We start from the raw sequence: 55,215 nt of genomic DNA on the forward strand, positions 1-55,215 counted from the left end.
AAAGCTGATGGAGGCGCTCCGCAACTAACATATTCGAAGTCCGGCGTGTCGGCCATGGCATGGAAAAGTCCCTCCCATACCCCGTTGCGTGACCATCGGCGGAAGCGCGCATGAACTGCCGTCCACTTACCGAATATATCCGGTAGATCGCGCCAATGCGYCGCGTTGCCCGCCATCCACAGGATCGCATCGACAAACAGCCGATTATCAACGCCGCTGCGTCCAGGCGTCCCGGCACGACCCGGAAGATACCCCTCGATCCGGCTCCATTGCTCGTCCGTCAGCACCCGTCTGCTCAAAGATCGTCTCCTTCAACGACCTTGAATCAGATCTCATGCAAAATGGRAATCCTATGAATGCAGACAGCGCCTAGGCTGTAGTGACGATTTAATCATTTGAGCCATAGCATGATGCTGGCGAGCTTGATGAAGCCAAGGAAGTTGGCGGCGATCTTGTCGTATCGAGTAGCGTCCGTCAGCACCCGTCTGCTCAAAGATCGTCTCCTTCAACGACCTTGAATCAGATCTCATGCAAAATGGAAATCCTATGAATGCAGACAGCGCCTAGTCGGTCAGTCCGGCGTCGCACCCTCCAGTTCCTCCATCGTCGCGCGGTCTTCATCCGACACGAATTCGCAGGCAAGCAGGGTTTGCCCCTTGAGCGCCGGTCCCTGCCGGGCGACGATCGAAATCAGGCCCATATCTTTCATCCCCTGATCGGCGTCAGGCAGTTGCCGGGAAAAGCCGAGGCTGGCACTGCCCAGCAACCGGTGCGATTCCGGCTTGAGATCAAAGCGCTCGGCCAGTTTGCCCGCCACCTCGCCCTGGATCAGCACGCCGACGGCCATGCCGCCGAACATCACATCCTGAGTGACGAACCCATCGCGTTCGATCGGTCTACGCAAATGATAGATCGCCGCGCCCAGCGCCGATGTGTCGGGCTTGGCGATCTTTTCCGCCGCCTCGTAAAGAGCCGTGGCGCTGCCAAGCGAATAGGGCGGCTGGCACAGGGCCGCGCCGAAGAAATCCGGCTCGGCGGCCAGTGAAGGGAGCGGCGAAAGGGCGAACAGGAGTGACAGGCTCCGCAGGGAAAAGATCATCATTACAGCAGTATGGGTCTTTAGCTGATCCCGATCAACTCAGGCGTCAGTCCGCCCGCATCGCCTCTGCCACCAGCGCCTCTGCCTCCATCAACAGTGCATCTTCGGCCGCCGTCTGCGCCACATGCTCCCGGCCGATCAGGATCAGCACCGGCACCGCGAGCGGACTGACCCGGTCCAGCGTCACATGCAGCATGGTCTGGCCCGCCCGGTCGATCAGGTCGCCCAGCCGCCCGACATCGGTCATGCGCGCGCGCGCATCCGCCCATGCGGCCTTCAGCAGCAGATGATCGGGCTGATATTTGCGCAGTACGTCGTAGATGAGATCGGTGGAGAAGGTGACCTGCCGCCCGGTCTTGCGCTTGCCCGGATGCTGCCGCTCGATCAGCCCGGAGATGACCGCCACATCGCGGAAGGCGCGCTTGAGCAGGCTCGACTGCTCGACCCAGTCGACGAACTCGTGGTCGAGAATGTCGGCGGAAAAAAGGCTGGCCGGATCGGTGACCGGCTTCATGCCATAGACCGCCAGCGCATAGTCGTTGGCGACGAAGCCCAGCGGCATCAGCCCCTGACTTTCCATTCGCCGGGTCAGCAACATGCCCAGCGACTGATGCGCATTCCAGCCTTCGAAACTGTAGCAGACCAGATAATGCCGCCCTTCATGCGGGAAGGTTTCGATCAAAAGCTGGCCGGGCTGGGGCAGGGTGGAGCGCAGCTTCTGCATTTCCAGCCATTCGCGCACGTCGGGCGGGAAGCGATGCCATTCCTCCGGCTCAGCCAGAAAATGGCGCACCCGGTCGGCCAGCCGCGTCGACATCGCCATCCGTGATCCGCCCCAACTGGGGATGCGCGCCTGCTTCGACGTCGCGCGCACGGTCAGGTCGGACGTATCCATCCGCACCACTTCCAACGCCATGCCGGAAAAGAAGAAGCTGTCGCCGGGGCGTAGCTGCGCGGCGAACCCTTCCTCCACCGTGCCGAGCTTGCGCCCGTTGGCGAAGCGGACGGCGAGGGCCGGCTGATCGACGATGATGCCCGCGTTGAGCCGATGCTGCTGGATGAAGCGGGGATGGGACACGCGCCAGCTACCGTCATCATCCTGCGTCAGCCGCTTGAACCGGTCATAGGCGCGCAGGGCATAGCCACCACCCTCGATAAAATGCAGGACATGGTCGAACGCTTCGGGGGTCAGCGCGCTATAGGGCATGGCCGATTGCACCTCCGCCAGCAATTCTTCCGCGCGGAACGGCCCGGCGCAGGCCAGGCCCATGACATGCTGCGCCAGCACGTCGAGGCTGCCGGGCCGGAAATCATCGGCATCGCGCTCGCCTGCCTCCACCGCGTCGAGCGCCGCGCGCGCCTCCAGATATTCGAAGCGATTGCCGGGTATCAGAATCGCCTCCGACGCCATGTCGAGCCGGTGATTGGCGCGACCGATGCGCTGGAGCAGACGCGACGATCCCTTGGGCGCGCCCATCTGGATCACGCAGTCGACATTGCCCCAATCCACGCCAAGGTCGAGGCTGGCGGTCGCGACCAGCGCGCGCAGCTTGCCCGCCGCCATCGCCGACTCGACCTTGCGCCGCGCCTCGATCGACAGGCTGCCATGGTGGATGGCGATCGGAAGGTTGGCGTCGTTGACGGACCAGAGCTCCTGAAAGATCAGCTCCGCCAACCCGCGCGTATTGCAGAAGACCAGCGTGGTCTGCCGCGCCTCGATCTCCGCCATCACCTGCTTCGCGGCATATTTGCCCGAATGGCCCGACCATGGCACGCGGCCTTCGGGAATCAGGATCGCGACGTTCGGTTCGGCGCCCGCCTCGCCCATGACTGGCGTCACGGCGTCGATATCGCCATCGGGCGCCAGCCAGGCGCGATAGGCATCGACATCGGCCACGGTCGCGGACAGCGCGACGCGGCGCAGCGTCGGATTGATCGCCTGCAAGCGCGCCATCGACAGGTTCAGAAGGTCGCCACGCTTCTGCGTGGCAAAAGCATGGACCTCATCCACGATCACCGTCTTCAGGTCGGAGAAGAGCAATGCCGCATCGGGATAGCTGAGCAGGAGCGACAGCGATTCGGGGGTGGTCAGCAATATGTGCGGCGGGCGCACCCGCTGCCGCGCCTTGCGATCCGATGGCGTGTCACCGGTCCGCGTCTCGACACTGATCGACAGCCCCATTTCCTCGATCGGCGTCAGCAGATTGCGGCGCACATCGACCGCCAGCGCCTTGAGCGGCGAGACATAGAGGGTGTGCAGCCGGTCGGTCGGATGGGCGATCAGATCCGCCAGGCTCGGCAGGAAACCCGCCAGCGTCTTGCCCGCCCCGGTCGGTGCAACCAATAGCGCATGGTCGCCGCGTTCCGCCGCCGCCAGCATATCCATCTGATGCCGCCGCGGACGCCAGCCGCGCGCGTCGAACCAGGTGTCGATGATGGCGGGGAGGGTGACCGGCATGACCCCGGTGTAGGGTGCCTTGCCGCGCCTGTCACCGCTTGCGCTTTGCCAGCGGGTTGCAGCCATGTTAGATTGCGCATCTGCCTTCAGACTCGCGCAACTCCACAGGGGATCATGCGTATAGGGGTGTCGCGCCGCACGCCTTTATGGAGAGACTATGACCGAGAAAATGAGCACGCAGGCAATTCCCGACGTCTTTTTCGACTTCTGGTTCATGCCCGCCGCTTTCTGGACCCAATGGTGGGGCTTCTACGCCGAAACCCTCAATGTCGGGCGATACTCCGCATCCCGCGACCTGATCGGCCCGGACGACGCGCCGGTCGTCGTCGAGGTGGAGGAGGGGCTGGTCGCCTGAGCCGCCGGATTGCACGCGGAATAATCATATAACGGCAGGAAATAATCTTACTCGCCGCTCTGGCTCTTTGCCGACGGCCTGCGTTACACTCCGGCGCATGACAGCGACGCACAGACGTCGCCAGCAGGAGATATGACATGACCGGCGAAACGCCTGATTTCACCGAAGCCGACCTGACCGGCGTGAACGCGCCGCGCAACCGCCGCCGCCCCAAGGCGCCGATCATGGAGATTGACGGCCGCAAGCTGAAGCCCGCGACGCTGATGATGGGCCATGGCTATGACCCGACCCTGTCGGAAGGCTCGCTCAAGCCACCCATCTTCCTCACCTCGACCTTCGCCTTCGAGAGCGCAGCGGCGGGCAAGCGCCATTTCGAGGGGGTGACCGGCATTCGTCCGGGCGGCGCGGAAGGGCTGGTCTATTCCCGCTTCAACGGCCCCAATCAGGAGATTTGCGAGGATCGCCTGTCCGTGTGGGAGGAGGCGGAGGACGCGCTGCTCTTTTCCAGCGGCATGTCGGCGATCGCCACCACCCTGCTGGCGCTGGTACAACCCGGCGACGTCATCGTGCACAGCGCCCCGCTTTATGCCGCGACCGAATCGCTGATCGGCCGCATCCTCGGCAAATTCGGGGTGCAATGGCTCGATTTCCCGGCCGGCGCGACCGAGGACGAGATCGGTGCGGTGATCGAGAAGGCCAGGGGGCTGGGCCGCGTCGCCCTGCTCTACCTGGAAAGCCCGGCCAATCCGACCAATGTGCTGGTCGACCTGGAGGCGGTTGTCGCGCGGCGCGACTCGCTGTTCGCGGGCGAGGATCATGTCCCGCCGATCGCGATCGACAACACCTTCCTGGGACCATTGTGGCACAAACCGATCGCCCATGGCGCCGACCTCGTCATCTACAGCCTCACCAAATATGCCGGCGGGCATAGCGATCTGGTCGCCGGCGGGGTGCTGGGGTCCAATGCGCTCATCAACGCCATCCGCCTGATGCGCAACACGATCGGCACGATCCTTGATCCGCACAGCGCCTGGATGCTGCTGCGCTCGTTGGAGACGCTGGAATTGCGGATGAGCCGGGCGGGCGAGAATGCGCAGAAGGTCTGCGCGTGGCTGAAGGACCAGCCGCAGGTGGAAAAGATCGTCTATCTCGGCTTCCCGGAGACGGAGCTGCAGGCCGATATCTACCGCCGCCATTGTAGCGGGGCGGGATCGACCTTCTCGCTGTACCTCAAGGGCGGGGAGGCGGAGGCCTTCGCCTTTCTCGACGCGCTCAAGATCGCCAAGCTGGCGGTGAGTCTCGGCGGCACCGAGACGCTGGCCAGTCATCCGGCCGCGATGACCCATTTGTCGGTGCCGGCCGAGCGCAAGAAGGCACTGGCGATCAGCGACAATATGGTCCGCATCTCGATCGGTTGTGAGGATGCGGATGATCTGATCGCTGATTTCGCGCAGGCGTTGCGACAGATCGGATGAGCGATACGCGCCCGCCCGACTCACCAGCGATTCTGGTCGCCCAGCCGCATCTGGCGCCACTGCTGGGCGCATTGGCACAGGACTATGACGTCCTGCCCCTGTGGGAGGAGGCCGGGCGGGCGCGGCTGGCCGATGCGCAGGCGCTGGTGACGGCGGGCGAATATCGGCTTGATCCGGCGCTGCTGGCGGCCATGCCGCGGCTTGGCCTGATCGCCTGCTTCACCGTGGGCTATGACGGGGTCGATCTCGACCGGGCACGGGCGCGGGGTATCGCCGTCACCCATGCGGGCGATGCCAATGCGGAGGATGTGGCCGACCATGCGATCGGCCTGATCCTGGCCCACCGACGGCAGATCGTAGAGGGCGACCGGCAGTTGCGGGCCGGGGGCTGGGTGGCAGGGGCGAAAACCATCACCCGATCGCTGGGCGGGGCGCGGCTGGGAATCGTCGGCATGGGCGCGATCGGCATCGCCATCGCCCGCCGGGCCGAAGCGATGCGGATGCAGGTGCAATGGTGGGGGCCAAGGCCCAAGCCCGCACTGGGCTGGCCGCGCGCCGACAGTCTGGCGGCGCTGGCGCAGGCGTCCGATATCATGGTCGTGGCGGCGAAGGCGGATGACACGAACCACGGCATGATCGACGCTGATATCATGGCGGCGCTGGGGCCGGGCGGCTTGCTGGTGAATGTCGCGCGCGGGCAACTGGTGGATGAGGAGGCGCTGATCGCGGCGCTGAAGGACGGGCGGCTGGGCGGCGCCGCGCTGGACGTGTTCACGCAGGAGCCGACCGCTCCGGCACTCTGGGTCGATGTGCCCAACATCGTACTGACGCCGCATACCGCCGGCGCGACCGATGCGGCCGTGGCGCGGATGCTGGCCATGCTGCGCGCAAACCTCAGCGCTTATTTTTCTGGGGAGCCGCTGCCGTCAGCGGTGGTGGACAGGGCTTAGGGCATCGTGCGAAAAAGTGGGAACCGGGTTTTCACTCAAGGCGATGCGAAGACAAAAACGGGAGCGCGCGACCTGCGTCGGATCCAACGCAGCGCGCTCCAGGAGTACCGCTTCCCCGTTCGGGCCAAGCCTATCGCAACCCAATTTTCCGCCATGTAGCGAACTAAGGCAGCTCTTCGAGAGTCCAAAGGCGAACGGGTCTGCGGAAAGCTTGGAACTGCGCGCTCTTACCCGCTGAATGGGGCAGACGCCAATCCAACATCCAGCGTTTCATAAGAACCAGAAGCTGCGACGGCAAAACCGTCGACCGAATCAGAATTTGAAGATCGTGCCCAGATAGACGGCCTGGCTGTCCTGGCGATCATCGGTCATCGGGGCCAGGCGGCCCGCCACGCTGTTATTGTAGCGCACGCCGGCGGTGACGTTCAGGTTGCGCGTCAGCGAATAGGAACTGGCCAGATCCAGCGAGTATTCCTTGTCCGCCGACGGATTGCGAACCGTGGCCGCGGCCGTACCCGGCTCACGGCGGGTTTCCAGCATCACCTTGGTACTGAAGCGATCCTTCTTGTCGTCATCCAGCGAGAAATTCTTGGCATCGACCATGGTCTGGACCGGCACCGGGTCCAGCGCCTTGCGACCCACCGCGTCGGGCAGGGCGAACTTGCGCCAGTTATGCGCCCCGTTCAGGCTGAAAGCGACCGGCTTGATGTCGACCATGTCGAGCGGACGATTGACCGCAACGCGATCGCCATCCGCCGCGCGCACCATCACGGTGACGGAACGCTGGCCGCTCAGCGAGCCGCTGGTCGGGGTGAAACGGAAGCCGCGCTGATTCGCGGACGCCACGATCCGGGCATAGGCCGCAGCCAGCCGCGGATCCTTGATCGTCGGGGTGAAGGAGCCGATGCTCCCCAGCGAAGCGGCGGGCGCTTCGGAACGCGAACGTGCAAGATCGGTCACAGCGCCGATGGCGGGCGACAGCAGGAAGCCAGCCACGGCCAATGCCGCACCCGATCCCAGCAAATGTCCCCTTTTCATACCCATGACCCGACTCTTGTTCCCGCCCGTATATCTTTGACAACGCTCTACACCCGAAAAGCCTCCATTGGCTAGGGGCGGACGGGCTTTTTGTCTGAGCTGTTGCACGGAATACACATAAGGCGAAGGCGTCGAAGTGAACGCTACCATAGCGGCCTGTCGCACATGCGCGGGGCCTGCCTTATGCTAGCCCTTGCCCCATGGCGCACGACCACTATAGAAGCGGGCAGTTTTTCGTCTTTTCAAGCTAGGACATGCCTGATGGTCCGCCGTCTTTCCGTTCCCGCAACCGCCGGCCTGATGCTGGCCGCGATCCTGCCGCTCGCCGCTTGCGGTGGCGGGTCCAAGGACCGGCCCAAGGCCGACATCGCCGCGTCGAAGGTCACGACGATCGGCGTCAACGCCTATCTGTGGCGCGCGTCGCTCGACACCCTGTCGTTCATGCCGATGGTGCAGACCGATTCGAACGGCGGCGTGATCGTCACCGACTGGTACGCCAATCCCAACACGCCCAATGAGCGGATGAAGCTGACCGTGTCGATTCTGGACCAGGATCTGCGCGCCGATGCGCTGCGCGTCGCCGCCAGCCGGCAGGTGAACCAGAATGGCCAGTGGGTCGATGCCCCGGTTCAGGCCGCCACCGTCCAGAAGCTGGAGGAGGTCATCCTTACCAAGGCGCGCGACCTGCGCCGCACGGCGATCGGCTGAACCACCCCTTTTCGGGCGTCACCCATGCCCGTTTTTCAAAACCCTTCGGGCTGGGCTTCGCAATAGGCCCAGCCCGCCCGCATTTGTAAGGACATGACATGCAGAGGCGCTTCAACCCGCTGGAGGCCGACGCCCGCTGGCAGGCGACCTGGGACGAGCAGCAGAGCTTCAAGGCGGACGACGCCTCGACCAAGCCGCGCTCCTATGTGCTGGAGATGTTCCCCTATCCGTCGGGGCGCATCCACATCGGTCATGTCCGCAATTACTCGATGGGCGACGTGCTGGCGCGCTTCCGCCGGATGACCGGCCATGAAGTGTTGCATCCGATGGGCTGGGACGCCTTCGGCATGCCGGCCGAAAATGCGGCGATGGAAAAGAAGGTCCATCCGGGTAGCTGGACCCGCGACAATATCGCCAACATGCGCGCGCAGTTGAAGAAGCTGGGCTTCGCGATCGATTGGAGCCGCGAACTCGCCACCTGCGAGCCGGACTATTATGGCCATGAACAGGCGCTGTTCCTGGACATGCTGGACGCGGGCCTGGTCTATCGCAAGGAATCGGCGGTCAATTGGGATCCGGTCGACATGACCGTGCTGGCCAATGAACAGGTGATCGACGGGCGCGGCTGGCGTTCGGGCGCGCTGGTCGAGAAGCGTAAGCTGAGCCAGTGGTTCCTCAAGATCACGCAGTTCGCCGACGATCTGCTGGAGGGCCTGAAAGGTCTGGACCAGTGGCCCGACAAGGTGCGGACGATGCAGGAAAACTGGATCGGCAAGTCGGTCGGCCTGCAATTTCATTTCGAGCCGGTCGCGCCGTTCGACACACAGATCGAGGTCTATTCGACCCGTCCCGACACCATCTTCGGCGCCAGCTTTGTCGCGATCGCCGCCGACCACCCGGTCGCGCAGGCGGTGGCGGCGAACAACCCGGATGCGGTCGCCTTCATCGAAAAGTGCAAGGAAGGCGGCACCACGGCAGCCGAACTGGAAACGGCGGAGAAGCTGGGCTTCGACACCGGACTGACCGTCGCGCATCCGTTCGATCCCGAATGGCACCTGCCCGTCTTCATCGCCAATTTCGTGCTGATGGACTATGGCACCGGCGCGGTCATGGGCGTGCCGGCGCATGACCAGCGCGACCTGGACTTTGCGCGCAAATATATGCTTCCCGTGGAGCGCGTCGTCGCGCTGGAAGGCGAGGCCGACACGCCGATCCACAACGAAGCCTATACCGGCACCGGCGCTCTGGTGAACTCGCGCTTTCTGGACGGCATGAGCGTCGAGGAGGCCAAGGCCGCCGTGATCGCCCGCGCCGAATCCGAAGGCTGGGGCGCGGGCAAGACCGTGTTCCGCCTGCGCGACTGGGGCGTGTCGCGACAGCGTTATTGGGGCACGCCGATCCCGGTCATCCATTGCGAGGGTTGCGGCGTCGTGCCGGTGCCCAAGGCGCAGTTGCCCGTCGTGCTGCCGGAGGATGTCAGCTTCGACATTCCGGGCAACCCGCTGGATCGGCATCCGACATGGAAACATGTGACATGCCCAAGCTGCGGCAAGCCGGCGGTGCGCGAGACGGACACGCTGGACACGTTCGCGGATTCGAGCTGGTATTTCATCCGCTTCGCCAGCCAGCCGTCGGATAAGCCGTTCGATCGCGCTACGGTCGAGCAGTGGCTGCCGGTCGGACAATATATCGGTGGCGTGGAACATGCGATCCTGCATCTGCTCTACGCCCGCTTCTGGACCCGCGCACTCCAGCATATGGGGCAACTGGACTTTGCCGAGCCGTTCACCGGCCTGTTCACGCAGGGCATGGTGACGCATGAGACGTACAGCCGCGAACAGGGTGAGGGGCTGCCCTCCGTCTATTTCGCACCGGCCGAGATCGCCCGCACATCGGACGGCGCGACCCTGATCGCTGACAATGCCCCGGTCGAGGTCGGCCGGGTCATCAAGATGTCCAAGTCCAAGAAGAATGTCGTCGATCCCGACGATATCATCGCCCAATATGGCGCGGACGCGGTGCGCTGGTTCATGCTGTCGGACAGCCCGCCGGAACGCGACCTGCCCTGGACCGAGGCCGGAATCGAAGGATCGTGGCGCTTCGTCAACCGCGTCTGGCGGTTGTTCGGCGAAGCGGACGCCAGCGCGCAGGGCGAAGACAAGCTACTGGACCGCAAGCTGCACCAGACGGTGGACGGCATCGCCAGGGATATCGAGGCGCTGGGCTTCAACAAGGCCGTCGCCAAGATTTATGAACTGACCAATGCGATCGAGAAGGCCAGGCCGTCCGCATCGCGCACCGCCGCGATCCGTGGCCTTGCACTGCTGGTCGCGCCGATGACGCCACATCTGGCCGAAGAGGGCTGGGCGGAAATGGGGCAAGACGGCCTGATCGCCGACGCCGCCTGGCCGACGGTCGATCCGGCGCTGCTGGTGGACGATGAAGTCACCATCGCCTGTCAGGTGATGGGCAAGCTGCGTGACACCATCACCGTGGCGAAGGATACGCCCAGGGATGAGCTGGAGAAATTGGCTCTGGCCGCGCCCAACGTCGTCCGCACGCTCGATGGTGCAAGCCCCAAGAAGATCATCGTGGTGCCCGGCCGGCTGGTGAACATCGTCCTCTAAATCCACCGGGAAGGCAGGAAGGGGCTTCGACATCGGACCAAGACAAGCGGCTTGTTCCGACAGCCCGAACGGTTAAAGGTCTGATCCATGAAGCGCATCCTGCCCCTTATCGCCCTGCCTCTGTTGCTCACGGCCTGCGGGCTGCGTCCCGTCTATGGCGGGGGCGGACAGGGCGTGGTGGCGCAGGCGCTGGGGAATGTCACGGTCGAACCGATCGAGGGCAAGGGCGGCTGGCTGGTGCGCAATGCGCTCAATGATCGACTCGCCGCCATGCAGGGCGGGTCCGGTCCGCGCTACAAGCTGGTGGTGAAGCTGGACGACAATATCGCCGGTTTCGGCTTGCGCGCCGACGCCGCCATCACCCGCGAACGCCGCACGCTGCGGGCCCGCTATCAACTGGTGGACGAAACGACCGGCGCGCAGTTGCTGGACGATACCGCCGGGTCGGATGCCGGCATCGACGTCACCTCCAGCGAATATGCCACGATCGCGGCCGAAGACACCGCGCTGGAGCGGCTGTCGCAGACGGTGGCGGACCAGATCATCACCCGGCTGGCGCTCTATTCGCGCAAGGCGGCGCGCCCTTGAAGGCCAGTCGCGGCCAGATCGAACGGGCGCTGGATGCCCCGCCGGCAGATATTCGCTTCTTCCTGCTTTACGGTCCCGACGAAGCGGGTAGCCAGTCGCTGGCGAAACGTCTGGAACGCGCCATGGGGCCGCAGGCGGAGCGGATCGACCTGGATGGCGCGACACTGAAAGACGATCCCGCCCGGCTGGCGGATGAGGCCGCGTCCTTCTCCATGTTCGGCGACAAGCGCTGGATTCGTATCAGCGGCATGGGCGAGGAATCGGTCCCCGCCCTGACCGCCCTGCTGGAGGCGCAGGCCGCCGGCAATCCGGTTATCGCCATCGCCGGCGCGCTCAAGGCAACGTCGAAACTGGTCAAGCTGGCGCTGGAGCATAAGGGCGCGATGGCCTGCATCTCCTATCAGCCCGACGCGCGCGAATCGGAACAGATCGCCATCGGCATTGCCCGCGACGGCGGGTTGCGCCTGTCGACGGAACTGGCGCGGCGCATCGTATCGCTTGCCAATGGCGACCGGGCGCTGATGACCGGCGAGATCGAGAAGTTGATCCTCTATCTCGACGCCGCGCCCGACCGGCCGCGCGACGCCACCGCCGAAGCACTCGACGCCCTGTCCGCCGACAATCCCGATACGGAGGTCGCGCCGCTGGTCAATGCCGTGCTGGGCGGCGATCTGCGCGCGATGCACCGCGAACTGAGCAGCCTCAGCGAAACCGGCACGGCGATGGCGGCGGTGATTCGACCGCTGCTCGGCCGCGCCATGCTTATCGCGAATATCCGCACCGATTTCGACGCCAGCGGCCGGCTGGAGGGCGCGGTCGAGGCGGCGGGCAAGGCAGTGTTCTGGAAGGAAAAGGGGCTGGTCACGCGGCAGGTGCGGACATGGGACGCGCCGGGCATCGCCCGCGTCATCCAGCGCCTGCTGGACGCGGAGCGCGCCACCCGATCCGGCCGGGGCACCGGCGACCTGCTGGTCCGCCACGAATTGCTGGCGATCGCGCGGCAGGCGGCACGGGAACGGGCTTAACCCCATAGTTGCCTGAACCCGCACTTGAACCACCTGTCATACAGGGCCATATTGCCCCCATGGACAAGCTGACCCTGAGCGAAGCCGAATGGCGCGACCGCCTTTCCCCCGAACAATATCATGTGCTGCGCGAAGCCGGCACCGAACGGGCCTTCACCGGCAAATATAACGGCAACAAGGCCGACGGCGTCTATTATTGCGCGGGTTGCGGCGCGGAACTGTTCGATGCAGAGGAAAAATATGACAGCGGGTCGGGCTGGCCCAGCTTCACCGCCCCGGTCGATATCGACGCGGTCGAGGAAATTCGCGACGCCAGCCATGGCATGATCCGCACCGAAGTCCGCTGCGCCACCTGCGAAGGGCATCTGGGCCATGTCTTTCCCGACGGTCCCGGCGTCAACGGCTTGCGTTATTGCATGAACAGCGCCGGGCTGGACTTCAAGCCGCGCGACGAGGCGTAACCGCAGCACTAGGGAGCGGGTCTGCGCATGCTTTCCCCACTGCCTGCATCATGGCTGCACGGGGGCCGTTCATCCCTGGTAAAGCGCCATTCGCCATGGACGGCGCAACGGTCTTTTTCCGCGTCGGTTGCATGATTTGCGCTGGCAGGGGCCGGGATTAGGGCGTATCCGAGGCGGCACAGATGGCAGGATCAGGCAAGAAGAAGAGCGCGCCGCGTGGCCGCGCCAAGACATGGGCGCTGCGCGGGCTGAAGATCGGCCTTGCCGCGGCGGTCGCGGGTTTGTTGGCGGTGGTGATCGCGGTGGTGATCGCGATGCAGTCGCTGCCCGATTATGACAGCCTGAAATCCTCCCCCAATGGCCAGATGATCCGTGTCCATGCCGCAGACGGCAGGGTGATCGTGTCGCTTGGGCCGAGTTTCGGCCAGTGGTTGCGGTACGACCAGATTCCCGACGTCATGGTCGATGCCATGGTTTCGACCGAGGATCGCCGCTTCTATTTGCATCCCGGCGTCGATCCGATCGGCATGGCGCGCGCCGCCTGGGTCGCGGTCGAACGGCGCGGCACCGGCCGCCGGTGGCAGGGCGCTTCGACCATCACCCAGCAGGTCACGCGCAACATCTTCCTCAACAACAGCTATAGTTTCGGCCGCAAGATCCGCGAAATGGTGCTGGCGCTGGCGCTGGAGCGCAAATTCACCAAGCGACAGATCCTCGAACTCTATCTCAACAAGGTCTATTTCGGCGGCGGCGCCTATGGCATCGACGCGGCGAGCCGAAAATTCTTCGGCCATCCCGCCACATCGCTGGACCTGCCCGAAGCTGCGATCATCGCCGGTCTGGTGAAGGCCCCGTCCAGCTACTCCCCCACCGCCGATGCCGATGCCGCGATCGGTCGTGCCGGCGTGGTGCTGGACCTGATGCAGGACAATGACGCCATTTCCGCGTCGCAGCGCGCCGCTGCCGACCTTGGCAGCGTCAAGATGGCGCCGGAGCCGCCACAGAACAGCGTGCGCTACTTCACCGACTGGGCCTTGCCGCAGCTCGACCTGCTGATCGACGAGCCGAACGAGCCGCTGGAAGTCTATACCACCATCGACCTTGGCATGCAGAATGCGGCGACCGCCGCGATCAAGGCCAATGTGCCGGGCGGCACGCAGGGCGCGCTGGTCAGCCTGGACCGCGACGGCGCGGTGCGCGCTATGGTCGGCGGGCTCGACTATGTGACGTCCAACTATAATCGCGCCACCACCGCCACCCGCCAGCCCGGCTCGGCCTGGAAGATCTTCGTCTATATGGCGGCGCTGGAGGCTGGCTACACGCCCGATACCGGCGTCACCGACGAACCGGTGACGATCAACGGGTGGAGCCCGCGCAATGCCAATGGCCGCTTTGCCGGCGACATCGACGTTCGCACCGCCTTCGCCTATTCGATCAACACGGTCGCGGCGAAGCTGGGCGTGGAAGTCGGCTTCCCCACCGTCGCGGACATGGCCCGCCGCTTTGGCATCACCACGCCGGTCAACACCCATCCCTCGATGGTGCTGGGCACGTCGGACGTGCGGCTGATCGACATGACCCGCGCTGCGGCCTCGATCGCGCGCAAGGGCATTGCCGTGACGCCCTATGGCATCACCAAGGTGACGACGGCGGATGGCCGCATGCTCTACCAGCATCAGGACGATACCAGTCGCGTGCTGGTCGCCCCCTGGGTCGCGGCGGGCATGACCGACCTGATGCAGACGGCAGTCAGCACCGGCACCGGCAAGGCCGCGCAGATCGGTCGCCCGGTCGCGGGCAAGACCGGCACGACCACCAGCAACAAGGATGGCTATTTCCTGGGCTTTTCCAGCGGCATCACCACGGGTGTCTGGATGGGCCGCGACGACGCCAGGACGGTCGGCGGACTACAGGGCGGCCGCGCGCCTGCACGGGCCTTTGCCGACTATATGAAGGTGGCGGTATCGAAGCGTCCTGTGGAGCAGTTCGAGACGCAGGTCACGCTGCCCGAATGGCAGTTGGAGCCGGACGAGGAGGCCTATTATGGCAGCCCGGACAATGGCACGGGCGGGGCCGATAGCGGCATGATGGTGGATGAGAACGGCCTGCCGATCCAGCGTCAGCGGCCTTCTTCTTCCGGTGAAGAGGCGGAAGATCAGCAGATGGAGGTCGATCCGGAGGATCGTCCGCAACCGCCGCGTATTGACCAGCAATGGATCGACAATGTGCTGGGCCGCGATCGTCAGCGCCAGCAACAGCAGCAGCAACAGCCTTCGCCCCGGCCTTCCGCCAACCCCTGATCGGCCCGGCTGGACCGATAGGGAAGGGGATGGAAAGCCGGGCCTGCGCAGCGCATCAGCGGCGGGCCAGCTGAACCGCGGACTTGCTGTGGTTGATGGTCAGGCCATTTTGCGCCCATTCGCTCTTCGAGCGGCACTGCGTCACCGGGATGATCGAACCGGTCATGGTTTCGCGGAAGCAATAGCGGTCGGTCGATGCGTCATAGGTCACCTTGGCCGATCCATAGCGACCTTCAGGCTGGGCGAAGGCGGGGGTGGCAGAGGCCGATACGGCGACGGTGGCAGCGACGATAGCGGCGGCGAAAGCGATGGTCTTCATGGTGATGGTCCTTCCCTGAAATCTCTGTGATGATCCGTCGTGGATCATGCCAACGACATTGCAGGGGCCGTGCCAGTTTCGGAAAAGCCACGGAAATCAGGGACTCCAGCGCGAACCTACCAGTTTTCTATCGGAAGATTTCCGACTATCTGGCAAAAAATACCGATAAGTAAGGATCTGTTCATCTCCGTTGCGGAAGAGGGCTACCCTCAGTTCTTGGCCTGCTCGTTAACCGCCCAGCGGGTCGGCTGCGCCGCGCTGGCATCGGGCAAGAGGAAGTCCACCTTCCCCCGGCCGAAGTCGATCGCCACCCGATCGAACACTTTGAGCGCGCTGATGCCCAAGAGCAGCGCCGGCTTGTCCTGCAAGCCCAGTTCGGCAAAGGGGCTGGCGTCGGCAAACAGCACCGGCACCTCTATCAGGTTGACGCGGCCCATCCGCACCCCCTTGATCCGTCCGACCTGGCCCGTCAGCGTCCCACCGGTCACGCTGGTCAGCGTCGCTTCCAGCATCGCCGGCGCGCGCTTCTTCGCCAGCAGCTTGTCGCGCAGCGCCAGATTGCCGATGCTGAAATGGCTGCCGGTATCCAGCATGACATTGACCCGCATGCCGTTCACCTCGGAATCCAGCAGGATCAACTGGCCGCGCTTGCGCCGCGCTTCCACCACGATCGTATCGGGATCGACCGACAGGCGCCGGTTGGCGCCACTGCTGGCAATTTCCATCCGTCCGGTGCGAAAGTTGAGCGTCACCCGCTTGGCATGCAGGCTGTCCAGCCCCAGCAGACCGGCCGCGCCCAGATTTTCACCCTCCAGCACCGGCGCCTCGATATCGTCGATCGTGCTGGCGCCAAAGCCCAGCCGCGGCACGGCGACGGTCTGCGCCTCCGACCGGCCGGTCATGCTGAGGATGGTGACATTGGCGCGGGGTGCCAGCGCCAGCTTCTGCGCCAGATCGCGGGCGATCACCGTGCGTTGTGACCCGGTGTCGATGATGAAATCCCACGGCCCCTTGCCGTCGATCGAAATGGGGATGGTGACGCGATCGTCCAGCGGCGGCCCTGTCTGCACGATGGTGGGCGGCACATCCGGGTCGAGGGAAGGCTGGGCCGCGGCGGGCAACGGCCCGGCCTGATCCTGCGCGGCGAGCGGCGGACCGCCGGTCGCCAGCCCGATGCCCAGCAGGGCAGCCAAGGAGACAGCCAGACAGAGCGGGCGCCGTCCCATATCCTCATCCTTCCATCTTATACCGCTCTTATATCATGGAAGGCCATCGTCGCGCCAGCGCCACCACCCGGCCCGCTTCGGGGTCAAAAAGGCGATTTTCCGCTGCTGCGCGCATCTGTCCTTGCTTGACTTGATGCCCTTGCGATCGTTAAACGCCAAATAACTCATCCCGTCCGTCCGGAGCGGGACTCGACCGGCGTCCTGTTCGGTTCCATCCTGCCTTTTCCGGCCACACATTCCTCCTCTCTCCATCGGACCGACTCGCAATGCACCTGAAGGACCTCAAGAAGACCGTTCCCGCCGACCTCGTCACCATGGCGGAGGAACTGGGCGTCGAAAGCGCATCGACGCTGCGCAAGCAGGACTTGATGTTCGCGATCCTGAAGGCCGAGGCAGAAAATGGCGAGCAGATCATGGGTGAGGGCACGATCGAGGTGCTGCCAGACGGCTTCGGCTTCCTGCGTAGCCCCGAAGCGAATTTCCTGGCCGGTCCCGACGACATCTATGTCTCGCCCAACCAGGTCCGCAAATTCGGCCTGCGCACCGGCGACACGGTCGAAGGCGAAATCCGCGCCCCCAAGGATGGCGAGCGCTATTTCGCGCTGGTGAAGCTCAACACCGTGAATTTCGACGATCCCGATGTGGTTCGTCATCGCGTCAATTTCGACAACCTGACGCCGCTCTATCCCGAACAGAAGCTGACGCTCGATCCGGGCGACCCGACCCAGAAGGACAAGTCGGCCCGCGTCATCGACATTGTCAGCCCTCAGGGCAAGGGCCAGCGCACGCTGATCGTCGCGCCGCCCCGCGTCGGCAAGACGGTGATGCTCCAGAATATCGCCAAGGCGATCACCGACAATCATCCCGAAGTCTTCCTGATCGTCCTGCTGATCGACGAGCGTCCGGAAGAAGTCACCGACATGCAGCGCAGCGTGAAGGGGGAGGTCGTCTCCTCCACCTTCGACGAACCGGCCACCCGCCACGTGCAGGTCGCTGAAATGGTGATCGAAAAGGCCAAGCGTCTTGTCGAGCACAAGAAGGATGTCGTCATCCTGCTCGACTCGATCACGCGCCTCGGCCGCGCCTACAACACCGTCGTCCCCTCGTCGGGCAAGGTGCTGACCGGCGGTGTGGACGCCAACGCGCTCCAGCGGCCCAAGCGCTTCTTCGGCGCGGCGCGTAATATTGAGGAGGGCGGTTCGCTGTCCATCATCGCCACCGCGCTGATCGACACCGGCAGCCGCATGGACGAAGTCATCTTCGAAGAGTTCAAGGGCACCGGCAACTCGGAGATCGTGCTGGACCGCAAGGTCGCGGACAAGCGCATCTTCCCGGCGCTGGACGTCGGCAAGTCCGGCACCCGCAAGGAAGAGTTGCTGGTCGACAAGGGCACGCTCAGCAAGATGTGGGTGCTGCGCCGCATCCTGATGCAGATGGGCACGATCGACGCCATGGAGTTCCTGCTGGACAAGATGAAGGACAGCAAGACCAACGAGAATTTCTTCGATTCGATGAACCAGTAAGCGATGCGGCGATCAGACCGATCGCCATGCGCAAAGCAGTTATTTGCCATTGGAGCCGGGCCATATATGGTCCGGCTTTCTTCTTAGCTTAAAGTCAGGGACGTCAGGCCGCCATGTTCGACCTTCTCGCCACCGCCGCTTCGGCTGCACAGGGACTCGGCTCACCCGCCGATATCTGGCAGCATATCATCCATGATTTCAGCAACATCACGTCGCCTTCCGCGCTGTCGGCCTTCGTTCAGGTGCTGATGATCGACGTGCTGCTGGCGGGCGACAATGCCATCGTCGTCGGCGCGCTGGCGGCGGGCCTGCCGGCCGCCCAGCGCAAGAAGGTGATCCTGATCGGCATCATCGCCGCGCTGGTGCTGCGCATCGCCTTTGCGCTGGTGGTCAGCCAGTTGATGCAGATCGTCGGCCTGATCCTGGCCGGCGGGCTGCTGTTGCTGTGGGTCAGCTGGAAGATGTGGCGCGAACTGCACCCGGCGCGCGGCGCGGATACGCCCGACGATCCGACCGACGACGATGTGTCCGGCCTGCGCCCGGCCAAGAGCTTCGCCGCCGCCGCCTGGGCCGTCGCGGTCGCCGACGTGTCGATGAGCCTGGACAATGTGCTGGCGGTGGCCGGCGCGGCGCGCGACCATCCCGGCATCCTGATGATCGGTCTGGTCCTGTCGGTCGCGCTGATGGGCATCGCCGCCAATGTCATCGCCCATTATATCGAGCGGTTCCGCTGGATAGCCTATGTCGGCCTCGCAGTGATCCTCTATGTTGCGGTCAAGATGATCTATGACGGCTTCGTCGATCATCAGGTCGGGATATTGACGCTGTTCGGCTGATCCCCCGCCGCCACCATCACACCTCATTGTGGGGCATGATCCAGACCGGGATCATGCCCCATTTTCTTTTCAGGCCGACACGGACGATCGCGCTTGCTGGCGGCTTGTTATCGATCGACCGGGCCGCTAGCGTCGGCCCGCTCTGCACGAGAAGGGACATATATGGCCGACCTGGCCCCGATTTACGATGAGATGCGGGCAAGCCCGATGAACGACTGGGTGGGCGGCTCGGACCCCGAACTGGTCGGCGATGCCTGCATCGCGATCCTGACCCGGCTGCTGCCGCTCGGCGGCCAGTCGCGCATATTGGATTTCGGCTGCGGCATCGGTCGTGGGCTGGTGTCGCTGCACAAGGCCGGAGTCCGGCCGCAGCAACTGGTGGGCATGGACATCATGCCGCCGGTGATCGATTTTTGCGACCAGCATATCGCGCCCCATCTGCCGAACACCCGGTTCGAACTGATGGAGGGCGCGAACGATCATTATGATCGCTTCATCGAGCAGCGCGAACGCAAGACGACCACAGCCCTGACCGAGGCCTATCGCGACAATTTCACCGATGCCTATGCCTTTTCGGTATTCACCCACCTGACCCAGGCCGATTTTCAGCTCATGCTGAACTTCGTATCCTCCATGCTGAAGCCGGGGGGGCGGTTCATGTTCACCTGCTTCGAGCTGAACGAGTTTTCCCGCCATATGGTGCTGGCCGGTCAGGCGATCTTTCCGCTCGATCGCCAGCGCATGTATGAGGCGGACGATGTCTTCATCGCGAATCCAGACGATCCACTGGCCTTCATCGCCTTCGACATCGACCTGATCCGGCAGATGGTGTGGCAGGCCGGCATGGCCGTGACCAAGGTCAGCTATGGCTGCTGGATGGGCGGCGGCATGGGCGATGGATTGCAGGACGCGATCGTCTGCACCAAATTGCCGGCGCTCAAGGCTGTCGATGATGTGAAGATGACGCCGCTGGTCCATCGCGAGCCTGACGCCCGGCCGGACAAACCGGCTTCATCGCTCAAAAAGCTGCTCCGTCACTGGACGGGACGATAAGAAAAGGGGCCGCCAAGACGCATCGTGGCGGCCCTTTTCATGCCGGTTCAGGGGAGAAGGATCGTGGTCCCCGTCGTCTCCCGCGCCTCCAACGCCCGATGCGCCTCGGCGGCGTCGGCCAAGGCGAAACGCTGGCCGATCACGGCCTTCACCACGCCGCGCTGCATCCGGTCGAACAAACGATCGGCCGTATTGGCCAGATCCTGCGCCGTAGCGATATAGTCGAACAGGGTGGGTCGCGTCACATAGAGCGAACCGCCCCGGCTGAGGTCCAGCAGGCTGACCGGCGGCACCGCGCCTGACGCATTGCCATAGCTGACCATCATGGCGCGCCGCTTGAGGCTGGCGAGCGAGGCGCTCCAGCTATCCTTGCCGACGCCGTCATAGACGACATCCACACCCGCGCCGCCGGTCAGGTCGCGCACCTGCGCGGCCAGATCCTCGAACGGGCCATGCAGGCTGTGATCCGCCACGACCGACGCTGCTTTTCTGGCCGACCCGCAATGGGCGATCACTATCACACCCTTGTCGCGCAGCCAGGGTACCAGCACCGATCCGACACCGCCCGCCGCCGCATGGACGAGGGCGACCTGACCGGCCTTCAGCGGCACGATATCCTCCGCCAGATAGCAGGCGGTCATGCCCTTGAGCATCATCGCCGCCGCATCCTGCGTCGACACGCCATCGGGAATACGGACCACGCGATCCGCCGGCACGATCCGGTGCGTGGCATAGGCGCCAAGGCCATTGGCGCAGCCCACCTTGTCCCCGATCGCCAGACCGGAGATGCCGGGGCCGACGGCGGCGATCACCCCGGCGCCCGCCGACCCCAGCGGGGTGGGGAGGGGGGCCGGGTAGAGGCCAGTGCGGTAATAGGTGTCAATGAAGTTCAACCCGACCGCGTCCTGCGCGATCAGCACCTCGCCTTCACCCGGCGCGCCCGGATCGAAATCCTCGCGCGCGATGACGTCCGGCCCGCCATGGCTGCGGGCCACCATGCGCCATGCGTCGCTCATCAGGCGAGCGACTGCGCGAAGAAATCGGCGGTGCGCCCATCCGCGAGTTCCGCGCCGGCTTCGTCGCGGCGATTGCCCATCTCGGCAGCGAAGCCATGGTCCAGCCCCTCATAGTCGAACAGGGTGACATGGCGGTTGTCGGCCAACCCTTCGTGCATCGCCTTCTGCGCGTCGGGCAGGACGAAATGGTCGGCGGTCGGCACATGCAGCAGCACCGGCTTGCCGATCGCATGCTGCTCATTCAGCAGTCCGTCGATGCCGACGCCATAATAGCCGACAAAGGCATCGCCGTCGGTGCGACAGGCCGCCATGAAGGCCATCCGCCCGCCCAGGCAATAGCCGACGAGGCCAACCTTCTCCGCCCCGGCGGCGCGGGCCGCCGTGATCGTCGCTTCAATGTCGCGAATGCCCTGATCCTGGTTGAACTTCTGCATCAGGCCGATCGCCGTCTGGAACTCTTCAGGCACATCGGCGTCCAGTTCGACCCTCGGCTCCAACCGCCAGAACAGGTCGGGCGCATAAGCGACGTAACCGGCCTTGGCCCAGCCATCGCATTTGCGGCGGATGCCTTCATTCACGCCGAAGATTTCCTGAATGACGATGATCGCCGCCTTCGACTCGCCTTCGGGTCGCGCTACATAGGCGTCGAACGAACCGTCGCCGTCCAACGTGCTGATCGGGGTAAAATCGCCCATGCCGATATCCTTTTATTGGAAAGATAGAGCGCATATTGGCCGTTCCTATGCCGGGCGCAACCGCTGGCTACGTTTAAAATTTGCCTTGTCACCGCCATTTGCGGCATGACGGCGCGACCGCGATCAATAGGCCGACAGGGAAGGGCAGGGACATGAAGGTAACCGTCGATGTGGACTGCACTCCGGCAGAAGCCCGCGCCTTTCTGGGCCTGCCCGATGTGACGCCCATCCATGACAAATACATCCGCACCATGCTGGACGGCTTCGACGGCATTGGCAGCGCCGAACAGATGGAGACGCTGTTCAAGAGCTTCTCGCCTATGGGCGATGCGGGCATGCGCCTGTTTCAGCAGATGATGAACATGGGCCTGTCGGGCATGTCGGGAAGCAGCGACAAGAAATAGCTTTTATGTCCGCGCGCGACGACGACACGATCTTCGCCCTGTCCAGCGGTGCGCCGCCGGCGGGGATAGCGGTCATTCGGATGAGCGGGCCGCAGGCCGGTGCCGCGCTCCGTGCGCTTGCGCGCCGCCTGCCGATGCCGCGCACCGCCAGCCTTGCCTTGCTCAAAGACCCGCGCGACGATACCCCGCTCGACCGCGCGCTGCTGCTGTGGCTGCCCGGCCCCGCCACGGTGACGGGCGAGGACATGGCCGAACTCCATTGCCATGGCGGCCGTGCCGTCATCGCTGCAGTCGAGGACGCGCTGCGCGCGATGTCAGGCCTGCGCCGTGCCGAAGCCGGTGAATTTACCCGCCGGGCCTTCGCCCATGGCCGAATGGACCTGAACGCCGTCGAGGGCCTGTCCGATCTGCTCGCCGCCGAAACGCAGGGCCAGCGCCGCGCTGCGCTGCTGATGGCGGAGGGGCATTTCTCCCGCCGAATCGACGACTGGCGCCGGCGCCTACTCGACCTTGGCGCCATGGCGGAAGCCGCACTCGATTTCTCGGATGAGGATGATGTGCCCGACGCCGCGATCGAGCAGCGGATCGGGGCGGGCATCGCCGCGCTGGCGCGGGATGTCGCCACTATCCTTGCCGCGCCATCGGCGGAGCGGTTGCGCGATGGTGTGCGGGTCGTGCTGGCCGGGCCGCCCAATGCCGGCAAGTCCACGCTGCTCAATGCGTTGGTCGGACGTGACGCCGCAATCGTATCGGATATCGCCGGCACCACCCGCGACCGTATCGAAGTGCCTGCCGCGATCGGTGGCACCGCTTTCCTCTTCACCGACACCGCCGGCCTGCGGGACGAGACAGGCGATGCGATCGAGGCCATCGGCATAGACCGCGCCCGCGCCGCTTTGGACGCCGCCGACATCATCCTGTGGCTCGGCGACCCCGCCGACCTGCCCCGCGCGGATGCCATCCTGGTCGCCGCGCAAAGTGACCGCAACGATGCCGGACGCCCCGGCCTGTCCCTCTCCGCCCACAGCGGCGCGGGCATGGACGCGCTCATCGACATGCTCCGCACCCGCGCCGCAGCGCTGCTGCCGGGGGAGGGCGACTATGCCCTGCATGCGCGACAGAGACAGCGAGTTGGACAGTTGATCGAGCATCTTCACGCTGCCGGCACGACCAGCGACCTGCTCGTCATTGCCGAGGATCTCCGTCTCGCCCGCAGCGCCATCGACGCCCTGACCGGGCAAGCCGGCACGGAGGACATGCTGGACCGTCTCTTTTCCGGCTTCTGCATCGGCAAATAGAAACTGTTCCACGTGGAACGCTTTTGACCCTGCCCTCTTAACCTGCCTCCTGCTTTCTGGTAAGGGCGCCCCATGCAAACAAGCTATGATGTGATCGTGGTCGGTGGCGGCCATGCCGGCTGCGAGGCAGCGGCGGCGGCCGCGCGCAAGGGCGCGTCTGTGGCCCTGTTGACTTTCGCGCGTGAGACGGTCGGCGCCATGTCCTGCAATCCGGCGATCGGGGGCCTGGGCAAGGGCCATCTGGTCCGCGAGGTCGATGCGCTGGACGGCCTGATCGCCCGCGCCGCCGACGCCGCCGCCATCCATTATCGCATGCTCAACAGCAGCAAGGGCGCCGCCGTGCAGGGGCCGCGCGTGCAGGCGGATCGCAAGCGCTATCGCGCGGCCATCCACCAGATGCTCGACGCGCAGGCCGGGCTGGACATTGTCGAGGGTGAAGCCGATCATCTGCTGGTCGAGCATGGCACGATTGTCGGCATCGCGCTGGCCGATGGCCGCACATTGCAAGCCCCGGCCATCGTGCTGGCGACTGGCACCTTCCTGGGCGGTAAGCTCTTCCGCGGCGACGAGCGCGAAACCGGGGGCCGGATCGGCGAACGCGCCGCCGGCGCGCTGGGTGCCCAGTTGCGCAATCTCGGACTGCCTATCGCCCGGCTCAAGACCGGTACCCCACCGCGCCTCGATGGGCGTACGATCAATTGGGCTGCACTCGAAACCCAACCATCGGATGGTGGGCTATGGACCATGTCGCCGCTGTCCGCAGGCCGCATCCTGCCGCAGCTCGATTGCGCCATCACCCGCACCAATGATGCGACCCATGCGATCATCCGCGACGGCCTGGGACGCTCGCCTCTGTTCAGCGGTGCGATCGAGGGACGGGGGCCGCGCTATTGCCCGTCGATCGAGGACAAGGTGTTGCGCTTCGGCGACCGCGACGGCCATCAGATTTTCCTGGAGCCGGAAGGGCTGGACGACCCGCTGGTCTATCCCAATGGCATCAGCACATCCCTGCCCACCGATGTTCAGCTCGCCATGGTCCGCTCCATGCCGGGGCTGGAGCAGGTCGAGATTGTGGTGCCCGGCTATGCAGTCGAATATGACCATGTCGATCCGCGTACGCTCGATTCCACGCTGGAGGTGCGCCAACTGCCCGGCCTGTTCTGCGCCGGCCAGATCAACGGCACCACCGGCTATGAGGAAGCAGCCGCGCAAGGCCTGATCGCCGGTATCAATGCCGCCGCCCGCGCCCGCGATGAAGCGCCGCTGATCCTCGACCGCGCCAGTTCCTATATCGGCGTGATGATCGACGATCTTGTCCTTCAGGGCGTGACCGAACCCTATCGCATGCTGACCGCGCGCGCCGAATATCGCCTGCGCCTGCGGGCCGACAATGCCGAGACGCGGCTCGGTCCGATCGGCCTTGCCCATGGCGTCATCGGCACGGATCGCGCCGCCCGACTGACCGCACGGCAGACGTTGCGCGGACAGATTGACGCAGAACTGGACCGGCCGATGACCGCCAGCGAAATGGCGCGCGCCGGTGCTGCCGTTCGACAGGATGGCGCGCGCCGCACCCTGTTCGAATGGGCGCGCTTCCCTGAGGTGGACCGCACCCTGATCTGCGCACTCGCCCCGACACTGCGCGACGCACCCGTTGACCTGCGCGACGAGATATTGGAGGACGCCCATTATGCGCCCTACCTCCAGCGGCAGGATGCAGAGATTGCCGAACTGCGCCGCAACGAGCGGGTCGCCATTCCTGCCGATTTTGATTTTCAGACCATTGGGGGCCTTTCCACCGAAATGATCGAGCGACTGGACGCCGCCCGCCCGGATACGCTGGCCGCTGCCGGCCGTATTCGTGGCATCACCCCTGCGGCGCTGGCCGCCATCCTTGTCCATGTCCGTCGGGTGGCCGCATGACCGAAGACGAAGCCCGCGCCTGGTTGCAGGCGCAATTCGATGTTTCACGTGAAACATGGGATCTGCTCGAACGCTATGTCGCGATCCTTCTTTCTGCGGCAGACGAGCAGAACCTGATCGCTGAGTCCACCAAGGCCCACATCTGGACACGGCATATCATGGATTCGGCACAGTTGCTGAACCATGCCGGCGATGATGACGGGCGGGACTGGATCGACTTGGGATCAGGCGCCGGTCTGCCCGGCATCGTCATCGCCTGCTTGGTCGATCGGCCGTTGATGATGGTTGAATCCCGTCGCAAGCGCATAGACTTTCTCAACGATGTCATCGCCGATCTCGATCTCGGCAACGCCCGCGTCTTCGGAGGACGGGTCGAAACGGTCCCCGCGACCAAGGCGGCCGTTATCAGCGCGCGCGCCTATGCGCCCCTGCCCAAGCTGATCGCCTCCGCGCTGCACCTGTCCGATAAAAAGACCGTCTGGGTGCTGCCAAAAGGGCGAAATGCGCAAAATGAACTGGAGGCGGCGCGTCCGGCATGGCAAGGTGTGTTTCACGTGGAACCGAGCGTAACGGACGCCGACAGCGCCCTGATCATCGCTCGGGGCCTCACACCCGCTGGCAAGAAGAAAGGTCGTCCATGATCCGCATCGCCATAGCGAACCAGAAGGGTGGGGTGGGCAAGACCACGACCGCGATCAATCTCGCGACCGGCCTTGCCGCCACCGGGCTTCGGGTGCTGCTGGTCGATCTCGACCCGCAGGGTAATGCGTCGACGGGCCTGGGCATCGGTCAGGCCGAACGTGCCCAATCCAGCTATGACCTGCTGGTTGGCAATTGCGCGTTGGACGATACGATCGTCACCACCCGCGTACCCAAGCTGGATCTCGTCCCGGCGACGCAGGATCTGTCGGGCGCCGAGATCGAACTGATCGACTATGAGGAGCGTACCCACCGGCTCGCGCGCGTACTGGATGAAGCCCAGCCGGGGCGCTGGGACATCTGCCTGATCGACTGTCCGCCTTCGCTCGGTCTGTTGACGATCAACGCCATGGTTGCGGCGCAATATCTGCTCGTCCCGCTTCAATGCGAGTTTTTCGCGCTGGAGGGGCTGTCGCAACTGCTCCAGACGGTCGAACGCATTCGCGGTCGCTTCAACCCCGGCCTGTCGATCATGGGCGTGGCGCTGACCATGTACGACCGCCGCAACCGCCTGACCGATCAGGTCGCCGACGATGTCCGCGCCTGCCTGGGTGACCTCGTCTTCTCGACCGTCATTCCGCGCAATGTGCGTCTGTCCGAAGCGCCCAGCCATGGCGTCCCCGCCTTGATCTACGACTTCCGCTGTTCGGGGTCTGAAGCCTATATGCGTCTGGCGCGTGAGCTGATCGCGCGCCTGCCCCGACAGGAGGTTGCCGCTTGAACGACGAAACGACCGACAAGCCGAAGATCGCCAAGCGCCCCCACGGTCTGGGCCGGGGCCTGTCCGCCCTGTTGGGCGATGCCACCCGCGAAGAACCGGTTGCCGCGACCAATCCGCCGGCCAATGGCAAGTCCGTGCAGAGTATCGAGGTGGCACTGATACAGCCGCACCCGGAACAGCCGCGCCGCCATTTCGATGAGGGCGCGTTGCAGGAACTGGCCGACAGCATTGCCAAGCGCGGCGTGATCCAGCCGATCATCGTGCGGCCCCATGGCGGCGGTTTCCAGATCATCGCCGGCGAACGCCGCTGGCGCGCGTCGCAGCGGGCGCAGCTGCATCGCATCCCCGCGATCGTCCGCGACTTTGACGAGCAGGAAACGCTCGAAATCGCGCTGATCGAGAATATCCAGCGCGAAGATCTGAACCCGATCGAAGAGGCGGAAGCCTATCGCAAGCTGATCGCCGAATTTCATCATAGCCAGGAAGCGCTCGGCCGCATCGTCGGCAAGTCGCGCAGCCATGTCGCCAACCTGATGCGCCTGCTGGAATTGCCCAAGACAGTGCAGCAGCAGGTGATGGAAAGCCGGATCAGCATGGGCCATGCCCGCGCCCTGATCGGCCTGCCCGATTCCGAAAAGCTGGCCCGCCAGATCGAGGAAAAAGGCCTGTCGGTCCGCGACACCGAACAGTTGGTCCGTCGTGTCAAGACCGGCGTGGAAGCCCCCGTCTCGCGGCGCGCAAGCAGCGCGGGCGCTGGATCGACCAGCGACAAGGATCCCGACATCGCCGCGTTGGAACAGCATCTGGCCGATATATTGGGGCTGAAGGTCGAGATCGCGCATGAAGGCGGATCGGCCGGCGGCCATCTGTCGCTGCGCTATTCCAACCTCGACCAGTTGGACATGCTATGCCAGCGCCTGTCGGGCGAACGTATCTGAACGACCGGGCTTTGCTGCGTTCTGCGGCAACAGGCCAGCCGCGCCCGACGCGCATCATGATGGTTCCTTTCCGCCCATAACTACCACTGGCCTTTTGCCCCCTCGCTCCCTAGCGTGGGGCCATGGCCGACATGCTTTCCACCGCCGCCGCGGCGCCCACCGTCATTCGCCGTCAGGACTATAGTCCGCCCGACTGGCTCGTCCCCGATATCGCGCTCGACTTCGACCTCGATCCCGCCCGCACGATCGTTCGCACGGCTCTCTGCGTCACGCGCAATGGCGATCATGACCGGCCCCTGCGGCTGGATGGCGACGGCATCGTCCCGCTAGCCGTCTGCGTAGATGGCCGCCAGTTGACGCAGGAGGAATGGCATCTGGAGGCCGGCGCGCTCATCATCGCGTTGCCTGATGCCGCCCACAAGGTCGAAACGCTGGTGGAATTGGCACCGGAAGGCAATAGCAAGCTGATGGGCCTTTATGCCAGCGGCGGCCTGCTCTGCACCCAGTGCGAGGCGGAAGGCTTCCGGCGCATCACCTTCTTCCCTGACCGGCCCGACGTCCTGTCGCGCTACAGCGTGCGTCTGGAAGCGGACAAGGCGCGCTTCCCGGTCCTGCTCGCCAATGGCGATCCGATCGAGCAGGGCGACTTGCCCGAAGGCCGCCACTGGGCGCGCTGGAACGATCCCTTTCCCAAGCCCTGCTATCTCTTCGCACTGGTCGCCGGCGATCTGGCCTGCAACGCCGACCGGTTCGTGACGATGAGCGGGCGTGAGGTGACGCTCGGCATCTGGGTGAAGGAAGCCGACCTGCCCCGTACCGACCATGCGATGCAGGCGCTCAAGAACAGCATGGCGTGGGACGAGCGTGTCTATGGCCGCGAATATGACCTGGACGTGTTCAACATCGTTGCCGTCGCTGACTTCAACTTCGGCGCGATGGAGAATAAGGGCCTCAACATCTTCAATTCGCGCTATATTCTTGCCGATCCCGAAACCGCGACCGACATCGACTATGACGGCGTGGAAGGGGTGGTCGCGCATGAATATTTCCACAACTGGTCGGGCAATCGCGTCACCTGCCGCGACTGGTTCCAGCTCAGCCTGAAGGAAGGCTTCACTGTTTTCCGCGACCAGAATTTCTCCGCCGACATGGGCAGCCATGCGGTGAAACGGATCGAGGATGTCCGCATCCTGCGCGCCGGCCAGTTTCAGGAGGATAGCGGCCCGCTGGCGCATCCGGTGCGGCCCGAATCCTACATGGAAATCAGCAACTTCTACACGGCCACCATCTATAACAAGGGTGCCGAGCTGATCCGCATGATGGCGCTGATGATGGGACCGGAACGGTTCCGCGCCGGCACCGACCTCTATTTCGATCGCCATGACGGGCAGGCCGCCACCTGCGAGGATTTCGTGCTGGCGATGGAGGAGGGCGGGGGACAAGACCTTACCCAGTTCCGCCGCTGGTATGAGCAGGCCGGCACGCCACATGTCCGCGCGCTCCTCAGCCATGATCCCGTCAGCCAAAGCGTCGAACTGACGCTGGAGCAGGGCATCCCGCCAACGCCGGGCCAGAACGACAAGCAGGTGATGGCGATCCCGTTGCGCACCGCCCTGTTCGACGCAGCGACCGGCACCCATCGGGGCGACGAACTGCTGCTGCTGACCGAGGGAAATCAAAGCTTCACCTTTACCGGTTTCGCCAGCGCGCCGATCCTGTCGATCAACCGCGGTTTCTCTGCCCCGGTGATCGTGGAAACCAACCGCAGCCAAGCCGATCTCGCTTTCCTGTCGGCCCATGACGACGATCCCTTCGCCCGTTATGAGGCGATGCAGCAGCTGATGGTCAATGTGCTGGTCGGCCGCATCGCCGGGCAGGCGGTGGATGATGCACCGGTCATCGAGGCGGTGCGTAACACCATCACCGATGCCGCGCTCGACCCCGCCTTCATCGCCGAGGCTATCCGCCTGCCGAGCGAGGCCTATCTGGGCGACCAGATGCGCGTCGTCGATCCCGATGCGATCCACGCTGCGCGCGATGCCCTGCAACAGAAGATCGGCGCGGAGCTGGAGCCTTTATGGCGCGATATCCACGCGAAGACGAAGGCCGACGCCTTTGCCCTGTCGCCGTCCGCCAAGGGGGCGCGCAAGCTGCGCAATGTGGCGCTTCTCTATCTGGTGGCCTCTGGCGCGCGTGACGGCCCCGCCATCGCCTTCGCGCAGTTCGACGCGGCCGATAATATGACCGAACGGCAGGCCGCGCTCGCCACGCTCGCCAGCGGCACCAGCGCGGAACGGGAAGCGGCGCTCGACATCTTCTACAATCGCTACCGGGATGATGCCCTGACGCTGGACAAATGGTTCCAGACCCAGGCTTTCGCCTTCCATCCGGACACGGTCGAACTGGTCGCGCAACTGGGCGAGCATAAGGATTTCACTTTGGCCAATCCCAACCGGGTGCGGTCGCTATTCGGTGCCTTCGCGGCCAATCAGTGGGCCTTCCATCATGCGTCGGGCAAGGGATATCGCCTGCTGGCCGACTGCATCATCGCACTGGACAGGCTCAATCCGCAGACCGCCGCCCGGCTGGTGCCGCCGCTCGGCCGCTGGAAGCGCTTCGAGGAAGGCCGCGCCGCCCTGATGCGCGCAGAACTGCAACGCATCCTCACCCAGCCCGGCCTGTCCAAGGATGTGACGGAGCAGGCGGGGAAGAGTCTGGATTAAAGGAAAAAGGCCGGTCGCGTCATCGAAAGCGACCGGCCTTTCGATCAATTCTTGACCGCAGCAGCCCAGGCGGCGACGTCCACCGCCACCTTGTTCGCGGCGGCATTGAGCGGGGCGCCGACCGTGGTCGCCTCGATCTTGCCACTCACCGGCGCACTGGCGGTGAAGCGCTGACGGGCCAGCGCCACACCATTGGGAGTGGTCAGTACCGCATCATAGGTGACGATCGCGCTATGGCTCGCCTCGTCCACGGTGAAGGCGACCAGTTCGCCACTCAGCCGCTGTCCGCCGTCGCCGGAAAACTGTCCGGCATCCAGCACCACCCGGTCGGTCGTCGCCGTGATCGTCTCCGCCAACAGCCGGCGGAACAGGTGGCGCGGCGTATCGGCCCATTGCACCTTGGTCACATAGGCGACGCTCGTCGGCCCCAATTGAACCGGCACGCGCACCGTATCCAGCATCTTTGGCGCGTCGGGATCAGCCACGATCAGCGTCCGCCCGCCACCGGCCACACGACCGGCGCCGGCCGGCACCTTCTGCGCGGCATCCAGCGTCAGCAACTGCGCCGGCGGCTTGGCGCCGATGGAGACGCAGCCCGACAGCAAAAGGCCAGCCGCCAGCGCCATCACGGCGCTCTGGTGTTTCACATGGAACATGGTCCGCATCTTTCTCATCATGGCCCCCGACATCAAGGCTTGTAATCCGGCAGCTTGGGCGATCCGACCAGCGATCCGGCGCCCTGCTGGTCCAGCTTTTCCGCGACGCCGCGGAAGGAGCGCGACATTTCGCGCAGGTCATGCACCAACTGGTTGACCTCCGGCATGGTCTGGGTGCTGAACTGCTTCACGCCCGGCTGCGCCTCACCGATGGTCTTGTCCAGCGTCTCAATGCTGCGGGTCGCCGCCTGCACACTCTTGCGCAGGTCACCCATCAGCGGCCGGCCTTCCTCGTTCAGCATCGTGTCGGTGGTGGCGGCCAGCTTGCCGATCTGCTCGACGGCGACGCCGGTGCGCTGCACCGCGATCCGCGCTTCGGCCAGCGTGGCGGCGATTTCAGGGCTGCGATCGGCGAGCGCGCCCGACACCTTCTCGACATTGGCCAGGATGCCGGCGATCGATTGCTGATTCTTGTCATTCAGCAATTCGGTCAGTCGCTCGGTCAGCGTCGACAGCCGCTCCAGCAGTTGCGGCGCATTGTTGAGCAGTTCGCCCAGCGCGCCCGGCTTGGTCGGGATCACCGGCACGCCATCGGGGCAGGCGGCCAGCACATTGTCGGCGGGGCAGGCGATCGGCGCCGCGCCCTTCACCGCGCCATCCAGCACGACTTCGCTGACGCCGGTAAAGCCCACGCCGGCGATGGTCGCAGTCGTGCCCTGTAGAACGGGGGTGCCGTCCTTCACCGAAATGCGGACCTTCACGAAACTCGGATCGCGCTTCCACAGCTCGATCTTTTCGACCTTGCCCGACGGCACACCGGCATAATTGACCGCCGATCCCTTCGCCAGGCCGCTGACCGATTGTTTGAAGAAGATGTCATATTCCTTGTTCTCGCCATCCGACAGGCGCGAGAACCAGAAGGCGGCGGCCATGATCGCGGCCAGCAGCAGCAGCGTGACTGCGCCCACCAGCACATGGTTGGAGCGGGTTTCCATATCCTATCGCCTTCCGTCCGGCGGGCTGACTGCCGCCTGCTTTGTCTGTTCCCGGTCCTTTTCGCGCGACACCGCCGCCGTGGCGGCCCGGCCGCGCGGACCGTTGAAATATTCCTGTATCCAGGGATGATCGGTCGCCAGCAATTCGTCGATCGTGCCCACCGCCGTCACCTTCCTGTCCGCCAGCACCGCCACCCGGTCACAGATGGAATAGAGCGTATCGAGATCATGGGTGATGAGGAAGACGGTCAGGCCCAGCGTCTGCTGCAACTTGCGCGTCATTTCGTCGAACGCCGCCGCGCCGATCGGGTCGAGGCCGGCGGTCGGCTCGTCCAGGAATAGCAGATCCGGGTCCAGCGCCAGGGCACGGGCCAGACCCGCGCGCTTCTTCATGCCACCCGACAGTTCGGATGGATATTTCGGGCCGGCCTCGGTCGGCAGGCCGGTCATGCGGATCTTGTAGGCGGCGATTTCATCGCGCAGTTCCGGCCCGATATTGGGATAATATTCCCGGATCGGCACTTCGACATTCTCGGCCACGGTCAGGGTCGAGAAGAGGGCACCACCCTGAAACAGCACGCCCCAGCGCTTGCGGACCGCCAGCGCCTCGTCATCCGACCGGCCGATCATGGACTCATTGAAAACCTGAATCTCGCCCTCATCGGGGGTCTGGAGACCGATGATCGTGCGCATCAGCACCGACTTGCCAGTGCCGGACCCGCCGACCACGCCCAATATCTCGCCCTTGCGCACGTCCAGGTCCAGGCCCTCATGGATGACCTGATCGCCGAAACTGTTGCGGAGCCCGCGTACCGAAATAGCGATGTCGCTCCGCTGGAACGCTTCTTCGACGCGCCGCTCCTCGGCCTGGAGGATGTCCTCTTCGCGCATCAGTTCCAGCCCACCCAGGTGAAGAAGACCGCGAAAAAGGCGTCGATCACGATGACCATGAAAATCGCCTGTACCACGGCTGCGGTCGTGCGCAGGCCGACTTCCTCGGCATTGCCCTTGACCTGCATGCCCTGAAAGCAGCCCGACAGGGCGATGATGATGCCGAAGACCGGCGCCTTGATCAGGCCGACCCACAGGTCGGTGATCGGCACGACTTCGCGCAGACGCTGGACGAAGGTGATGGGCGGAATCTCCAGCGCGATGGCGCACAGGAACCCGCCGCCAATGACCGCCATGACCGAAGCATAAAAGCCCAGCAGCGGCATCATCACGACCACGGCCAGCGTCCGCGGCAGAACCAGCGCCTCCATCGGCGACACGCCGATGGTGCGCATGGCGTCGACCTCTTCGGTCAGCTTCATCGTACCAAGCTGCGCGGCGAAGGCGGAACCGGACCGGCCCGCCACCATGATCGCGGTCATCAGCACGCCCAGTTCGCGGAAAGTGAGGCGGCCGACCAGATTGATCGTCAGCATCTCCATGCCGAACTGGCGCAACTGCACCGATCCTTGTTGTGCGATGACGATGCCGATCAGGAAACTCATCAGGCCGATGATGCCCAGCGCCGATACGCCGACCACCTCGAACCGCTGCACCACGGCATTGATGCGGAAACGACGGGGGTGGCGGATGACGCTCCATGTCGCGATCAGGGTCGCGCCGAAGAAACCGAGCAGGCCCATCAGCGTCGTGCCCGATGCGCAGACCGCCTCGCCGATCTGGCCGACCACGCGGCGCAGCGGATGCACATGGTTCGGCCGGATCGGCACCGGCTCGTCCAGTTCGCCCACGGCATGGATCAGCCGCCCGGCATCCTCGCTGGCGCCGCTGATGGCGCAGCCCAGCCGCTTGACGGCGCGGTGGATGGTCCAGGCCCCGATCGTGTCCATATGATCGACCTGCGACAGGTCGATGGCGGACACTGGTCCCTGCACGGCGTCCAGCCGGTCGGGCAGGTCGCCCAGACAGGCAATGGCAAGCGATCCGGAAAGTCGAACCACATTGCCACCGTCGCGATTTTCCTCGGCAAGATCGGCGGCTTTGTTCATGTGATGGGATTACTGGTCCATTATCGGTTGCACGGCAAGCCGAAACGGCCCATCCGCAAGCCAGAACGAAGGGCGGACAGAAAAGTTTCGGAAACGGCATGACGACATACAGGCTGGCCATCTACGACATGGATCGCACGGTGACGTTCAGCGGCACCTATACCGGTTTCCTGATCCATGTGGCCCGGCACATGGCCCCGTGGCGGCTGGTGCTTTTCCCCTGCGTCATCCTGTTGATGCTGGCCTATGTGCTCAAGCTCATCAGCCGGCAGCGGCTGAAGGAACTCAATCAGGCGCTGATGGTCGGCTATAATGTCGAGCGGGCGAAATTGATGCCACATATCGAAAGCTATGCCGATAAAGTGATGGCGACCAACCTGCGCGCCGGCGCAGTGGCGCAGATCGCGCAGGACCGGGCCGACGGCTATCGGCTGGTGCTCGCCACCGCCTCCTATCGCCTCTATGTCGAACCGATCGCGCGGCGGCTGGGCTTCGACGCGGTGATCGCCACCGATCATCTGTCGCAGGATCTACGCTATGTCCGCGCAAAGATCGCCGGTGAAAATTGCTACGACACGGGCAAGCTGCGCATGATCAAGGCCTGGATGGCGGCCGAGGCGATCGACCGGACCCAGGCGCATATCCGTGCCTATTCCGACCATGTGTCGGACGCGCCGATGCTGGAGTTCGCCGACATCCCCTTCGCCAGCAATCCGCACAAGCCGCTGGCGAAACTGGCGGCAGAGCGCGGCTGGACGCGGGTGGACTGGGCCTAGAGCATTTTCGAAGCAGATGGCATCATCTGCTGGCTCGGAAAATGCGGAAAACAAAAGATAATCAGAGCATAATCTGATCCTGTATGATCGGATTACCACCCAATGCCATGACCGGCGCCTCGACCTGCCGCGCCAGTGCCGCAAAGCGCACCCGCCCCAAGGCCCCGGCACCGACATGGGAACGGGTCGGGAAAAGGGGGGAGACGAAGCAAAGCTCAGCACCCCGTGAAGCAAAGGCCTGCTGACGATCATGGACCGCGCGGCTGCGGATCAGGGGTCGCACCACCCGATGGGGGTCGCCATGCACGCCATCGGCCCGCCATGCCGCCGCCAGCCGTGCATCGCCCGCCAGCAGCAGCACCAGCCGACGCCGTCGCGCGATCGCCCGCAACGCCTCGAACAGTGCCCGCCGGGCCGCCGACGCCGTGCGATAATGGCGAAACACGATGCCGGCTCGCCCCTTGGGCAACCGGCCTGCCGCCGCCAGCAAGGCCGCCGCCTCGACCCGCTCGTCGGTCATCAGCCAGATCAGGGGCAGCTTTTTGCGGTGGCGGTGCGACATGGCCCTCGCCTATAGCAGCGCGCATGACCACAGACAGAATTATCGACGCAGCGGACCGCCTCGCCACCCTGCGTGACAGCATCGATCGCGCCGCCCGCCTGACCGATCGCACCGCCGACGCCGTCCACCTGATCGCCGTGTCCAAGACCCATGATGCCGACGCCATCCGCCCGCTGCTTCATGCCGGGCAGCGTGTGTTCGGCGAAAATCGGGTGCAGGAGGCGCAGGAGAAATGGCCCGCGCTGCGCGAGGAGTTTTCCGGCGTGGACCTGCATCTGGTCGGGCAATTGCAATCCAACAAAGCCGCCGATGCCGTGGCCCTGTTCGACGTCATCCACAGCCTCGACCGTCCCTCGCTGCTGACCGCGCTCGCCAGGGCGATGGATGCGGCGGGCAAGCGCGTCCCCTGCTTCATTCAGGTCAATATCGGCTCGGAGGAGCAGAAGGGCGGCTGTCCCATCACCGACACGCCCGCGCTGATCGCCGCCGCGCGCGACGCCGATATTCCGATCCTGGGCCTGATGTGCGTGCCCCCGGCCGATATCGAGGCCGCGCCCTTCTTCGCGCTGCTCGCAAAAATGGCGCGGGAAGAAGGCCTCCCGCGCCTGTCGATGGGCATGTCGGGCGATTATGAAACCGCCATCATGCTGGGCGCGACCGACATTCGCGTCGGCACCGCGCTGTTCGGACAAAGGCCGTCTCCCGCTCGCCCGGTTCCGGCAAGCGGGAGAGGCATGGTCCGCAATTCGTCACACTAGGACGGATTGCCATTCAGGAGATGGCGTGACGAAAATGGTGACTTGTCGTGACCCGGAGCGGAGCGACCTTTAAGGTCGTGAGCACCGGAAGCACGGCAAGTCGCCATTTGCAGGCCGCCAGAACTGAATGGCGACCGTTCTAGAAACTCCCGCGCAAAGTGATGCCATAGGTGCGCGGTTCGGCCAGATAGGCGGAGATGAGCTGGTTCGCCATCGGCGCGCCGGCCGCGAACTGGCCGGTGGTGGACGTGGCGGGACTGCTCGACTGGAGCGGGCTGGAGAAGGCGACCTGGCTGTAATTCTGGTTGAAGATATTCTGCCCCCACAATTCCACCGACCAACGCTGCTGCGGCCCGCGAATGCCGACACGGGCGTTCACCACCGCAAAGCCATCCTGATTCTTCTCGGGGAACAGGTCCGACCCGGTGTTGAAGTCGCTGGTCATGCGCCCGTCGACATAGAAGAGCGCGGACAGGCCCGACGAACCGATGTCCGGGGTCCACGCCATGCTGGCGGTCGTCACCATCTGCGGCGCGTTGCTGTTGATCGATCCGGGCAGCAGGAACAGCGCCGTATCGAGCGGCACGCTGCCGTCGCCGCTGCCCACCAGACGGTTGGCGAATTTGGCGCGGGCATAGGTCGCGCCGCCGGACACGCGGAAATTGCGCGCCGGGCTGACGCTGGCTTCCAGTTCGATACCCTGGCTGATCAGGCCCGGTCCGACATCGCCGCTATCGCAGGTCCGCGCCGCGCTCAATGCGCTGTCGCAGCCATTGATATTCTGCACGACGAAGCTGGTGCCGTTGAAGGTGTTGAGCTGGAAATTCTTGAACTCCTGCCGGAAGGCGGCGATGTTCACGCTCCATTTGGGCTGCACATATTTCAGGCCGACTTCAAAACTGTCGACCTTTTCAGCCGCGAAGCGCAGGCTGGTCACGTCCGCATTGGTGCGCGGCGAAAAGACGGCGGGGATGGCGTTGAGACCGGTCGATCCCAACTGGAAACGATCCAGATTATAGCCGCCCGCCTTATACCCCTTGGAATAGCTGCCATAGAGCAGCAATTCGTCGATCGGCTTCCAGGACAGCACCGCCGTACCCGAAAATTCGCCGTCGCTGATCTTGTCATTGAGGTCCAGCGCGTTGAGGCCGGTCGATCCGTTGCCAAGGCACCCCAAGGTCAGGATGCCGCCGGCCAGCGTCGCCGCGCTGCCCAGCGCCGGATTGGTGGCGATGCCGGGCAGGCCGGACGCCTGCAAGGCTGCGCAGGTCGCGTTATTATTGTTGAAATCGGACGAGAAGCGCTTGCTTTCATGGGTATAGCGCAGGCCCAAAGTCAGATCGAGCCGATTGGTGATGTGGACGATATTATGGGTGAAGAGTGCCCAGTTCTCGCTCTTCTGGCGATAGAGGGAGGCGACGTCGCCAGTGCCGGACGGGATCGCCGACAGCGCGCGCAGGCCATTGCCAAGGCCCGTCGAGATCGCCCCGGCCTGCGCCGCCGCGATCGGAGCGGGCACGCCCCGCGCGATCAGCGCGGCGGTCAGTCCGGCGTTCAACTGCGCCTGCGTGCCGTTGATGAGCGGCTGGGTGGCCAGACCGCTGCCGCAGGCCGCCAGTTGTCCGGCGGTCAGGTTGCTGTTGACGCTGGCGCCGGCCATCAGGCGGCAGGCCGCGAACCGGCCATAATCCGCGCCGAAGCGGATATTGTCCTGCAAGGTCAGCCGCTCATTGGCGTAATAGCCGCCGACCAGCCAGTCGAGCTTGTCGTTGAACGCCGACCCCTGCAACCGCAGTTCCTGCGTGAAGGTCTTGAACTGGCGATAGGTGTTGGGATCGCGATAGAGCAGGTCGGCGGCATTATAGTCATAATCGCCATAGTCGCGGGATTTATAGTCGCGATAGGCGGTGATGCTGGTCAGTTTCGCGCCGCCGAAATCATAATTGATCTCGCCCGACACGCCCCAGTCGCGCAGCTTGCTGACATAGTCGCGGCCTGGCGTCACATGCAGTTCGCGATCATAGGGATCGGCCGGGATCACGCTGCCCTGACCCGCCAGAATCGCGGCGATCCGGTTGAAGGGCGCGTCGGTATAGCCGCCGCCGGCCGCCGGCCGCCGTTCGCGCGCCTCGACATAGGCCGCGCCGCAACAGCTTTCGTCGCGATTGGTATAATCGCCGATCAACCGGATCGACAGCGCATCGTTCGGCTCGATCAGCGCCTGTCCGCGCAGGAAATAGCGGTTGCGGTCATTGGTGTCGCCGACCTTGTTGCCGGCGGTGTCGACCAGCTTGTAGAAACCGTCACGCTTGCTCCACACCCCGTCCAGCGACAGCGCGATGCCATCGGCGATCGGCCCGGTGACACGCCCCGACAGCCGCCAATAATCATAATTGCCATAGGTGATCTCACCCTTGGCATGGAATGTGTTTTCCGGGGCCTTGCTGATGATGTTGATGAGGCCTGCCGAGGCATTGCGGCCGAACAGCGTGCCCTGCGGCCCGCGCAGCACCTCGACCCGTTCGATCTCGCCCAGTTCGTTGAGGCCCGCGCCGGTGCGCGAACGATAGACGCCGTCGATGAACACCGCGACGGAGCTTTCCAGCCCCGGATTGTCGCCCACCGTGCCGATACCGCGAATACGGGCGGACGCATTGGCTTCGGACCCGGTCGAGGACACCAGCAGCGACGGCGCCAGTTGGTTCAGCGTGCGGATGTCGCTCGCGCCGCTATTCTGCATCGCCTGCGCGCCCACCGCCGACACCGCGATCGGCACATCGGACAGGGGGCTGGCGCGGCGGGTGGCGGTCACGATGATGTTGGCGCTGCCATCGTCCACGACCGGTTGCGGCGCGGCTGCATCCTGCGCCAGAGCGGCAGGGGCAACCATGCACAGCGCCAACGCACCCACGGTCGTCAGCAAGGGACTCTTATGTGTCATGATGTCGATCCTCTCCTGGCCCGCACGGCTTTTCGCCATGTCGGAATGGTGGTGATTATGCTGCCACAGCAAGGACATGGCAAGACTCGCGCACTTTTCCGCGCTTTTTCCGCATCTGCGGGACAAGGGAGAGGAGCCATGTTGCCGGATAGCAACAAAGGATATGCGCAATTCCGTAACGGAAGCTTACGATAAGGGAAAGCGCAGCAATCGGTCGGCGACCGGCACCAACGCAGCCGCACCCGGCCCGACCGCCCGACGAATCTCTCCATGGCCCGCATCCAGACCTCCCGTCAGCGCCCCCAGCGCAGGCAGGATCAGCTTGGTGGCCGATCCCACGAAACAACGTCGCGACACATGCCGGCCGCGCAGCGACAGGCGCAGCTTGGGATGGAAATGGCCGGAAATTTCGGGGCGCGGATCATCCGCTTCCGCCTCATGCCGCAACCATATCCCCTCGACCTGCGCCTCTGCGACCCGACGTCCCCCCGGCATATGCGCGACAGCAGCATCATGATTGCCGGTAATCCAGATCCAGTCCAGCTTTTCCGTAAGGGAAAACAGTCTTTCGCGCGCCAGCGGGTCCAGCCGGGCAGCGCCGTCGGCGTCATGAAAACTGTCCCCCAGCGACCAGACCGCCTGCGCGCCGGTCCGCTCGACCAGCGCCTCGATCACGTCCAGCGTCGCCTGGCTGTCATGCGGGGGCAGGAACTGGCCGAAGCGCGCATACCAGCTCGCTTTCTCGAAATGCAGGTCGGCGACCAGCAGCGCCCGCTGCGCCGGCCAGTAGAGCGCGGCCTCGGGCAGCGCCATGAAGGCCTGACCTGCGAACGAAAGGGGAACCATGCACCGCCTATGCGCCTGTCCGCCCCGGCTTTCAAGAGGCGGCGCAAAGCCCTATAGGCGCGCCATGTCCAGCCATACCGTCGCCGCCCTCTATTGCTTCACCCGCTTCGCCGATCCTGCGGCGATCGCCGCCGACCTGCGCGTCCGGTGCGCGGACCTCGACACCTGCGGCACGCTGATCCTGGCGGGGGAGGGGATCAATGGCACGGTGGCCGGCAGCGCCGATGCCATCGCCACGCTGATCGCCCATCTGCGCACCCTGCCGGGCTGCGCCGCCATGGACGTCAAATATTCTCATGCGCACGGCGCGCCCTTCGCCCGGATGAAGGTGAAGGTGAAGGCGGAAATCGTGACTTTGGGCGTGGGCGATCTGGACCCGGCCAACCGGGCCGGCACCCATCTCGACCCGGCGGAATGGAACGCCCTGATCGCCGATCCCGACACGGTCATCATCGACACGCGCAATGCCTATGAGGTGGCGGTCGGCACGTTCGAGCGCGCGATCGACCCCGAAACCCGCTCCTTCCGCGAATTTCCCGACTGGTTCGACGCCTTCGCCGCCGACCTCAAGGCACAAGGGCGAACTCCGAAGATCGCCATGTTCTGCACCGGCGGCATAAGATGCGAAAAATCCACCGCGCTGGTGAAGGCGCGCGGCTTCGATGACGTCTACCACCTCAAGGGCGGAATCCTGCGCTATCTGGAGGAAATGCCGGAAGCCGACAGCCGCTGGCAGGGCGACTGCTATGTCTTCGACGAACGGGTGGCGGTGGGCCATGGCCTCAAGGTCGGCGACTATGCCACCTGCAAATATTGCGGCCTGCCCTATCGGCAGGACGCCGACCATGACTGCCCCGGCGATGCGTCAGGCGCCTGGCCGCATCGGAGTTGATAGCAAGATGGGATGCGGCCAACTTTTATGAAGCGTTCCCCGACGCAGGCCGGCGAACGCAATGATATTCAAACCGGCTCCTCCACCACCTCGGCAATCTCGAAGACATAGCTTTTCCAGCCACGCATCTTCGCGCCGTCCCCGGCTGGCCCCTTCAACTTCTTCGCCTCCGCCAGCGACCGCGTATGGCCCCAGAACACTTCGGTCTTGCCATTGTCCAGCACCGCCACGATCCGCCAATAATGGGTGAAGGGGTCCGCCGTCGGCCCGATCCGCTTCACATAGCCGTCCGGCATCGTCGCAATCAGATAGCGTCTCTTCGGCCGTGCCATGCGATCAGGCCCGGTAGCGGTGCAGCCCCGCGCCATGGACGCGCAGCCATTCGCGCGCCGGCCGGGGATCGGCGCCATAGATGCGCCTGTGTGCCGCGTGGAAGGCCGGGCTATGGTCCATATGCAGCAGATGGGCCAGTTCATGCGCCACCGTCGCCCGCCGCACCGCCGGCGGGGCCAGGATCAGCCGCCAGCTATAGCGGATCGCGCCGGACGAAGCGCAACTGCCCCAGCGGCTGCGGGTATCGCCCACGCCCACCGACGCAACGATCAGCCCATGGTCGCGCGCCAGTTCGTGACTCTCCGTCTCCAGCACCGCCCGCGCCCGCGCCACCAGCCAGCGCTGCACCCGCGCGCCGACCGATTCCGCCGCGCCGCCCAGCAGCAGCCGGTCGCCCTCCAGCCTTATCGTCCGCGTCGCGCCCTCAACCCAGTGAATCAGGATGTCGCGCCCCTCCAGCGGAAAGGTCGCACCATGGTCCAGCAGGGTGATCGCCGGCTGCTTCGCCATCTGCGCGCGCACCCAGCCTTCATGATCCTGCGCCCAGCCGAGCGCTTTCTTGAGGTTCGCCCGCGCCGGCAGCGACAGGCGCAGCGCCCCGCGTGCGCTGTCGATCGTCAGTCGGTAGGCCCGCGCTCGCGCCGACCGGCGCACCAGCACCGGCATCGCCACGCCATCGATCAGGATCGCGGCGCCAGCCTCAGACTTCCCACCTTCAGACTTCGCGGTCGACAAGATGATTTTCCCAGTCGCCGGCATCGGCCTCACCCACCGTCCAGCCGCGCACCGACTGGCCGGCGCGATGCACCGCCTCCCGGTCGCCGCAGACCAGATAATGCCAGTCGGGCAGGGGCAGCCCTTCGCCCCGCAGCCGATAGGCGCAGGTACGCGGCAACCATTCGATTTGCCGCACCTTGGCCGGGGTCAGCCGCACGCAATCGGGGACGAACTTGCGCCGGTCCTTGTAATTGCTGCATTGGCCGCTGTGCCGGTCGAGCAGGCGACAGGCAATGTTGGTGGGATAGATCCGCCCCGTATCCTCATCCTGCGCCTTGTGCAGGCAGCATTTGCCACAGCCGTCGCACAAAGCTTCCCATTCGGCCTTGTCGAGCGTGTCGAGGGGTTTTTCCCAGAAGTGCGTCACTTGACCCATTTTTCCAGGAAGGCGAGAACCTTGTCCGGCGCGCCTTCGTCCACATCCGCCGTTGCGGGATCATCCACCGGCACCAGCGCCACCGGCTTGCCGTCGCCATCGAACAGATAGGGCGTGCGGCTGTGGCTGACCAGATAGTCGGTCGCCGCGCCCGCCTTTTCCGTGCCCTTTTCGGGATTGTAGATCACGACGAAATCCTTGCCGACCTTCGCGATCTGCTCTTTCGTGCCGGTCAGGCCGATCAGGCGCGGGTGGAAGGCGGCGACATAGGTTTTCAGCACGGCTGGCGTGTCCCGCTCGGGATCGACGCTGATCAGCATCGGCTGCACCTTCGCGGCCAGCGCCGGTTTGGCCTTCTCGAACTTCGCGAACGCCTGCATGATCCGTTGCAGGTCGACCGGGCAGACGTCGGGGCAATAGGTATAGCCGAAATAGACCAGCCGATACTGGCCCTTGAAACTGTCCCAACTGGTCGGCTTGCCGTCCTGGTTGGTCAGGGTGAAGGGCGCTCCGATCCGGGCGCCGATCAATTCGCCCTGTTCGCTCTCCCCGCTTGATGCGTTCCCGCCGGCCCCCATATTACAGGCAGCCAGCAGGGCAAGGAAAGGCAGAGCCAGATAAGGCAGGGCGGCGATGGCGACGTCTTTGTTCATGGCATGGCCAGCCATGCCCTGCTAGGACATGATTTGCAATGCAACGGGGCCGATGATGAAGAGCAAGTATCTTTCCGCTTTCCTGGGGTTGATCTCCATGGCGCTGCTGACGCCCGCTCCGGCGCAGGCCCAGTTTTCCGACAATTATAATTTCCTGAAGGCGGTGAAGGACAAGGACGGGCAGAAAGTCACCGACCTCATTCAAAAGCCCGGCTCCACCGTCATCAACAGCCGCGACGTGTCCACCGGCGAAAATGCGCTGCACTTCATCGTCGCCCGCCGCGACGCCACCTGGCTGACCTTCCTGCTGGCCAAGGGTGCCAATCCCAACCTGACCGACAATGACGGCAATACCCCGTTGATGGACGCGGTGCAGGGCCGGTTCGAAGAAGGGGTGCGCACCCTGCTCAGCTACAAGGCGCAGGTCGACAAGGTGAATGGCAGCGGCGAAACCCCGCTGATCCGCGCGGTGCAGCTCCGCGACGTGGGCATCGTCCGCCTGCTGGTGGCGCAGGGCGCCAGCCCCGACAAGCGTGACAGCATCGCCGGCATGTCCGCGCGCGACTATGCGCAGCGCGACGGCCGCACCCCCGGCCTCACCGAAGCGCTGGACGCCGCCAAGACGACCGCCGCGCCCAAGGGGCCGGTGCAGGGTCCGGTATTCTGAGTCTGCGCCAGGCTGACACTCGACCATTGCCCGTCATGCTGAACCTGGTTCAGCATCCCTTTCTCCGCCTTGGAGCATCGTGCGGAAAAGTGGGCACCGGTTTTTCGCTTAAAATGATGCGAAAACAAAAAACTGGAGCGCGCGACCTGCATCGGATTTAACGCAGCGCGCGCGAGACCCACGGTGCATGGGGGCGCGATGAATCCTGAACCCGGTTGAGGATGATGTTGCCTATATTGCTAGAGCATGTTCCGATCATACAGGATCAGATTATGCCCTGATTATCTTTTGTTTTCCGCATTTTCCGAGCCAGAAGATGATGCCATCTGCTTCGAAAATGCTCTAGCCTCACGCCGCCATCCGATCGCCGATATAGCCTAACGCCCGGCCTTCACCTCATCCTCGCTCCACCAGCGCAGATGATGGGCGACGCCGCTGCGCAAGACGCAGCTTTCCAGTGCGCCCGCCAGCCGCTCCACCGTCTCGCTCGCATCGACCCGGCCCAGCCAGCGCCACACCCGCGGTTTCGACGGGTGGATGAAGCACAAATGCCCGTCGTCACAGGCAGCCAGCGCGCCGCAGCCGATCCACAGCGCAAAGCCGGGATTCTCCAGCGCCACGCACCATCCCCAATCCTCGGCCACCGCCGTCCTTATGCGATAGCCGTGGGCGGGCAGGCCGAGGACAAGCTGCCGCGCCAGCAATTCGCCAGGCAGCGCCGTACCGGGCGGATCGCATAATGCCCCGGATCGAAATTCCAGATGGGACCGCATCTTGCTCCCTGTTGCAAAGAATGGCTGGCCTACCAGCCGATCTCCGCAGCATGATCCGGGTCGCCGAGCGCCGTCAACCGCCGTGCGGCGCGCCGGGCGAAGCGTAGCGTCTCCGCCTTGCGCCGCGCCGCCGCCAGCGGCTCCACCGGGGCAGGGCGCACCAGTTCGGCATCATATTGGTCCGCGACGATCAGCCCGGTGCGGGTCGGCCACAGCGCTTCGCTGTCGAACAGGGCCAGGTCGAACCCCGCCGGCACCGCCCAATAATAGCGGTCGCAATAGTCGAAATAGTCCGGCCATTTCATGTCGCCCAGCAGGTCGGCCCTGCTGCACTTTATCTCCACGATGGTCAGCCGCCCGGCCCCGTCGATCGCCATGATGTCCGCCCGGCGCCCGTTGGGCAGCGGCACTTCCAATATCCCGCTCATGTCGTGGCGGAAGAAGAGCCGCAGCGTGCCGCGCGCCACCGCCAGCGCGGTACCGTCGGTCAGGGGCGAACAGACGTCGATCGGGGCACTACTCATCCCGCCACCTTAGAACAAGACAGGAACATATGAAAAGGCCGATTCGGACAAACCGAACCGGCCTCACAAAGTTTCGCCATCGCAGACCGGCGCGTTACCGCGCCCGATCCTCAACGATAAAAGATATGATTGTCGATCATCGCCAGCTTGGCCTTGCCCCAGCCCGGCGAAACGCGGCGGGCGTGGAAGAAGAGCGCGCCTTCCGCGCGGCTGTCCCAGCTATCGTTCGTCGCGATCTGGGCGATGGCGACGGCCTGCCGCCAGCTACGGCTGTCGATACGAACCGGGGGCATGCCGCCGCCGCGCACGAAGCTGAACTGGCTCGGCTGGTAGACGACGCCGCACAGGCTGCTGGCGAAACGACCGGACTTGGCGCGGTTGATGATCACGCGCGCGACGGCCAGCTGGCCTTCCAGGCTTTCGCCCTTGGATTCGAAATAGACGGCGCCGGCCAGGCACTTCATGTCGCCGTCCAGCTCCTCGGGCGCGCCTTGGGCGTCGACCAGAGCAGCGAGGCTGGTGGCCTGCGCGTCGCTATCGGTGGAAAATTCGGTGGGGGCCTTGTTGGCCGACTCCAGCGGCTGCGACACTTCGCGCGGCGTGGAGAAAATAACGGCAGCCTGAGGGCTGGTCGATGCAGTCGCAGGGAAAGCCTGCGGAAGAGACGTGACCGAAGCGACCGACTCACCGGCGATCGACATATCGGAAGCCGTGACCGCAGCGGCGGCGGACAGGGCAAAGGCTGCCATCAGGGCAGCTTTCAGACGAAAACTCATTACGGCTCAAAATCATGCGGTTCTTGGCCGGAAACGTCGTTTTAAACCATATTCTCTGACGTTCGGCCGCCCCCCGTCTGCGTGTTTACCGGCCCCGCCCCCCGATGGGCGAATTCGGCAACCTGCGCGTTGGCGTGGGGGGCCTGTGCCGAAACCATGACGATGTGTCAACGATCAGCAGAGTGTTTCCACGGCAAACCGTTCCGCTTCCGCGACGTCGAGTTCCACGATCCACAGGTCGGGGTCCGACCTGTGCCGCCGCGCCATATAGGCGTCCAGGGCTTCCATCCCCTCATCAGGGGAAGGACCACAGCGCAATAACGCATGACCGCCGTCAAAGTTCGACACCCGCTCGAAAAGACCGGAAAACTGCCCTTTTTCAAGCGTCTGAACGAGAATCACACCGCTCATTTCGTCGCCCTTGCGCAGGATGGTGGCAAAACCGCCAGCGGCCCCCACTCGGCGCCTGAGCGCGCCCACCAGCATGGCGCTGGTGAGCCGGGCGTCAGCGGCCATAGCCGGGCAACGAAGAGAGCGGGAATTGCGAGCGCATGAAGGTGCCGGTGCCGCGACCGACCTCCTCGCCGTCCGCGTCGATCAGGCTCGCTTCGGCGACATAGACCCGGCGCTTGCCGCTGATCCAGCGCCCCTCGGCACGGATTCGGCCGGGACCGATCGGCCGGGTAAAGAGCAGATTGAAGGCGGTGGTCAGGAGGAAGCGATCGCTGACCAGGCTGTTGGCGGCATAGAAGGCCGCATCGTCCAGCATCTTGAAATAGACGGTGCCATGCACGGCGCCGGCCGCATGAAACTGGCTTTCATCGACGTCGAAGTCGATGACCGACCGGCCCGGCTCGCTGATCGTCAGGTCTGACCGGAACAGCCGGTTGATCGGCGCGGAGCGATAGAGATTTTCCAGCGCGCGGAAATGCGCCGCCTCGCCGCTCATAGGCTCAGGCAGCGTCACGTGCCCCGCCGCCCGCCAGCAGCGCATGCAGCGCCTCGGTCGATTGCGCGCCGCGCAGACGCACCACCTGACTCTCGTCACGCAGATAGCGCGACACGCGCGCCAGCGTCTTGAGATGCTCGGCGCCGCTATCGACCGGCGAGAGCAGGGCGAAGACGACATCGACCGGCGCATCGTCCACCGCGTCGAACGGCACGGCCTGGTCCAGCAGCACGACCACGCCGCACATCTTGTCCAGCCCTGCAATCTTGGCATGGGGAATGGCCACGCCGCCGCCGAAGCCGGTCGACCCCAGCCGCTCCCGTTCGAACAGGGCGTCGCCCACCTCGTCCGCGTCCAGATCATAGGCGCAGGCGGCCAGGGTGGCGATCTTCTGGAAAAGCGCTTTCTTGCCGTTCGCCGACAGGCCCGTGGCGAGCGCATCGGCGGAAACGATGTCGTTGAAGTTGACCATGATAAATCCGAAACGGCCGAGCCGCGCGGGCGAAATCTTCGCGCTTTTCCCCGGACAATGAAAGCCCGGCCCCATAAGCCGCCTGCACCATCAGGTCAACAGGCGGCCGGGACCTGGATCAGAAGCGACCGGGCCGGCATGTTTCCAACCCGGTCGCCATGTCCACCGTCAGCCGCGCGGTTCCACCCAGCCTATGGTGCCGTCATGCCGGCGATAGACCATGTTGTAGGCCGCCGTCCCGGCATTGAGGAACAGCAGCGCATTGGTGTTGCGCAGGTCCAGCATCATCACCGCGTCCGACACGCTGGCTTCGGGAATGTCGACGCGGGTTTCCGCCACGATCAGCGGCGCGTCGGCGGCTTCCTCCTCTTCCTCGGCGTTACCCGCGAAGATGGTATAGCCTGCGCCGTCAATGTCATCGACGCTATAGCCGCTGGCCCGCTGCGCTTCTGCCGCCGCCGTCTGGATGCTGCGGTCTTTCAACCGGCGCATATAGCGGCGCAACTGCTTTTCGATCTTTTCGGATGCCTGGTCGAAGGCGGGATGCGCCTCCTGCGCCTCGCCGGCGCCCTTCAGGATCAGGCCGGTCATCACATGGCAGACGATGTCGCAGTGGAAGGCGCCGTGCGGCGCCTTGCGAAAGGTCACCTGGGCGGAAAGCGTGCGGGAAAAATATTTCTCGGCCATCGCCTCCAGTCGTTCGGCGACATGGCTCTTGAGCGCCTCGCCCGTTTCGACCTGATGTCCGGAAACACGAATATCCATATGCCTTCTCCTTATTTTTGCCGGATGCCGGAAAAGCATCCGGTGGGCATGGAGGGCATAGGCCAGTACGGTCTATGCCTCCTGGTGCCAGAGCGGCTCTTTCAGCGTCGCGACGAACGCTGCATGCCGCTCCAGCTCCGCCGCGCTGGCCGCAAAGACCCGCGCGGGACGAACAGGGCGAACCACGGTTGATGCCGTCAGTTCCACCCCGCCGAACTCTTTGTCTTCCTCCTGTGCCAGACCTAGGCCGATCTGCCGGCCGCCGGTCAGTTCGATATAGAGTTGCGCCAGCAGTTCCGCGTCGAGCAGCGCGCCATGCTTGACGCGATGGCTGCGGTCGATGCCGTACCGGGTGCAGAGCGCGTCCAGGCTGTGCTTGGCGCCCGGATGCAGGGTACGCGCGATCGCCACCGTGTCGATCATGCGATCCATCGACACGTCGGGCAGGCCGCATGATTTCAGTTCGTGATTGAGGAATCCGAAGTCGAACCGCGCATTGTGCGCGACCAGCGGGCTGTCCTCCAGAAAAGCGAGCAGGTCCGCCGCGCCCTTGGCGAAGACGGGATATTTGGCCAGGAAATCGGCCGACAGGCCATGCACATTATAAGCGGCGGCCGGCATGTCCCGCTCTGGATGATAATAAGCGTGGAAGGTCCGGCCGCTGGGTACGCGATTGATGAGTTCGATACAGCCGATCTCGACCAGCCTGTCGCCGGATGCCGGGTCGAACCCCGTCGTTTCGGTATCGAAAATAATCTCGCGCATTGCCCTCTTCATTCGACTCTGTGGGCCAACCCTTATCCACCTGTCTTCGTGCCAAGGCAAGCGACCAGTCGGCGCACCTGTGCACGGGTATCGGTGAATGTCGTTCCCGTATGGATGATATAGTTTGCCCGTTGCCGCTTTTCAGCATCCGGCGTTTGCAGATGGACGATCTGGCGGAATTTTTTTGCGGTCATGCCCGGCCGCGCCAGGACTCGCAGGCGCTGTTTCCATGCCGGCGCAGTGACGACGATCACGCCGTCCAGCCGCCTTTGCCCGTCCGTCTCGAACAACAGCGGAATGTCGAGCACCACGAATCTGCGCGACCGGTGCCGGCGCAGGAATCGCGCGCGGGCGGCCTGCACCGCCGGATGGACGATCGCCTCCAGCGCCTTGCGCGCCTGGGGATCGCCGAACACCGCCGCACCCAGCCTGGCCCGGTCGAGCCCCTTCGGCCCGGTCGTGCCGGGAAAGAGCGCCTCGATCGCGGGCAGCAACGCGCCGCCCGGTGCCTGCAACCGGTGAACCTCGGCATCCGCGTCGAACAGCGGCACGCCCTCGCGCCGCAACATCGCCGCCACCGCCGACTTGCCCATGCCGATCGACCCGGTGAGGCCGTAGACCTTCATCAATCGGCCCTTAATCCTCGCCCCCCCCTTAATCTTCGGCAGCGAGCAGCAGCGCGCGCAGTTCCGCGTCCAGTTCACGCGGCGCCTGCGCATCGAAGAAGATATCGAAGGCCAGCGCCGCCTGCCCGATCAGCATTTCGAGGCCATCAAGCGTCTTGAGCCCCCGCGCCTTCGCCGCCTTGAGCAGGCCCGTCTCCAGCGGCGCATAGACGATGTCATAGACGGTCGCCCCCTCGCGCAGCGGCGTCAGGTCCAGGTCCAGCCCCGGCTGACCCACCATGCCGAGCGACGTCGAATTGACCAGCAGATCGGCGGCCGGCAGCACATCGCCCATGCCGATCACGCGGCCCTTCGTCCCGCCATGATCCAGCAGCGCCTGCCCCTTGGCCAGGTCGCGCGCCATGATGGTCAACTCCGGCACGCCCAGACTGGCCAGCGCGAACAGGATCGCCCGCGCCGCGCCGCCCGTACCGAGGATCACGGCGCTCCTGCCCTTCCACATGTCGCGCAGCAGCGGCTGGAGGAATCCGCCCGCATCGGTATTGGTGCCGATCAGCGGCCCGCCCATCTCGCTGGCGATGGTGTTGACCGCGCCGATCCGTTCCCGCACGCCCCCCGGATCGTCGACGAAATCCATCACCGCCATCTTGTGCGGGATGGTGACGTTGCACCCCAGCCAGTCGGGATCGCTCCGCCGCATCAGGAAATAGGCGGCCAGCCCGTCCGGCGTCACATGGGTCTTCCTATATTCCGCCTCGATATCCAGCGCGTTCAGCCAGAAATTGTGAATCAGCGGGGATTTGCTGTGCGCGATCGGATCACCGATCACTTCAGCGTAGGGGAGGGCGTCGCTCATGCCGCCAAAACGCCGCGCACGCGCAGAAAGTCAAGCAAAGGCAGCAAGGGCAGGCCCTGAATCGCGAACTGGCTTCCCTCGACCTTGCTGAATAACTGCACCCCCGGCCCCTCGATCCGGTAACAGCCCACACACCAGCGCAGTTCGTCCCAGTCGGCATCCAGATAGGATTGGATGAAGGCGTCGGACAAAGGCCGCACCGTCATCCGCACCCGCTCGACATGCCGCCAGATCGGCTCGCCGTTCAGAACGATCACCGCCGCGCTGTGCAAATGATGTACCCGGCCCGACAGCAGGCGCAGGATTCGTGTCGCATCCGCCCGATCGACCGCCTTGTCGATCATCTCGCCCCGGTCTTCGCCCTCACCGATGCTGAGGGTCTGGTCGCATCCCAGCACCAGCGCACCGGGCACCCGACGCGACACCTTGAGCGCCTTCAACTCCGCCAGCGCATCGGCCAGCGCCCGCGCGTCAAGCCCGTCGGCGCGCAGCGCCTCCTTGGCCGCGTCCTCGTCCACGCCGGGCGACAATGCCTCGAACGGCACCTGCGCCGCGCTCAGCAACGCCTGGCGGCTGGCACTTTGCGACGCCAGTACGATCATATCTCATGCCCTTCCGCCAGTTCGCGGTCGTTGAACAGGTTGATGATGGCGGCGGCCGCTTCCTCGATCGACCGGCGGGTCATGTCGATCACCGGCCAGCCATTGTCGGCGAACATGCGCCGGGCGAAGGCCAGTTCCTCCTGCACCTTCTCATTGTCGACATAGGCGGTTTCAGGCGCCTGATTAAGCGACAGCAGCCGGTTGCGCCGGATCTGGATCAGCCGCTCCGGGCTGACGGTCAGGCCGACGACCATCGGATGCTTCAGCCTGTAGAGGCTGCGCGGCGGCGGCGATTCCGGCACCAGCGGGATATTGGCGGTCTTGTATCCGCGATTGGCAAGGTAGATGGACGTCGGCGTCTTGGACGCGCGCGACACGCCGGCCAGCAATATGTCGGCCTCTTCCCAATTTTCATGCCCCACGCCATCATCATGGGCAATCGTGAACTGGATCGCCTCGATCCGGGCGAAATAGGCCTCGTCCAATATATGTTTGCGCCCCGGCCGGGTGCGGGTCTCCTGCCCCAATATGTTGGACAGCGCGTCGGCCACGCTGTCCAGCGCCGCGACATGGGGCAGGCCGAGCGCGCGGCAGCGCGTTTCCAGCCGGCGTCGCAGCATATGATTGGTGAGCGTGAACAGCACCAGCCCCGGATTGGCGCTGATCTCCTCCATGATCCGGTCCAGATGCACTTCGGATCGCACCATCGGCCAGAAATGGCGGATCGCCTCGACATTTTCGAACAGCCCGATCGCCGCCTTGGCGATATTCTCCAGCGTTTCGCCGGTGGAGTCAGACAGAAGATGCAGGTGGATGCGCGCCATGGGGACATCTCTGTTGGAGCCCTGTGGATAAAGCAAGGGATGAAATTGTGGATAAGTTGAGCGGCTTTTCCCGTCCCCACTGACCGGAATCTTATCCACAGGCCCCCAACAGGCCCCCGATTCCATCCACAGCCTGTGGGTAACGGGGATAGAGACTCTGACTCGCCACGACTTCCGTGACTCCCGCGAGTCAACATGTTGGCAAAAGCGGGCACAGCGCATAAACCCCGCTGCCAACCGACCTACTATCTCCATCATCCCTTGAATCTAAATAATAAGAGAGAATGTGATGCGCGAAGACGCTCCGGTGCGCCTGACGGACAAGCCGCTCCTGGCCGTGCTCAAAGGGGATCGTCCCGCCATGCCGCGTCAGTCACCGCCCATCTGGCTGATGCGCCAGGCCGGCCGCTATCTTCCCGAATATCGGGCGTTGCGGGCGGACAAGGGCGGCTTCCTCGAACTCGTCTATGACAGCGCCGCCGCCGCCGAAGTCACGCTCCAGCCGCTGCGTCGTTTCGGCTTCGACGGCGCGATCCTCTTTTCCGACATCCTGATCGTCCCTTATGCCATGGGACAGGATCTCTGGTTCGAGGCCGGCGAAGGCCCCCGCCTCGCCCCGATCCTCGCCGAAACGGACCTGTCCGCGCTGACACCCGATTTCAGCCGCTTCGAGGCCATCTACGAGACGGTGCGGCAGGTGAAGGCGGCTTTGGACCCCAGCGTCACCTTCCTGGGCTTTGCGGGCAGTCCCTGGACCATTTCGACCTATATGGTGGCGGGGCAGGGCAGCAAGGATCATGGGCTGGCCCGCCGCATGGCCTATCAGGAACCGGACCGCTTCGCCGCGCTGATCGACGCCATTATCGACGCCACCGTCATCTACCTCTGCGGCCAGATCGAAGCCGGCGTGGAGGCCGTCCAACTGTTCGACAGTTGGGCCGGCAGCCTGTCGCCGCTGCAATTCCAGCGCTGGGTCATCGAGCCGAACAGGCGGATCGTCGCGCGGGTGAAGGCGCTTCATCCCGATATTCCGGTGATCGGTTTCCCCAAAGGGGCCGGCGCGAAACTGGCCGACTATGCGGCGCAGACCGGCGTCGATGCCGTGGGCGTCGATGAAACGATCGACCCGCACTGGGCCAATGCCGCGCTACCCGCCGGCATGCCCGTGCAGGGCAATCTCGATCCGCTGGCACTGATCGCGGGCGGTCGGCCGGTCGAGGAGGCGGTCGACAGGATCCGCGCCGCCTTTGCCGACCGGCCCCATATCATGAACCTGGGCCATGGCATTTTGCCCGACACCCCCATTGCACATGTCGAAGCGCTCCTTAGCTATGTGCGAAAGGAAGGAGTCCGCGACTGATGGCCTATCTTGGTGTCGCCTATCTCTGGGTGAAGGCTGCCCATGTCATCTTCGTCATCTTCCTGATGGCGGGGCTGTTCATGATGCCGCGATTCTTCGTCTATCATCAGGAAACCGTGCCCGGATCGCCGGAAGACAAGCGGTGGATCGAGCGGGAAGGGCGGCTGCTCAAAATCATCCTCAATCCCTCGCTGGTCCTGGTCTGGCTCTTCGGCCTGATGCTGATGGTGGAAATCGGTGCCTGGAGCTTCGGCTGGTTCCACCTGAAGCTGCTCTTCGTCCTGGCCCTGTCCGGCTATCATGGCTGGATCGCGAGCTACACCAGGAAGCTGGCGCGGGGCGAACGCCCGCTCAGCGACAGGCAGTTGCGGATGCTGAACGAAATCCCCGGCGTCGCCGCCGCGGTCATCGTCATCGCCGTGATCGTGAAGCCTTTTTGAGGCTTTTGCCTGTCCTACAGCGCGCGCGACCTGTAGGGTGGGGGCGTGCGACAGAGGCACGAATAGGATCAACCCCGCGCAATAGAATGTCGCAATCTGCGGGAAAAGTGCGAAGTTAAGCGTCATCCATGGAGCAGACCCGATGAACCATCCTCGCTTATGGTTTGGTCCCAAGCGCATGGGTTGGGGCTATGGCCCCAGAACATGGGAAGGCTGGGCGGTGATCGGCCTGTGCGTGGCCGCCTGCATCATCTGGAAACGGCTGGCGTGACTCAGGTCGGATCGACCGCGATATTGTCGATCAACCGTGTCTTGCCCAGCCTGGCCGCACCCAGCAGCCGGGCAGGCCGGTCCAGCACGATCATCGGTTCCAGCGTGGCCGCGTCGCACAGCGTCACATAGTCGATCGGGTCAAAGCCATGGGCCGCCAGCGTGGCGATCGCCCTGGCCAGCGCCCGCTCGACCGGGTCGCCCTTTTCGATCTGCCGCTTCGCCTCGCCCAGCGCACGGGGCAGGGCCAGCGCCGCCTTGCGCTCGTCGTCGCTGAGATAGGCGTTGCGGGAGGAGAGGGCGAGGCCGTCCTCGGCCCGCTGCGTCGGCAGGCCGATAATCTCGACCGGAATGTCGAGGTCCGCGACGAAGCGGCGGATCACGGCCAACTGCTGATAATCCTTCTCGCCGAATATCGCGACGTCGGGGCGCACCTGGTTGAACAGCTTGGTCACCACCGTCGCCACGCCATCGAAATGGCCCGGCCGCGCCGCCCCGTCCAGCCCGTCGCTGATCCCCGACACCCGGATATTGGTGGCGTATCCGGCCGGGTACATCCCATCGACGCTCGGCGCCCAGAGGATATCGACGCCCACCGCCTGCAACATCTGCGCGTCCTTCGCCTCCCGCCGGGGATAGGCATCCAGATCCTCGTTCGGGCCGAACTGCCGGGGATTGACGAAGATCGACACGACCACATGCCGCCCATGCCGCCGCCCTTCCTCGACCAATGCCATGTGCCCGTCATGCAATGCGCCCATCGTGGGCACCAGTACCACAGGCTTTCCGTCGCTTTTCAGCATATCGACGGCGGCACGAAGGGCGGGCAGGTCACGCAATATTTGCACGGAAGTCACGGCTCCGATAAGGGCAAAATCCTATGGCTGTCCTGCTAGGCTCGTGCCGGCGCGACCGTCAACACGCATTGCGACAATCAACGGGGTTTACTGGGGCCAATGGGCAATCCGCAGCCGCATCTTATCGTCTTCGCCAATGAAAAAGGCGGGACCGGCAAGTCGACCACGGCGGTCCATACCGCCATCGCCCTGTCCGCGCTTGGTCACAAGGTCGGCCTGATCGACCTCGATCCGCGCCAGCGCACCGTCACCCGCTATATGGAAAATCGGCAGGAAACCGCCAGGCGGCGCGGCATCGACCTGCCCATGCCGGCGTTCGACGTGTTCACCGGCGACAGCATCGCCGCGCTGGACGATCAGGTGATTTCGCTTGCGCTCGGCAACGACTATCTGGTGGTCGACACGCCGGGCCGCGACGATATCTATGCCCGCCACCTGGCCCCGCACGCCAACACGCTGGTCACGCCGATGAACGACAGCTTCGTCGATTTCGACCTCATCGGCCAGGTCGATCCGGAAACCTTCAAGGTGCGCAGCCCGTCCTTCTATTCCGAACTCATCTTCGACGCGCGCAAGGCGCGGGCGAAGGTCGATGGCGTCACCATCGACTGGGTGGTGCTGCGCAACCGTGTCCAGCATCATGACGCCCGCAACAAGAAGCGGGTC

General features: G+C 64.6%; 59 protein-coding genes (1 of these 59 only partly in view). 27 read left to right on the plus strand and 32 right to left on the minus strand.

Going from position 1 to position 55,215, the window contains the following annotated elements; genetic code table 11:
* From ASE85_RS22275 to ASE85_RS06190, 3 genes are all read right to left on the minus strand, one after another.
* On the minus strand, positions 1-299 hold a 299-nt coding region (locus tag ASE85_RS22275), incomplete at its 3' end, for a transposase (protein WP_156358227.1).
* Between the two features lie 272 nt (positions 300-571).
* A complete protein-coding gene (locus ASE85_RS06185; RefSeq protein WP_056685294.1) occupies positions 572-1,102 on the minus strand; it encodes a hypothetical protein in 531 nt (176 codons plus the stop codon).
* 43 nt (positions 1,103-1,145) lie between these two features.
* Positions 1,146-3,557: a ligase-associated DNA damage response DEXH box helicase gene (locus ASE85_RS06190; protein ID WP_056685544.1), complete on the minus strand. Its 2,412-nt coding sequence runs from the start codon at positions 3,555-3,557 to the stop codon at positions 1,146-1,148.
* Positions 3,558-3,714: 157 nt separating this feature from the next.
* On the opposite strand from ASE85_RS06190, the gene ASE85_RS06195 reads away from it, so the two are divergent.
* The 3 genes from ASE85_RS06195 to ASE85_RS06205 all read left to right on the plus strand — a co-directional run bounded on the left by ASE85_RS06195 (position 3,715) and on the right by ASE85_RS06205 (position 6,337).
* On the plus strand, positions 3,715-3,912 hold the full coding sequence (locus ASE85_RS06195; protein WP_056685297.1) for a hypothetical protein: 198 nt from the start codon (positions 3,715-3,717) through the stop codon (positions 3,910-3,912).
* Positions 3,913-4,049: 137 nt separating this feature from the next.
* Entirely contained in the window at positions 4,050-5,387 is a 1,338-nt protein-coding gene (locus tag ASE85_RS06200; RefSeq protein ID WP_056685299.1) for a cystathionine gamma-synthase family protein, read from the plus strand.
* On the plus strand, positions 5,384-6,337 hold the full coding sequence (locus tag ASE85_RS06205) for a 2-hydroxyacid dehydrogenase (RefSeq protein WP_056685302.1): 954 nt from the start codon (positions 5,384-5,386) through the stop codon (positions 6,335-6,337). Before ASE85_RS06200 ends, ASE85_RS06205 begins: the two co-directional genes overlap by 4 nt.
* Positions 6,338-6,649: 312 nt before the next feature.
* Here ASE85_RS06205 and ASE85_RS06210 read toward each other — a convergent pair whose 3' ends face one another.
* Positions 6,650-7,381 (minus strand): hypothetical protein, encoded by a 732-nt coding sequence (locus ASE85_RS06210; RefSeq protein WP_056685306.1) that lies wholly within the window; start codon positions 7,379-7,381, stop codon positions 6,650-6,652.
* A gap of 255 nt (positions 7,382-7,636) precedes the next feature.
* Here ASE85_RS06210 and ASE85_RS06215 point away from each other — a divergent pair, with 255 nt between their 5' ends.
* From ASE85_RS06215 to ASE85_RS06240, 6 genes are all read left to right on the plus strand, one after another.
* Positions 7,637-8,083, plus strand: a complete 447-nt coding sequence (locus ASE85_RS06215; RefSeq protein ID WP_056685321.1) for a DUF3576 domain-containing protein — start codon at positions 7,637-7,639, stop codon at positions 8,081-8,083.
* Between the two features lie 98 nt (positions 8,084-8,181).
* Entirely contained in the window at positions 8,182-10,710 is a 2,529-nt protein-coding gene (gene leuS, locus ASE85_RS06220; protein ID WP_056685324.1) for a leucine--tRNA ligase, read from the plus strand.
* A gap of 87 nt (positions 10,711-10,797) precedes the next feature.
* On the plus strand, positions 10,798-11,298 hold the full coding sequence (gene lptE, locus ASE85_RS06225; protein ID WP_056685327.1) for an LPS assembly lipoprotein LptE: 501 nt from the start codon (positions 10,798-10,800) through the stop codon (positions 11,296-11,298).
* Positions 11,295-12,323 (plus strand): DNA polymerase III subunit delta, encoded by a 1,029-nt coding sequence (holA, locus tag ASE85_RS06230; protein WP_056685330.1) that lies wholly within the window; start codon positions 11,295-11,297, stop codon positions 12,321-12,323. Before lptE ends, holA begins: the two co-directional genes overlap by 4 nt.
* Before the next feature lie 59 nt (positions 12,324-12,382).
* Positions 12,383-12,784 (plus strand): peptide-methionine (R)-S-oxide reductase MsrB, encoded by a 402-nt coding sequence (msrB, locus tag ASE85_RS06235; protein WP_056685332.1) that lies wholly within the window; start codon positions 12,383-12,385, stop codon positions 12,782-12,784.
* A gap of 182 nt (positions 12,785-12,966) precedes the next feature.
* Entirely contained in the window at positions 12,967-15,084 is a 2,118-nt protein-coding gene (locus ASE85_RS06240) for a transglycosylase domain-containing protein (RefSeq protein WP_056685335.1), read from the plus strand.
* Positions 15,085-15,139: 55 nt separating this feature from the next.
* Here ASE85_RS06240 and ASE85_RS06245 read toward each other — a convergent pair whose 3' ends face one another.
* Both ASE85_RS06245 and ASE85_RS06250 read right to left on the minus strand, forming a co-directional pair.
* Entirely contained in the window at positions 15,140-15,403 is a 264-nt protein-coding gene (locus ASE85_RS06245) for a hypothetical protein (RefSeq protein WP_056685338.1), read from the minus strand.
* A 209-nt stretch (positions 15,404-15,612) separates the two neighbouring features.
* Positions 15,613-16,629, minus strand: coding sequence for a retroviral-like aspartic protease family protein (locus ASE85_RS06250; protein WP_056685340.1), 1,017 nt, complete (start codon positions 16,627-16,629; stop codon positions 15,613-15,615).
* A gap of 266 nt (positions 16,630-16,895) precedes the next feature.
* Here ASE85_RS06250 and rho point away from each other — a divergent pair, with 266 nt between their 5' ends.
* From rho to ASE85_RS06270, 3 genes are all read left to right on the plus strand, one after another.
* Positions 16,896-18,152 (plus strand): transcription termination factor Rho, encoded by a 1,257-nt coding sequence (rho, locus tag ASE85_RS06260; RefSeq protein ID WP_056685346.1) that lies wholly within the window; start codon positions 16,896-16,898, stop codon positions 18,150-18,152.
* A gap of 113 nt (positions 18,153-18,265) precedes the next feature.
* Positions 18,266-18,988, plus strand: coding sequence for a YjbE family putative metal transport protein (locus ASE85_RS06265; protein ID WP_056685349.1), 723 nt, complete (start codon positions 18,266-18,268; stop codon positions 18,986-18,988).
* A gap of 162 nt (positions 18,989-19,150) precedes the next feature.
* A complete protein-coding gene (locus ASE85_RS06270) occupies positions 19,151-20,041 on the plus strand; it encodes a class I SAM-dependent methyltransferase (protein ID WP_056685353.1) in 891 nt (296 codons plus the stop codon).
* A gap of 47 nt (positions 20,042-20,088) precedes the next feature.
* On the opposite strand, the gene ASE85_RS06275 is transcribed toward ASE85_RS06270, so the two are convergent.
* Positions 20,089-21,057: a quinone oxidoreductase family protein gene (locus tag ASE85_RS06275; RefSeq protein WP_200928312.1), complete on the minus strand. Its 969-nt coding sequence runs from the start codon at positions 21,055-21,057 to the stop codon at positions 20,089-20,091.
* A complete protein-coding gene (locus ASE85_RS06280) occupies positions 21,057-21,752 on the minus strand; it encodes a dienelactone hydrolase family protein (RefSeq protein WP_056685356.1) in 696 nt (231 codons plus the stop codon). Before ASE85_RS06280 ends, ASE85_RS06275 begins: the two co-directional genes overlap by 1 nt.
* 152 nt (positions 21,753-21,904) lie before the next feature.
* Between ASE85_RS06280 and ASE85_RS06285 the strand changes: the two genes are divergently transcribed.
* The 7 genes from ASE85_RS06285 (at position 21,905) to pepN (ending at position 30,458) form a co-directional block, all read left to right on the plus strand.
* A complete protein-coding gene (locus ASE85_RS06285) occupies positions 21,905-22,156 on the plus strand; it encodes a DUF6489 family protein (RefSeq protein ID WP_056685550.1) in 252 nt (83 codons plus the stop codon).
* Between the two features lie 5 nt (positions 22,157-22,161).
* Complete coding sequence (gene mnmE, locus ASE85_RS06290) at positions 22,162-23,454, plus strand: tRNA uridine-5-carboxymethylaminomethyl(34) synthesis GTPase MnmE (RefSeq protein WP_056685359.1); 1,293 nt, start codon at positions 22,162-22,164, stop codon at positions 23,452-23,454.
* A gap of 72 nt (positions 23,455-23,526) precedes the next feature.
* A complete protein-coding gene (gene mnmG / locus ASE85_RS06295) occupies positions 23,527-25,377 on the plus strand; it encodes a tRNA uridine-5-carboxymethylaminomethyl(34) synthesis enzyme MnmG (protein WP_056685363.1) in 1,851 nt (616 codons plus the stop codon).
* The gene (gene rsmG, locus ASE85_RS06300) at positions 25,374-26,018 is read left to right on the plus strand and encodes a 16S rRNA (guanine(527)-N(7))-methyltransferase RsmG (RefSeq protein ID WP_056685366.1); all 645 of its coding nucleotides are present in this window, start codon (positions 25,374-25,376) and stop codon (positions 26,016-26,018) included. Before mnmG ends, rsmG begins: the two co-directional genes overlap by 4 nt.
* On the plus strand, positions 26,015-26,797 hold the full coding sequence (locus ASE85_RS06305) for a ParA family protein (RefSeq protein ID WP_056685369.1): 783 nt from the start codon (positions 26,015-26,017) through the stop codon (positions 26,795-26,797). Before rsmG ends, ASE85_RS06305 begins: the two co-directional genes overlap by 4 nt.
* Complete coding sequence (locus ASE85_RS06310; protein WP_056685372.1) at positions 26,794-27,735, plus strand: ParB/RepB/Spo0J family partition protein; 942 nt, start codon at positions 26,794-26,796, stop codon at positions 27,733-27,735. Before ASE85_RS06305 ends, ASE85_RS06310 begins: the two co-directional genes overlap by 4 nt.
* A gap of 122 nt (positions 27,736-27,857) precedes the next feature.
* Positions 27,858-30,458 carry an aminopeptidase N gene (gene pepN / locus ASE85_RS06315; protein WP_056685376.1) on the plus strand — a complete coding sequence of 867 codons (2,601 nt, stop codon included), beginning with the start codon at positions 27,858-27,860 and terminating at the stop codon, positions 30,456-30,458.
* A gap of 44 nt (positions 30,459-30,502) precedes the next feature.
* Here the strand turns inward: pepN and ASE85_RS06320 are convergent, their stop codons facing one another.
* The 4 genes from ASE85_RS06320 to ASE85_RS06335 are packed head-to-tail and all read right to left on the minus strand — an operon-like array spanning position 30,503 to position 34,109.
* Complete coding sequence (locus ASE85_RS06320; RefSeq protein ID WP_056685554.1) at positions 30,503-31,114, minus strand: ABC-type transport auxiliary lipoprotein family protein; 612 nt, start codon at positions 31,112-31,114, stop codon at positions 30,503-30,505.
* 32 nt (positions 31,115-31,146) lie between these two features.
* Positions 31,147-32,109, minus strand: a complete 963-nt coding sequence (locus tag ASE85_RS06325; RefSeq protein WP_056685380.1) for an MlaD family protein — start codon at positions 32,107-32,109, stop codon at positions 31,147-31,149.
* A 3-nt stretch (positions 32,110-32,112) separates the two neighbouring features.
* Positions 32,113-33,000: an ABC transporter ATP-binding protein gene (locus tag ASE85_RS06330; RefSeq protein ID WP_056685385.1), complete on the minus strand. Its 888-nt coding sequence runs from the start codon at positions 32,998-33,000 to the stop codon at positions 32,113-32,115.
* On the minus strand, positions 33,000-34,109 hold the full coding sequence (locus tag ASE85_RS06335) for an MlaE family lipid ABC transporter permease subunit (protein WP_056685388.1): 1,110 nt from the start codon (positions 34,107-34,109) through the stop codon (positions 33,000-33,002). Before ASE85_RS06335 ends, ASE85_RS06330 begins: the two co-directional genes overlap by 1 nt.
* A 98-nt stretch (positions 34,110-34,207) precedes the next feature.
* On the opposite strand from ASE85_RS06335, the gene ASE85_RS06340 reads away from it, so the two are divergent.
* Positions 34,208-34,885, plus strand: coding sequence for an HAD family hydrolase (locus ASE85_RS06340; RefSeq protein WP_268795119.1), 678 nt, complete (start codon positions 34,208-34,210; stop codon positions 34,883-34,885).
* A 61-nt stretch (positions 34,886-34,946) separates the two neighbouring features.
* On the opposite strand, the gene ASE85_RS06345 is transcribed toward ASE85_RS06340, so the two are convergent.
* Positions 34,947-35,447: a thiamine phosphate synthase gene (locus ASE85_RS06345; RefSeq protein WP_056685395.1), complete on the minus strand. Its 501-nt coding sequence runs from the start codon at positions 35,445-35,447 to the stop codon at positions 34,947-34,949.
* A gap of 23 nt (positions 35,448-35,470) precedes the next feature.
* Here ASE85_RS06345 and ASE85_RS06350 point away from each other — a divergent pair, with 23 nt between their 5' ends.
* A complete protein-coding gene (locus ASE85_RS06350) occupies positions 35,471-36,205 on the plus strand; it encodes a YggS family pyridoxal phosphate-dependent enzyme (RefSeq protein WP_056685398.1) in 735 nt (244 codons plus the stop codon).
* A gap of 139 nt (positions 36,206-36,344) precedes the next feature.
* Here ASE85_RS06350 and ASE85_RS06355 read toward each other — a convergent pair whose 3' ends face one another.
* Positions 36,345-39,146 (minus strand): TonB-dependent receptor, encoded by a 2,802-nt coding sequence (locus tag ASE85_RS06355; protein WP_056685561.1) that lies wholly within the window; start codon positions 39,144-39,146, stop codon positions 36,345-36,347.
* Positions 39,147-39,332: 186 nt separating this feature from the next.
* Positions 39,333-39,992, minus strand: a complete 660-nt coding sequence (gene pdeM, locus ASE85_RS06360) for a ligase-associated DNA damage response endonuclease PdeM (RefSeq protein WP_056685401.1) — start codon at positions 39,990-39,992, stop codon at positions 39,333-39,335.
* Positions 39,993-40,056: 64 nt separating this feature from the next.
* On the opposite strand from pdeM, the gene trhO reads away from it, so the two are divergent.
* Positions 40,057-40,884, plus strand: a complete 828-nt coding sequence (trhO, locus tag ASE85_RS06365; RefSeq protein ID WP_056685404.1) for an oxygen-dependent tRNA uridine(34) hydroxylase TrhO — start codon at positions 40,057-40,059, stop codon at positions 40,882-40,884.
* Positions 40,885-40,952: 68 nt separating this feature from the next.
* Here trhO and ASE85_RS06370 read toward each other — a convergent pair whose 3' ends face one another.
* Genes ASE85_RS06370 through ASE85_RS06385 form a run of 4 tightly spaced genes read right to left on the minus strand, consistent with a single transcriptional unit; the run spans position 40,953 to position 43,038 of the window.
* Entirely contained in the window at positions 40,953-41,216 is a 264-nt protein-coding gene (locus ASE85_RS06370; protein WP_056685407.1) for a hypothetical protein, read from the minus strand.
* Positions 41,217-41,220: 4 nt separating this feature from the next.
* Positions 41,221-41,976 (minus strand): YgjP family zinc-dependent metalloprotease, encoded by a 756-nt coding sequence (locus ASE85_RS06375; RefSeq protein WP_082462690.1) that lies wholly within the window; start codon positions 41,974-41,976, stop codon positions 41,221-41,223.
* A complete protein-coding gene (locus ASE85_RS06380; RefSeq protein ID WP_056685410.1) occupies positions 41,933-42,370 on the minus strand; it encodes a YcgN family cysteine cluster protein in 438 nt (145 codons plus the stop codon). The genes ASE85_RS06375 and ASE85_RS06380 overlap by 44 nt, the downstream gene beginning before the upstream one ends.
* Positions 42,358-43,038 (minus strand): SCO family protein, encoded by a 681-nt coding sequence (locus ASE85_RS06385; protein WP_200928313.1) that lies wholly within the window; start codon positions 43,036-43,038, stop codon positions 42,358-42,360. Before ASE85_RS06385 ends, ASE85_RS06380 begins: the two co-directional genes overlap by 13 nt.
* A gap of 40 nt (positions 43,039-43,078) precedes the next feature.
* On the opposite strand from ASE85_RS06385, the gene ASE85_RS06390 reads away from it, so the two are divergent.
* Positions 43,079-43,690 (plus strand): ankyrin repeat domain-containing protein, encoded by a 612-nt coding sequence (locus ASE85_RS06390; RefSeq protein WP_056685570.1) that lies wholly within the window; start codon positions 43,079-43,081, stop codon positions 43,688-43,690.
* Positions 43,691-44,067: 377 nt separating this feature from the next.
* Here the strand turns inward: ASE85_RS06390 and ASE85_RS06395 are convergent, their stop codons facing one another.
* From ASE85_RS06395 to ASE85_RS06450, 12 genes are all read right to left on the minus strand, one after another.
* Positions 44,068-44,463, minus strand: coding sequence for a hypothetical protein (locus ASE85_RS06395; RefSeq protein ID WP_056685413.1), 396 nt, complete (start codon positions 44,461-44,463; stop codon positions 44,068-44,070).
* A gap of 29 nt (positions 44,464-44,492) precedes the next feature.
* Entirely contained in the window at positions 44,493-44,987 is a 495-nt protein-coding gene (locus tag ASE85_RS06400) for an MmcB family DNA repair protein (protein WP_056685417.1), read from the minus strand.
* A gap of 110 nt (positions 44,988-45,097) precedes the next feature.
* On the minus strand, positions 45,098-45,763 hold the full coding sequence (locus tag ASE85_RS06405) for a cell wall hydrolase (RefSeq protein WP_056685420.1): 666 nt from the start codon (positions 45,761-45,763) through the stop codon (positions 45,098-45,100).
* Positions 45,764-45,937: 174 nt separating this feature from the next.
* Positions 45,938-46,279: a DUF1491 family protein gene (locus ASE85_RS06410; protein WP_056685423.1), complete on the minus strand. Its 342-nt coding sequence runs from the start codon at positions 46,277-46,279 to the stop codon at positions 45,938-45,940.
* Positions 46,269-46,757, minus strand: a complete 489-nt coding sequence (locus ASE85_RS06415; RefSeq protein ID WP_056685426.1) for a PaaI family thioesterase — start codon at positions 46,755-46,757, stop codon at positions 46,269-46,271. Before ASE85_RS06415 ends, ASE85_RS06410 begins: the two co-directional genes overlap by 11 nt.
* Positions 46,717-47,184, minus strand: coding sequence for a PTS sugar transporter subunit IIA (locus ASE85_RS06420; RefSeq protein WP_056685573.1), 468 nt, complete (start codon positions 47,182-47,184; stop codon positions 46,717-46,719). The genes ASE85_RS06415 and ASE85_RS06420 overlap by 41 nt, the downstream gene beginning before the upstream one ends.
* A 168-nt stretch (positions 47,185-47,352) precedes the next feature.
* A complete protein-coding gene (gene hpf / locus ASE85_RS06425; protein WP_056685429.1) occupies positions 47,353-47,949 on the minus strand; it encodes a ribosome hibernation-promoting factor, HPF/YfiA family in 597 nt (198 codons plus the stop codon).
* A gap of 72 nt (positions 47,950-48,021) precedes the next feature.
* Positions 48,022-48,714, minus strand: coding sequence for a DNA polymerase III subunit epsilon (gene dnaQ, locus ASE85_RS06430; protein ID WP_056685433.1), 693 nt, complete (start codon positions 48,712-48,714; stop codon positions 48,022-48,024).
* Between the two features lie 32 nt (positions 48,715-48,746).
* Positions 48,747-49,340 carry a dephospho-CoA kinase gene (gene coaE / locus ASE85_RS06435; protein ID WP_056685436.1) on the minus strand — a complete coding sequence of 198 codons (594 nt, stop codon included), beginning with the start codon at positions 49,338-49,340 and terminating at the stop codon, positions 48,747-48,749.
* Between the two features lie 28 nt (positions 49,341-49,368).
* On the minus strand, positions 49,369-50,196 hold the full coding sequence (gene aroE, locus ASE85_RS06440) for a shikimate dehydrogenase (protein ID WP_056685437.1): 828 nt from the start codon (positions 50,194-50,196) through the stop codon (positions 49,369-49,371).
* Positions 50,193-50,798 (minus strand): Maf family protein, encoded by a 606-nt coding sequence (locus ASE85_RS06445; protein WP_056685440.1) that lies wholly within the window; start codon positions 50,796-50,798, stop codon positions 50,193-50,195. The genes aroE and ASE85_RS06445 overlap by 4 nt, the downstream gene beginning before the upstream one ends.
* Positions 50,795-51,622, minus strand: coding sequence for a pyruvate, water dikinase regulatory protein (locus ASE85_RS06450; RefSeq protein WP_056685443.1), 828 nt, complete (start codon positions 51,620-51,622; stop codon positions 50,795-50,797). Before ASE85_RS06450 ends, ASE85_RS06445 begins: the two co-directional genes overlap by 4 nt.
* Positions 51,623-51,911: 289 nt before the next feature.
* On the opposite strand from ASE85_RS06450, the gene hemE reads away from it, so the two are divergent.
* The 3 genes from hemE (at position 51,912) to ASE85_RS24195 (ending at position 53,693) form a co-directional block, all read left to right on the plus strand.
* A complete protein-coding gene (hemE, locus tag ASE85_RS06455; RefSeq protein WP_056685445.1) occupies positions 51,912-52,982 on the plus strand; it encodes a uroporphyrinogen decarboxylase in 1,071 nt (356 codons plus the stop codon).
* Positions 52,982-53,422: a CopD family protein gene (locus ASE85_RS06460; RefSeq protein ID WP_056685448.1), complete on the plus strand. Its 441-nt coding sequence runs from the start codon at positions 52,982-52,984 to the stop codon at positions 53,420-53,422. The genes hemE and ASE85_RS06460 overlap by 1 nt, the downstream gene beginning before the upstream one ends.
* Before the next feature lie 142 nt (positions 53,423-53,564).
* A complete protein-coding gene (locus tag ASE85_RS24195; RefSeq protein ID WP_268795120.1) occupies positions 53,565-53,693 on the plus strand; it encodes a hypothetical protein in 129 nt (42 codons plus the stop codon).
* Position 53,694: 1 nt separating this feature from the next.
* On the opposite strand, the gene panC is transcribed toward ASE85_RS24195, so the two are convergent.
* Positions 53,695-54,540 carry a pantoate--beta-alanine ligase gene (gene panC, locus ASE85_RS06465; protein WP_056685451.1) on the minus strand — a complete coding sequence of 282 codons (846 nt, stop codon included), beginning with the start codon at positions 54,538-54,540 and terminating at the stop codon, positions 53,695-53,697.
* A gap of 108 nt (positions 54,541-54,648) precedes the next feature.
* On the opposite strand from panC, the gene ASE85_RS06470 reads away from it, so the two are divergent.
* Positions 54,649-55,215: the 5' portion of a division plane positioning ATPase MipZ gene (locus ASE85_RS06470; protein WP_056685454.1), read on the plus strand. Its footprint extends 240 nt past the window's final position; the window shows 567 of its 807 coding nt (coding positions 1-567); it begins with the start codon at positions 54,649-54,651; its stop codon lies beyond the right edge, outside the window.

The organism is Sphingobium sp. Leaf26 (assembly GCF_001421665.1).
GTDB lineage: Bacteria > Pseudomonadota > Alphaproteobacteria > Sphingomonadales > Sphingomonadaceae > Sphingobium.

Coding starts and splice junctions, on each gene's coding strand:
- aroE (WP_056685437.1), bottom strand. CDS start 50,196: ATGAGCGACGCCCTCCCCTACGCTGAAGTGATCGGTGATCCGATCGCG.
- ASE85_RS06285 (WP_056685550.1), top strand. CDS start 21,905: ATGAAGGTAACCGTCGATGTGGACTGCACTCCGGCAGAAGCCCGCGCC.
- ASE85_RS06355 (WP_056685561.1), bottom strand. CDS start 39,146: ATGACACATAAGAGTCCCTTGCTGACGACCGTGGGTGCGTTGGCGCTG.
- ASE85_RS06350 (WP_056685398.1), top strand. CDS start 35,471: ATGACCACAGACAGAATTATCGACGCAGCGGACCGCCTCGCCACCCTG.
- ASE85_RS06410 (WP_056685423.1), bottom strand. CDS start 46,279: ATGGCCGCTGACGCCCGGCTCACCAGCGCCATGCTGGTGGGCGCGCTC.
- trhO (WP_056685404.1), top strand. CDS start 40,057: ATGTCCAGCCATACCGTCGCCGCCCTCTATTGCTTCACCCGCTTCGCC.
- hemE (WP_056685445.1), top strand. CDS start 51,912: ATGCGCGAAGACGCTCCGGTGCGCCTGACGGACAAGCCGCTCCTGGCC.
- ASE85_RS06450 (WP_056685443.1), bottom strand. CDS start 51,622: ATGGCGCGCATCCACCTGCATCTTCTGTCTGACTCCACCGGCGAAACG.
- ASE85_RS06345 (WP_056685395.1), bottom strand. CDS start 35,447: ATGTCGCACCGCCACCGCAAAAAGCTGCCCCTGATCTGGCTGATGACC.
- ASE85_RS06190 (WP_056685544.1), bottom strand. CDS start 3,557: ATGCCGGTCACCCTCCCCGCCATCATCGACACCTGGTTCGACGCGCGC.
- ASE85_RS06205 (WP_056685302.1), top strand. CDS start 5,384: ATGAGCGATACGCGCCCGCCCGACTCACCAGCGATTCTGGTCGCCCAG.
- msrB (WP_056685332.1), top strand. CDS start 12,383: ATGGACAAGCTGACCCTGAGCGAAGCCGAATGGCGCGACCGCCTTTCC.
- leuS (WP_056685324.1), top strand. CDS start 8,182: ATGCAGAGGCGCTTCAACCCGCTGGAGGCCGACGCCCGCTGGCAGGCG.
- ASE85_RS06380 (WP_056685410.1), bottom strand. CDS start 42,370: ATGGGTCAAGTGACGCACTTCTGGGAAAAACCCCTCGACACGCTCGAC.
- ASE85_RS06200 (WP_056685299.1), top strand. CDS start 4,050: ATGACCGGCGAAACGCCTGATTTCACCGAAGCCGACCTGACCGGCGTG.
- pdeM (WP_056685401.1), bottom strand. CDS start 39,992: ATGGTTCCCCTTTCGTTCGCAGGTCAGGCCTTCATGGCGCTGCCCGAG.
- ASE85_RS06340 (WP_268795119.1), top strand. CDS start 34,208: ATGACGACATACAGGCTGGCCATCTACGACATGGATCGCACGGTGACG.
- ASE85_RS06280 (WP_056685356.1), bottom strand. CDS start 21,752: ATGGGCGATTTTACCCCGATCAGCACGTTGGACGGCGACGGTTCGTTC.
- ASE85_RS24195 (WP_268795120.1), top strand. CDS start 53,565: ATGAACCATCCTCGCTTATGGTTTGGTCCCAAGCGCATGGGTTGGGGC.
- ASE85_RS06250 (WP_056685340.1), bottom strand. CDS start 16,629: ATGGGACGGCGCCCGCTCTGTCTGGCTGTCTCCTTGGCTGCCCTGCTG.
- ASE85_RS06215 (WP_056685321.1), top strand. CDS start 7,637: ATGGTCCGCCGTCTTTCCGTTCCCGCAACCGCCGGCCTGATGCTGGCC.
- ASE85_RS06400 (WP_056685417.1), bottom strand. CDS start 44,987: ATGAGTAGTGCCCCGATCGACGTCTGTTCGCCCCTGACCGACGGTACC.
- ASE85_RS06185 (WP_056685294.1), bottom strand. CDS start 1,102: ATGATGATCTTTTCCCTGCGGAGCCTGTCACTCCTGTTCGCCCTTTCG.
- ASE85_RS06415 (WP_056685426.1), bottom strand. CDS start 46,757: ATGCGCTGCTGGCGGGCGGCGGGGCACGTGACGCTGCCTGAGCCTATG.
- ASE85_RS06460 (WP_056685448.1), top strand. CDS start 52,982: ATGGCCTATCTTGGTGTCGCCTATCTCTGGGTGAAGGCTGCCCATGTC.
- ASE85_RS06330 (WP_056685385.1), bottom strand. CDS start 33,000: ATGCGCGAAGAGGACATCCTCCAGGCCGAGGAGCGGCGCGTCGAAGAA.
- ASE85_RS06420 (WP_056685573.1), bottom strand. CDS start 47,184: ATGGTCAACTTCAACGACATCGTTTCCGCCGATGCGCTCGCCACGGGC.
- ASE85_RS06445 (WP_056685440.1), bottom strand. CDS start 50,798: ATGATCGTACTGGCGTCGCAAAGTGCCAGCCGCCAGGCGTTGCTGAGC.
- ASE85_RS06335 (WP_056685388.1), bottom strand. CDS start 34,109: ATGAACAAAGCCGCCGATCTTGCCGAGGAAAATCGCGACGGTGGCAAT.
- hpf (WP_056685429.1), bottom strand. CDS start 47,949: ATGGATATTCGTGTTTCCGGACATCAGGTCGAAACGGGCGAGGCGCTC.
- pepN (WP_056685376.1), top strand. CDS start 27,858: ATGGCCGACATGCTTTCCACCGCCGCCGCGGCGCCCACCGTCATTCGC.
- ASE85_RS06270 (WP_056685353.1), top strand. CDS start 19,151: ATGGCCGACCTGGCCCCGATTTACGATGAGATGCGGGCAAGCCCGATG.
- ASE85_RS06370 (WP_056685407.1), bottom strand. CDS start 41,216: ATGGCACGGCCGAAGAGACGCTATCTGATTGCGACGATGCCGGACGGC.
- ASE85_RS06395 (WP_056685413.1), bottom strand. CDS start 44,463: ATGCGGTCCCATCTGGAATTTCGATCCGGGGCATTATGCGATCCGCCC.
- ASE85_RS06210 (WP_056685306.1), bottom strand. CDS start 7,381: ATGGGTATGAAAAGGGGACATTTGCTGGGATCGGGTGCGGCATTGGCC.
- ASE85_RS06325 (WP_056685380.1), bottom strand. CDS start 32,109: ATGGAAACCCGCTCCAACCATGTGCTGGTGGGCGCAGTCACGCTGCTG.
- ASE85_RS06240 (WP_056685335.1), top strand. CDS start 12,967: ATGGCAGGATCAGGCAAGAAGAAGAGCGCGCCGCGTGGCCGCGCCAAG.
- mnmG (WP_056685363.1), top strand. CDS start 23,527: ATGCAAACAAGCTATGATGTGATCGTGGTCGGTGGCGGCCATGCCGGC.
- ASE85_RS06390 (WP_056685570.1), top strand. CDS start 43,079: ATGAAGAGCAAGTATCTTTCCGCTTTCCTGGGGTTGATCTCCATGGCG.
- ASE85_RS06305 (WP_056685369.1), top strand. CDS start 26,015: ATGATCCGCATCGCCATAGCGAACCAGAAGGGTGGGGTGGGCAAGACC.
- rsmG (WP_056685366.1), top strand. CDS start 25,374: ATGACCGAAGACGAAGCCCGCGCCTGGTTGCAGGCGCAATTCGATGTT.
- ASE85_RS06405 (WP_056685420.1), bottom strand. CDS start 45,763: ATGAGTTTTCGTCTGAAAGCTGCCCTGATGGCAGCCTTTGCCCTGTCC.
- ASE85_RS06375 (WP_082462690.1), bottom strand. CDS start 41,976: ATGCCGGCGACTGGGAAAATCATCTTGTCGACCGCGAAGTCTGAAGGT.
- ASE85_RS06385 (WP_200928313.1), bottom strand. CDS start 43,038: ATGGCTGGCCATGCCATGAACAAAGACGTCGCCATCGCCGCCCTGCCT.
- rho (WP_056685346.1), top strand. CDS start 16,896: ATGCACCTGAAGGACCTCAAGAAGACCGTTCCCGCCGACCTCGTCACC.
- ASE85_RS06320 (WP_056685554.1), bottom strand. CDS start 31,114: ATGTTCCATGTGAAACACCAGAGCGCCGTGATGGCGCTGGCGGCTGGC.
- mnmE (WP_056685359.1), top strand. CDS start 22,162: ATGTCCGCGCGCGACGACGACACGATCTTCGCCCTGTCCAGCGGTGCG.
- lptE (WP_056685327.1), top strand. CDS start 10,798: ATGAAGCGCATCCTGCCCCTTATCGCCCTGCCTCTGTTGCTCACGGCC.
- ASE85_RS06275 (WP_200928312.1), bottom strand. CDS start 21,057: ATGAGCGACGCATGGCGCATGGTGGCCCGCAGCCATGGCGGGCCGGAC.
- coaE (WP_056685436.1), bottom strand. CDS start 49,340: ATGAAGGTCTACGGCCTCACCGGGTCGATCGGCATGGGCAAGTCGGCG.
- dnaQ (WP_056685433.1), bottom strand. CDS start 48,714: ATGCGCGAGATTATTTTCGATACCGAAACGACGGGGTTCGACCCGGCA.
- ASE85_RS06265 (WP_056685349.1), top strand. CDS start 18,266: ATGTTCGACCTTCTCGCCACCGCCGCTTCGGCTGCACAGGGACTCGGC.
- ASE85_RS06195 (WP_056685297.1), top strand. CDS start 3,715: ATGACCGAGAAAATGAGCACGCAGGCAATTCCCGACGTCTTTTTCGAC.
- ASE85_RS06245 (WP_056685338.1), bottom strand. CDS start 15,403: ATGAAGACCATCGCTTTCGCCGCCGCTATCGTCGCTGCCACCGTCGCC.